This is a genomic window from Virgibacillus salinus, from assembly GCF_900102415.1.
In the GTDB taxonomy this organism is placed as follows: domain Bacteria; phylum Bacillota; class Bacilli; order Bacillales; family Amphibacillaceae; genus Lentibacillus; species Lentibacillus subterraneus.
On record NZ_FNKD01000003.1, the window covers coordinates 131,781 to 189,451 of the forward strand.

Consider the following 57,671-nt stretch of genomic DNA (forward strand, 5'->3'; position numbering starts at 1 on the left):
AAACCGGACTCAGGATCAGTTGTCATCGGTGAGAATCCAGATGTTGAAAACGCAGAAGATCTGCAGATTCCTGTAGTCTCCCGGGAAGACAGTGATGATACTAGAGACAATGATCTGGCGGCTATTTCAGGACAATCAGTTGCCAAGGGGACTTCATATGGAAGTGAAAATCTAATTTTCGAAGAGCCCCCTGAACCTGATGTTACGTATAATATGGACTTAAGTATGGGTATGAACATGGGGGAAGGCATGACATTTCAGATTAACCAGAAGGTATTCCCGGATACACCACCCATTCAGGTGGAAGAAGGCGATATTGTGAAAGTCAATATCCAAAACAGCGGGCGGATGAATCACCCAATGCATCTGCATGGTCACCGGTTTCAGGTGATGTCCAAAAATGGCAATCAGTATGATGAACCTATTGTCAAAGATCTGATTCACGTCAAACCCGGTGAAGAATACGAGATTTATTTCAAGGCCAATAACAAGGGCGAGTGGCTGTTCCATTGTCATGATAATAACCATGCGGATCAGGGCATGGTAACGATTGTCGATTATAAAGATGTTTATTCGCCGTTTAAGATTGGCGGCGATCATCAGAATCAACCGTAAGTATGTGGAATACACCAGAAGAAAACTAGCTTTAAATCAGGGAACTTCTTCCTTCGTGATACTAAGTATCAAGGATGAAGTTCTCTTTTTTGGTGTTTTAAAGAAATCCTTCACAAATTTATTGGTCTTATAAAAATATCAGTCTAAAGGTTGAGTGAAGTTCATGCTCATAGCCGTTTTGGAAGGCTTAATTTTTACTTATACTTAGAGTATCAAAGAAACAAGGAGAGGTTCAGATGACTAACATATACGAAATGGAATTAGAAATCGCAAGTCGCCGTACGAAGTAAAGATTAAATTGAGATCGTAAATCATAAAGGAAATAAGGAGGGATTCAAAGATTAACATATATGAAGTGGAAACAGAAGTTGCGGATCGTCGTACGAAGTAAGCAATTAAACCGAGATTGTAAAATTAAAAGGAGGGATTCAGATGATTAACATATATGAAGTGCAATCAGAAATCATAAGTCGCCGTACCAAATAAAAATAATGAAATTGTCAATATCCTGTTCAGCCTAATACCGCATTGTAAAATATCCTCTTTTAGAAATACACTTCATTGATTGAACTCATCCTATAATAACCTCATTAAAATTTTAGGCGCAGACACTCCAATTTGGGTGTCTGTTTTATTTATATAAAATACATTCCATTTATATTGAATTAATTATACTATATGTATAGAATATAACTAGGAGGAGATAAAATGGATATATTTTCTATGAGAACTAAAGAAAGAGAAACATATAGCGTTCAAATAAAATATTCACTTTTATGGGAATGCGCACTAGGTATAGCGGCTATTACGAATCATTCCCTTGTTGAGACCCTTGATCTATCGAAGCAAAACAGGGAGAGGATTAAGGAATCCATGACTAAGGAAATGACTGAGCACCTGGAGTATGTACAAACACATAATACTTGGAAGACACTTCTTCAACTTTTGCATCAGGAAGATTTTGAGAATATAGCGGATTTTACTTCCTTTGTAAAAAAACTATCATCGGAGGAATTAAGAACTATAGCAATTCCATATCTGGGAAAAGAACAAAAAGAACTAATCAATCAGTTAATCCAAGGGTCGAATGATGCTCTTAAGAAACTTCAGCATATTACAAAAGAGAATACTTTCCTGCCTTCTTATCTGAAGTTCATTAGTAAAGTCGATACGGAAACATTAAAAAGCCATTTGATTGAAGTAATGTCTGGTTGGTATAAGGCAGTGATTGAACCTGATGAAGAAGAATTGGAGTCTATACTGATCAGAGATATGGTAGCAAAAGAAAAGATGATTGAAAAATTGGGACCAGAGGAGTTTGTGGAATGGGCTACAGATGGTACGCGTTATTATCCGGAACCAAGTGTATTTCAAGTTATTCTCATACCTCAATACATTTACCGTCCCTGGAACGTGGAAGCAGACTTAGAAGGTGTTAAAGTATTCTACTATGCGGTCGCCAATGAAAGCATTTCTAGTGACAATAAATATGTTCCGAAAAAAATGCTGGTGCAAAGGTATAAAGCACTTGGAGATGAAAACCGCTTAAAGATTTTGAAGATAATTAAGGAGAAAAGCTTATCCCTACAAGAGTTAACTGATGAGTTGGAGATGGGTAAGACAACAGTTCATCACCATTTGAAAATACTAAAATCAGCAAGATTAGTAGCGTCAATTTCACATAAATATGAGATTAATGAAAAAGCGTTGACTGCTGTACCTAAAGAACTGCAGCTATATTTGGAAGATAATTAATCTAAGCCAGGGAGGAATGAGATGGAATCTTCGGTCGGACAAGTCTATTCAGACGAAAAAACACCGGAATTTAAACGTAATTATCAGGTTTTCAGGTTTATCGGGGGAAATTTAATTTCTTTTTTTGGTGATCAAATATATCTAATTGCCCTTCCGCTAATTGTTTTAGCTTTAACAGGTTCTCCATTGAGTATGGGAATCGTTGCAGCTTTAGAAAGATTACCAATTATAATACAGCCATTTACTGGAGTTTTGGCGGACCGATTTAATCGTAAGAGAATCTTGATGGTTTGTGATTTAGGCAGATTTGTGACGATAGGTTTGTTGGGGCTATTACATATGATGAACTCGCTTTATATTTGGGAAGTTTACGCGGGAGCATTATTAGTAGGTGTTTTAACGCAAGTTTATAATACATCCCAGTTTGCATCAGTACCTAAATTGGTGCAGAAGAAAGACTTGCAATTAGTTAATTCTATCAATACAGGCATATTTCAAACGGCAGTTTTTATTGCACCAGGGTTAGGTGGAATAATTATTAGTATTTTTAATCCTGGAGTTGGTCTATTAATAAACAGCATAAGTTTCTTTATCGGTTTCTTAATCGTATTAAGTTTAAAGATTGATAGTCCCGATCGAAATGAGAATACTAGAGGTTCGAAAATCTTTGCAGATATTAAGGAAGGATTTGTCTTTGTTTTAAAGCAGAAGCCTATTTTGTACACCAATATTGCTATGCTTTTTTCTATTTTTGGAACGACTCTTTTTTTAACCATGCTGGTGATACACTTAAAGTCTTCAGTAGAATTAGATACAGTACATATAGGTTATCTGTTATCTATTGGAGGGGTTGCTGCAGTAGGCGGTGCTTTAGTTACAAATTTACTTAAGCGCTATTTTTCCTATAGAAGGATCTTATTTTTATCAGGAACAATCGGTGGAATTTCGATTATAGTGTTCAGCTTTTCGGATACGTTCATGTGGTTAGCATTGATGAATGCAGTAGGCACAATATCTGCTGCCATTATGAGTCCGTGCATTGTAACCATTCGTCAAACCTTAAGCCCTGATCATTTGTTAGGCCGTGTGCAAGCAACTAGTCGCTTTATGACATGGATATTAATGCCTGTTGCAGCTTTGGCAGCCGGGATAATTGCTGAACAATTTGGAACAGAAATTACGATACTGGTTGGCGGCATTATAGCGACAATTGCTTCGTTTATTTATTTACATCCTTCTCTTAAAAAAACTAATGTTATACTAAATAATATTGAAAATTAGAGGGGGGAAGTATATGACAACACCGAAGCATATAGTTTCTGCGGCAACCATTGTTTTAAATGAACAGCAAGAAATTTTATTAATTAAAGGACCAAAAAGAGGATGGGAAATGCCTGGTGGACAGGTTGAAGAGGGAGAATCACTGAGGGATGCTGCAATTAGAGAAACAAAAGAAGAATCGGGGATTGATATTGAGATAACCAAATTTTGTGGTATATTTCAGAATGTGAATGGCTCGATATGCAATAACCTATTTTTGGGTAACCCAATTGGTGGAGAACCAACAACAAGTTCTGAGAGTTTAGAAGTTGGATATTTTCCAATTAAACAAGCAATAGAAATGGTAACTTGGAATAATTTTCGGCAAAGAATCCAGTATTGTTTAAACCAAAATATGCATCCTTTCTTGGTTGAGTTTTAAGGTATTATTGAAAATAAAGGAGAGTACATATATGTCTGTAAAATTAGCTCGTATGAATGAAGAGGCTTTTAATCAGTATTATAATAGCGCAATACAAGAATATGCTAATGAACATGTGAAAGCAGGAAACTGGGGTGAAGAAGAGGCTTTTGATAAAGCCAAGAAACAGTTTGAGCAGCTGTTACCGGATGGGTTAGAAACGAACGCTCATGTACTTTTTTCTATTATGTATGGCAATGAAACGATCGGGACATTATGGCTGAACATAAAATCAAAACAGCATGAAAAACATGCGTTTATTTATGACATTAAACTGGATGATAAGCAACGTGGCAAAGGATATGGAAAAGCAACGATGATAGCGATTGAGGAGTATGCGAAGTCAGAAAACATCAATCAAATAAGCTTACACGTGTTTGCACATAATGAAAGAGCATTCGCGCTATACGAGAAAATGGGTTATAAAGCTAAAAGCTATAACATGTCCAAAAGGCTCTCGTGATATAAGTGGTAAATTACAGGGTTGTTTAGGAGGCTGATTGAATATGAATCGCATCATGGTGATGGGAGTGTCGGCTGGTGTGGGGAAGTCTACCTTTGCGGCAAAACTTGGAGAGCAACTGGATATAAACGTCTATCATCTTGATGTCCTGCACTGGAAACCAAATTGGGTAGAAACTCCAAAAGAAGAATTTAGAGCAAGCCAAAAGGAGATTGTTGCCCAGGACAACTGGATAATCGAGGGCAATTACAATAGTACATATGACATTAGAGCCCAAAAAGCCGATACAATTATTTATCTCGAACTCCCTTTGATCGTTTGTCTGTATCGAGTTATTAAGCGATGGATCCTAAATATAGGAAAAACCCGGCCAGACATGGGAGAAGGATGCAAGGAAAAGTTAGACTATGAATTTCTGAAATTCATCGTTACTACTTATTCTTCTCGCAAGAAAAAGATGGAAGGTAGATTTGAAGCATTCAGGAAAACAGGCCCTGAAAAAACCATTATTAGGCTTAAGAGTAAGAAAGAAATTAAATCATATTTGGATTTAAACGAAAAAGGAAAATTTGGTCGGAAGTAGGAGTGGGATATCGACTTGAATTGCGGTAAATCAACTTCCACGGCAGGATATCGACTTGGAGCAGGGTATATCGACCTTCGCGGTGGGATATCGACTTGTGTTAGGATATATCAACCTCCGCATTAGGTTATCGACTTGAGATAGTATATATCAACCCCAGCATCAGGATATCGACCGAAATATTGTATTGGAAGGTAAGAAAATCTTTGTAAGTGGGGAAGGTAATGTGTTGAGTGGCTATAATTTATTCAAAAGGATGGAAACTGGTAATGAAATTCAACAAACAGCGTACAAAGCAGTTAATGAACTGGGCATTTTTAATGAATTGAGTATGTATAATCCAGTATTATGTGGAACGTTGCCGATCGGAATTGATGTCGAGGGTTCAGACCTGGACGTTATTATGGAAGTGCAAGAATTGAATGATTTCAAAGATCGTCTTCAAAGTCTATATTCCAGTAAAGAAAGCTTTAAAATCAAAACAACAACTATAAGAAATAAAGAGGTCATTAAAGCAAATTTCATCTTCAACAATTTTGAGTTCGAGTTATTTGGTCAAGATCAACCTGTACACAAACAACACGCTTATCTTCATATGGTTATTGAACTTGAACTGTTACAACAAGATAGTAAATTAAGAGAGAATGTAGTTAAACTTAAACAACAAGGATACAAAACCGAACCAGCATTTTGTGAAATTTTAGGTATTACCGGAGATCCCTATGCAGGTCTCATCCAATTTGGAGTTGAAAAAGGAATTATAACAGACGTATTATGAATGACAGGGACCACTGTAAAATAAGGCTGAGGACCAAAAGGAGCATAGAACCAAGGATGGAAAATGAAAAAGGAATAAAAGAGAAACTACATAATCTATTAAGTAAAACCCATATAGTCTCAGATGATACAGATGAATATAAAACAGTTTTAGAAGTGGTTAGTGTATTAGGGTCTACTGATGCAGAATTACGGGATGAACTAGGTTATCAGGCACTCATTAAATTACTGATACATAATAACTACCTTACAAACTATGAATTAAAGGAATTGTTAGCCAGTGCGACTTCAGGTGAAATGTTGTTTTATAAGCTAGGCGAGGTTGGATCAGATAGTGTCTTTCTCAGGTCTTTCTCTTCTTTATTAATCACTTTGTTGTTATATCGCGATAATCAAGATAAATTTCTTTCTAAGTCTGAGTATAATAGTGTTGTAGAACTTGTTGTTAGTTATTGTAGACTTGAGAAGGATTATCGGGATTTTGTTGAAGGAAAGGGCTGGGCACATGCCCCGGCACACGCTTCTGATGCAATCGATGAACTCGTAAAAAATCGTCATGCTGATATTGATTCGTGTATGCTGTTGTGGGAAGGGATCACGGAATTAGTAGTAAACGCACCATGTGTTTTTGCTGCTGAAGAAGATGAGAGAATTGCAACCCCAGTGTTGGCGATGATTGAATATGAAAAGGTTCCGTTATCGACACTTAGAACCTGGATGAAAGAAATACCTGTTTCAGAAGAAAAGTTGCATGAGAAGATTAATGTTAAGAACTTTTCCAGATGTTTTAGTAATCGATTAATTGTGAACGATTCATCGACTAACTATGACCATCTAGTAAAGGAGCTTGAACTTCAATTTAACTCATTATTTGTGTGAGCAATAGGGAGGCTTTGATATGGGTGGTGTTTTATATCCAGTGAATTGGAATTTAGATTCTCTTTTTAATGCAGGGAGTAATTCCATTCAGTTACAGGACCAAATCGAATACATAAAAAAAGACGTAAACAATTTTGAAGAAAAGGTAGTCAATTTAAAAGCTCTAAAAGATAGTGATGGTGCAAAAATTGTTGCAGAACTCATTCAGGATATAGAGAATATCAAGTTACAACTATCGCAAATTTCATCTTTCATAACTTGCTTACTTGCAGAAGATGTAAGTGATAAAAATGCAGCAATCTGGAAAGAGAGAGTCTCATCTCATCGTGCCCATTTTAATTCCTTGGTACGAAGATTTCAATTGGCGCTTGCTCTAACAAACGATACAAATTGGATAGATATAATAGAAAGTGAAGAATTAACAAACTATCAATTTCTGTTAGGAGAATGGCGAAAAGAAGCAAATACACTGCTATCAGACCAAGAGGAAAATACTATCTCCTCTTTAATGGTAGATGGCTATCATGGCTGGGGGGACTTGTATCATTCGTCAGTTGCCGAAATGAGAATTGATATTCCTGTTGAAGGAAAGGTTAAAGAACTCGCTGTCGGACAAGCAAGAAATTTACGCTCCCATGAGAACGGTGAAGTACGAAGACAATCCGCTGCTCTTCTGGAGAAAGCCTGGGCACAAAAATCTGATACTTTCGCAACCATATTAAATCGGATCGCAGGTTTCCGGTTGCAAGTATACAACAGAAAAGGTATTCAAAATGTTTTATATGAACCTTTAAAAGACAACCGAATGAAAGAAGAAACGTTAGGTGCAATGTGGAAAGTGGTGAACCAGCATAAACAACCCTTTGCCAACTATTTAAACAACAAGGCTAAAATGTTGGGGAAAGAAAAACTGCCGTCATTTGATTTTTGGGCTCCTGCCAACAAATCAATGCAAACAATAGATTATCAAGATGGTGTAGATTTTATATTGAATCATTTCAGCCGGTTTGGGTCTGAATTAGAGAATTTCACACGTTACGCTTTCAATAAGAAGTGGGTTGAAGCAGAAGATCGATCGAATAAATCAGCAATCGCTTTTTGTGCTGGATTTCCACTTTCTGAAGAATCGAGAGTATTCATGACGTATGGTGGTCATATAACGGATGTGTTAACCCTGGCTCATGAATTAGGTCATGCCTTCCATAATCATGCTATGAATGCTGTGGATCATATTAATAGACAATATCCAATGAGTATAGCTGAAACGGCTTCAACATTTGCAGAAATGATCGTATTAAATGCAGCCATGGAAGAAGCGGATTCACCTGAGGAGAGATTGTTTTTACTAGATGAGAAATTAAAGCGAAGTGTAATGAATTTTATGAATATACATTCCAGATTCTTATTTGAAACAAGGTTTTATGAGGAAAGAAAAAAGGGTATGGTTTCACCCTCCCGTTTAAATCAACTTATGGACCAGGCGATAGATGAAGCCTATGATGGAGCCTTAGAAGATATCCCTGCATACACTTGGGCTTCTACACCACATTTTTATATCACAGATAAACCCCTTTACAATTTCCCTTATACATTTGGTTATCTATTTGCATTAAGTGTATATGCAAAAGGCAAAGAAGAAGGAAAAGAATTTGAGGCGCGATATATGGCACTGCTAAGAGATTCAGGAAGCATGTCCATTGAAGATTTAGCAATGAAGCATTTAGAAGAAGATATAACGCAAGAAGGATTCTGGGAAAAAGGAATGCAGTTATGTATAAAAGATGCAGAAGATTTTATACAGTTAGCAGCGGAATTTAGATAGGTAAAAAAAGAGTAAGCTACCAAAACTTTGCAGCTTACTCTTTTTATTTAGTTTCAGTATTCTTAAGGGTCCTTCGGGTTAGTTCTATAAAAGATTGCAATGGTATTGTCATTAACTTATCTTTATGCCAGGCAATTTGAGTAAAAAAAGGTGAGGCAGGCTGTTTCCATTTAATCTCTTTCATTAATCCTTCTTCAATATCCTTTTCTACAGCCATTTCAGGTAAAATAGCTATTCCGAGTCCAGCTATTACACATTGTTTGATTGCTTCAATACTAACAAATTCAAATTTGTTAGTAGGGTATATTTCGGCCACTCGCAAGGTATTTTCCAAATATGTACGATAGGAGCACCCTGTTTCAGTAAGCAGAAGGGTTTCCTGTTCTAGATCTTTTGGGAAAACCTCTGATTTGTTTAGTAATGCGTTCCCAGGAGCAGCTACCAGCTTCATCCTATCTTGTGTGAGAGATTCAATTGTTAAAGCGTCTCCTGGCTTGAGGGTATCCATAATAAAAGCTACATCCAGATTTCCCTCAAGCAGTTTTTCTTTAGCCATTTCATCCGAGTGGGCTGGTTTAAAAATTAGTTTAACGTTTGGGAACTGATCTTTGAAATCTTTAAGTATTGGTGGTAAACGATACGTGCATTGGCTCTCTTGTGCTCCAATAACAAGCGTTCCTGATGGTTCTTCTAACCCACTTGTGACCATTCGAGCTTCTTCAGTTAGTACAAGTATTTTATCAGCATAAATTTTGAATTGCCGACCAGGTTCTGTGAGATATAATCGCTTGCCAAGTCGTTCAAACAAAGGTGTATCCAGTTCTTTTTCAAGTGCCTTAATCTGGGCTGTCACACTTGATTGTGCAAAATTTAATATCTTTGCTGTTTGTGTGAAATTTAAGGTTTCTGCAGCTGTTTTAAACGTAATTAATTGTTTAGTTTCCATCTTTCACCTCCATCAATCGTTATTTTCGATTGAATCAATTAAAATAATCATCTTTATTGATTTGTGTTTTTATCATAAGCTATAAGTAATCGAACAGCAAGTTAAAAATATTAAATGAAAAGGAGCATGTGCTTTATGTCTATTGCAGTTATTTATGGAGGTACCCGCGAAAATGGAAATACGGAAATTCTAACTGAGCAAGCTGTCCAGGGATTATCTGTAGAAAAAATTTATCTGAGAAATTATGATATTCATTCTATTGAAGATCTGCGCCATACCCAAGGAGGATTTTATGAAGTTGATGATGATTATAATTCAATCATTGATCGAATTATACCGCATGACATTCTTGTGTTTGCTACTCCGATCTATTGGTTCGGCATGTCGGGAACACTGAAGAACTTTATTGATCGCTGGTCTCAAACAATGAGGGATGCAAGCTATCCTGACTTTAAAAATAGTATGGCTGCTAAAAAAGCCTATGTCATTACGGTAGGAGGAGATAACCCCTACTTAAAAGGGTTACCTCTAATTCAGCAATTTCAATATATCTTTGATTTTATAGGCACTTCATTTGAGGACTATATTATTGGAGAAGCAAACAGACCCGGCGATATTTTTCAAGATAAAAAAGCTTTATTCTCAGCTAATCAATTACTGCGGAAATAAAACGGGGAGGATTCTTATTTTCTCCTGGCGTAGGTCTTATTCCTTGAGTGGATTAATGCTTCTAGGTTTATTATAAGTATGTAAGCCTAGGGTGAATAACTAATTTAATAAAAGAGACAACATCATTTTATTTGTCATGGTGTTGTCTTTTTATTTATTCAATAATTAAAGTGGAGCACAAATATAAACGAGACAAATGATATAATGAGAGTGTTGTGGAGTTAGAAATATATTAATCACATACGCAGGTGAAAACTCTACATTAATAGTTAAAAGGAGATTCCCATGAATACTTATTTCATCAAATTAAAGGAACCTACACCAACCATAGTGAAAATGTTTAACCAGTGGGAAAACGACCCCAACTTGGTCCCGTTGACTCGACCCAATCGAAATAAAGTCGACGTAGAGCGACATGTAATAACTATGGATGACATTACACAAAGACTCGAACACCATCACATCTACTTAATTTATCTAGATGACAAGTTAATCGGGGAAATGAACTATATGGTTGATCCCCCACACCTTTACCAAAAAAAGCCTGGGGCTGCCTGGATAGGAATTACGATTGGTGAACCCGAAGCAAGGGGGAAAGGGATTGGGTATAGGGCAATCCAATTTTTAGAGGAACAAGTCAAGCGGAAAGGTCTGAAGCGAATTGAACTGGGTGTGTTTGAATTTAACATGCAGGCACACAAGCTGTATAAGAAATTGGGCTACCAGGAAATTGGCTCGATCCATGATTTTACTTTTTGGCAAAATAGAATGTGGTCTGATATTCGTATGGAGAAGGTTTTGGGTTGAGAATGGATTTATAACGAGTTCCGTAAACTATCGTACTTAATAAAACATGTATACTGATGAACTGGAGGATCCTCTTCCGTTATTTTCCTTTTTAATCCTTATATTCGATGATTTTGTGCTTTTAACGGAATGAGGATTCACATTGATGACCTCGTTTGTAATTTGCATTGTAAAATCGACATTTTTTGTTTACTATTTCAGAAAATTGAGATATTAATAACGAACAGCTGGGATATTATGTTAAAATTACTGAATAGGAGGCAAATAGATATGAAAAATATTTGTTCTTATTTATTGATATCTTTCGTTATATTGTTAGTAGGCTGTTCAATTGGTAATACAAAAGAAAATAGAGAAATTACTTTCAAAAATGAAGAAGGAGAAGTATTGGCATCCACTTCTGATTTTGCAAAAGCAAGTGTAGAGCAAAGAGATCAAGATGAACAAAAAATCATCCAGTTAACTTTCAAAGATGAGAGAAATCAGAGAAAATTACTGAACCACATATTGGTGAAACGATTTATGTTTATTTTGGAGAAGAAGTGATTAGTTCACCTAGAATATCAGCTGCTATTCCTGGAAAAGAAATTGTGATAGAAGGGGACTATAAAAAAGAAACAGCCAACCAATTCGTAGACAGAATTAATAGTCAATAGGAGAGGGGGGATTATATGGCCGAAAAGGCAGCAACAAACGGTGAGGCGATAACTTCATTAACACTAGGAATTCTTTCAATTATAATCCCTTTTATTGGGTTATTTCTTGGTATCATAGGAGTTGTTGTTTCAAGAAAGGCGACAAAACAAATTGTAAAAACAAATGAGGATGGCAGAGGGTTAGCAACGTCAGGTTTGATTTGTAGTGTGGTAGGAATCCTTATGCAACTCTTTATGGTAATGGGTTATAAAAGGAACCAGTAAAAATAAGGTCCTCTTATGGAAGTAATCAATATGTAAATACTGTTATATTTAGGGCAGATGAACCATTTAAGATGTTAGAGGAGATAGAATCTAAATTTTGGAGGGATTTAATTGATTATTGAAATGACTACTCAAGTTCGTGTTCAAGACATCAAAGAAGGACAAATGTGGTATCAAACTTTATTTACCAGGGAACCAGATTTTATACCCCATGAAGGTTTTGCTGAATGGGAAATTATTTCTGGTTGCTGGTTACAAGTTGCAGAAGGTACGCCATCTGAAGATAGTGGTCCTTTACGATTAGGGGTAACAGACTTAGAAGGTGAAAGAGAGAGACTTGTTAGAGAATTGAACATTGATCAATTTGAAATATATTCAAGGGAAGAGGTTCCTGTTAAATGGGGTACATTTACAGATCCATGGGGAAATCGCCTTGGTTTCTTCGAACATTTGAATAAAACAGAAGAGGAAGAACTTATTAAAGCTATTGTAGGTAATTAATAAAATTTATAAATTCTATTAAGCAACAGGGACAAACCTATAAAACCAGAAGGCTATGTAGTCTGCCCACCAAAACCCTTTAAATAAAGGGTTTTATTAGTAAGGTGAGAGTCAAATGATATTTAATCGAGTCTTCTCATTAGTTGACTTAACTACTGGGAAGACTTTTTTTGGATGGTTCCGCTCATTTTCAGCAGTATCACTTATTCTTTCATAAAATAAGTACCTGACAGATAACTTTTATCTTCGGTATATATACATATAATTAAAATGATATTTATCATCTTTAATAAATGATATACATAACTACTAATCGATTTCTCTTTTATTTACGATTAAAGTATCTTAAAAAAGAGGAGATTTTGATTATGAAAAGAAGTTTGAAAGTAGGATGCTTCGTTGGAATTCTCGCTGGTGTTGCAGGAATAGTCACGGCTTATTTAATTGGTATGTTTACAGCACTTTGGTTTGATCAGTTGACTTGGATTTCTATCGGAATCGCGTCAATTGTAACGAATATGGCTGGGGCTTTAATTTACTCAGGATGGTTTCAATCTGCCAAAAGATCAAGAATTTATTATATCGTTCTTGTATCAGGAGTCACTTTGTTGATGACCGTTAATGATATTGTAAACCCTCCATCAATTGATTTTGGTATTGTTGCACACCCCGTGCATATAGTCGTCGCATTAATTTCGATTTGGTTGATACCCAAATGGCTAAAACCGATAAAGACAGTACGTACCTGATAACTTCTGTCTGGAGTTATTTCTTTTTTGCATCATAGCCAGATAGTTATAGTTTTCTATTAAATTATGGGGAAGCGATATATATGAGATCACTACTGTTAAGTAACCATTCGAAGAAGACAGCTCTGCTGGGACTGTTGATTCTACCGCTTAGTTATTTGTTTTTCATGCCTGTTGAGCTAGGTTATCTGGTATTGTTTATACTCCTCGGGATCAGCTACTATAAAAGTGTTGCAAATGATAAGTATCGGATCGTTTATATAATTGTCCAGCTAGGAACTGTAGCAATTTTAGGTGCTTTTTATACACCATGGAGTTTATGTTTTGGGTTTTATCCGGCAGTTATGACAGGATTGCTCGATTCCTATCGTCTAATCACACGGATAATGATTACCATGACCTTCCTCTATGCGGGGGCAATTATCCTGTTTTATATGCAAACATTGAATCAATTTCAGCCATATTGGATTCCGGTCGTCCTTTCATTGTACGTAATCCCTTATGTGATAAGGGTGTTTTACCGGTCATGGGAAATGAATATGAAACTTCAAAAAGCGAATAAGGAGATTACGCGTCTTGTGAAAAATGCAGAACGTCAACGTATTGCGCGGGATTTGCATGACACGTTAGGGCAAACATTATCCATGATTACCGTGAAAAGTGAGCTTGTGGAACGCTTAATCACAAAGGATAAGGAACAGGCAATTGCAGAAGTTCAAGAGGTCCAAACTATTTCACGATCAATTCTGCTGCAAGTTCGCGAACTGGTTAGTGACATGCAATCCATTAAAATTGAAGATGAACTTAATCATGCTAAGTCAATACTTCACTCTGCTGGAATACAATTTATCTATGAAAAAAATACTGCAGCAAGCATAGAACCGACCATCGAGCATATTCTTGGAATGTGTCTTCGTGAATGCATTACCAATGTTGTCAACCACAGTAATGCTGATACATGCACTATCAGTCTGGAGGAGTTACAGGAGAAGCTAGTGCTTGTTGTCAAAGATGATGGCAAAGGACTGGATAAAGAGTATACGAGATTCGATGAATTTGGTAATGGAGTATTAGGAATGAGGGAGCGTTTGTTGTTGATTGAAGGGGAAATTAACTATGAGTCCAGTCAATCGCAGGGAACTAAGGTGACAATAACTGTTCCCAAAAAATGAAGTTCTTATGTTTGGGGGAGATCATATGCATATTGTTATAGCAGAAGACCAGGGTATGCTTCGAGGCGCAATTAGTAAATTGTTGGCTATGGAAGAAGACATTGAAATTGCTGGAGAGACTGACAATGGTGAAGAAGCACTTCAGCTAATCCTCCACCAGCATAAACCAGACATAGCACTTCTGGATATAGAAATGCCTTTATTAAGTGGTTTGGAAGTAGCCGAAAAGTTGAAATCCGAGGGTAGTGAATGCAAGGTTGTAATTGTAACCACCTTTGCACGGAGCGGGTATTTGCAACAGGCGGTAAAAGCTGGAGTCCGTGGGTATTTGCTAAAAGATGCCCCGGTATCAGAACTAGCTGAGTCACTTCGCAAGATTCAGTCAGGAAGGCGTTTCTTCAGTCCGCATCTGACTTTCTCGATGATGGAAGAAATTGATCCACTCACTGAACGGGAAGCCCAAATCCTTAGTTGTCTGAAAGCAGGCGATTCTGTGAAGGATATCAGTTCTAAATTATATTTATCACCAGGAACCATCCGTAATTATATTTCTGAAGTAATCCAGAAACTCGAAGCAAAAAATCGCATTGACGCCGTCACCATAGCAGAAAATAAAGGGTGGCTGAAATAAATTAGGTGGTATAAAACTTTTATGGGATTTTGTTGGGTCTTTTAAGGATAACGAAGGGATCATGATGAAAACCATTAATTTAATCAGCAGTATCCCGTTGTGAAAACAGCGGATTCTGCTATTCGTATAATGTTGAAAGTAAATGCGTTTTTCTGAATAGTTACCTTTAGCAAAGGTGTATTACACTTAAGCCAGAATATAATTTTGACTATTAGTTATGGGAGGGGTACTAAATTAAGTCAGATAAACATGTAAGTAAACCTGTTTCGATACTTAGCATTAGCCTTATAACTTTAGCAATAATATGTTTTATTTTAATGTTTCTGGACCGCCAAAACTATGTGATCTACGGTGAAATGATCTTTTTTATAGCGTTTCTTTTCTTTTTGGTAAGGGGAGCTTTTTCCGTTAAGTCCGGTGATTATAAGTCTGCAATATTGTTTTTTGGGGTTGTTATAATATATATGGTAGCGGAGGTAATGAAAGTATTAATGTTAGGTGGTGCGCTTTAGATTATATCGAAAATGAAAAGATATAAGAGGGGGGCTTTATGAAAGTTAGATTAACAGATTTTAATGAAAACTGGGCAAAAATGTTTCAAATGGAAGCTCAATTTTTAAAAACCATATTTGGCGACGAAGTGATTAAATTTGAACATTTTGGGAGCACCGCAGTTCCTGGCCTTAAGGCTAAACCCGTAATTGATATGATGTGTATTGTAAAAGACATTAAGAAAATTGATTTGTTCAATGACAAAATGCATACACTTGGATATGATGTTGCTGGCGAATGGGGCATTGAAGGAAGAAGATTATTTCGAAAAGGCGGGGAAAACAGAACGCACCATATTCATTTTTATCAAGTGGATAATCCTCAGATTAAACGGCATTTAATATTTAGGGATTACCTGCGAACCCACCCAGCAGAAGTAGATCGATACAGCAATTTTAAAGAAGAGCTGGCTCAACGTTTTGATAGCACAAGTGACTATAGCCCTGCAAAAAAAGAATTCGTAAAGGAAATGGAAAAGCAAGCACTGCTTTGGTTTGAAAAAAATCAGCATAATTAAAGGGGGAGATTTAAATTAAGCGCTTTTTTTACTATCTTGTTTGGACAATTACTATTGGACTTATAATCTACTGGGGAATGAAGTATCAAGTTCAATTAAATGAAGAAGCAAAAATGAAGTTTGAATTATTTCCTGTTGTACGATTTGCTACCTTATTCCCTATCGTTATTGGATTGTTGCTGCGATTTCCAAAATTGATAATTGAAATCTATAATAAGAAGCAGTGGACGTTTGATTGGGTTAAATTCATAGCAATTGGATTGCCATGTTTCTATGTAATAACAATGTCTATTTTACCATACTCACCATTGGGTCAAGGCTCTATTCCCATACCAGATATAATTATAACTGGCAGTCCGACAGTTACAACAATTGCTGGCATTGTTTTTGGATTCGTCTTTTTAGATAGCTTAAAAAAATAACAGCACTACTACTTAATTAAAAGAATTTGCATCAGTACTTGACAGGAACTACTTTCACTGTTATGATAAAAGTTAATTATTCTTGTTCGGTTGTCAATGAAAGAGAAAAGTAACTAGTAAGTCACTTTCGTCTGGAATGAATATGCAGAGCATTAATAGTAATACATTGTGGATAATATCCACGCAGGAGGTAACAATTTATGTTACAAGGTAATGTTAAATGGTTTAACGCAGAAAAAGGTTTCGGTTTTATTGAAGTAGAAGGGCAAGACGATGTATTCGTTCATTTCTCTGCTATTCAAGACGAAGGTTTCAAAACACTAGAAGAAAACCAAACAGTTACATTCGAAATTGTTGAAGGTAACCGTGGACCACAAGCTGCTAACGTTCAAAAATAAGCGTTATTAGTAAAAAGAGATTTCCTTAGTTGGAAATCTCTTTTTTATTATCCCTGATCACTTCTGCTTTAACGTAGTTATTTTTTCACAAAATAAGTTTCTCCCATAATTTCCTTTGATTGATAAGTAGTTGAAGGAAGCTCTTTTTCAACAAACGCGTGAATATCCTTTTTTTCAACATCGTACATTACTTCAATCTCTTTTGAAAACAGTAATTTTTCTTTTTCTAGCAATCCAGAAAGTGCTGGTTGCTGCTTTGGTTGGAGCTCCTCTATGTTCAGAACTTGCTTTAGCCCTGATATATAATATTCCAATGGGCGACCACCAACAATTTTCACACCTTTATTTTCCTCATTTACCATTATAATGGTAGGAAATCCTGTAGCGCTTAGACTTGCTGCAAGTCCAAAATCTTCATTTAATGATTGCTGTCCACTTGGTAGTTCAGCTTCTTTTACAATTTTCTCTCCATCAAGTCCAAGTTTATTCACGATTTTAATCAGAACGGTTCCTTCTGAAATATTTTGATTGAACGCGAAAACCGCTTCTCTAGCACGGCGTAAAAAGATATTAGCCAAGGCTTTGTTCTCATTTTGAATAACTTTAAATACCCGAGATGGGGGATAAGATGATTGAACAGGGTTGTCATACATAAGCGAGCCATCAATTGGCATGCGCGTTTGTTCACCAACTTCTCTCCAATGTCCAGCAACATCTGCAGGTCCTGAAATTCCGTTTGCCGGATCGACTGGTTCATCACCCCATTTTTCCAGCAATCCTCCCATTACCGTATGGAAGTTAAAATAATCCCCATACTGCTCTTCAAAACGGCGGAGAACTGGTTCAAGTGCCCAGCAATGAGAACAGATAGGGTCCGTCACATAATAAAGGTCAATCGTTTTTTTGGGTTTATTTAAATCAATTACCTCCAGTTCTTCTTCTCCAGATACGCCGCATACGCCTGTTTCTGAATCACAAATCATATTATTGTTTTTTGTCAATTTCCTCTCCCTCGCTTTCTTTTGGAGTATTTACATTCATATAGTTTTGTGCCCACTCCTGAATTGGCTTAAGACTATTGGAGAGGGATCTTCCTTTTTCTGTTAATTGATAAGAAATGGTGACTGGTGAACCATTTTCCACTATTTTTTCGACTAGTTCTTCTTCTGCAAGTTCAGAAAGTTTCAGTGATAGTGCTCTGGATGTAATTCCTCTCAAATCATGCTTTATATCAGAAAAATGTGCTGTACCGTTATCACACAAGGACAAATAATGGATAAGTTGCCCATTCCACTTTTTCCCTAAGATTTGAAAGGAAGCTTCAATATAAGGACAAACCTTCATGTTTAACACCTCTTTATAAATAGTATATCTGATATAAAAAGTATATCAAGTATAAAATATATACTTAGAGTTTAACTAAAACGTTCATTGATAATCGTTCTTTTAATCCTGAGCAAAAAGATAGACTTAGTTGTATTAATAGATTATACTAGCGATTGTCTTGAATTAAGGATAATAAACATAGTAGGAGAGATATAAATGGTAAAGATAGGAATTGTTCTAGGAAGTGTTCGTCAAGGTCGTAATGGGGAAGCAGTTGCAAACTGGATCAATGATCTCGCGACAAAGCGTAACGATAAGGCAGAATATGAGATTGTAGATCTAGCAGAATATAAATTGCCGTTTTTGGGTGCAGCAGTACCAGAAACTGAACAACAAGAAGCTGAGGAAGCAATTAAAGCTTGGTCCGAAAAAATAGCTTCTTTTGATGGCTATATTTTCATTGCACCAGAATATAACCACGCAATAGGCGGAGCATTTAAAAATGCATTGGATTATTTAAATCCAGAAGTCAACAACAAGGCAGCAGGCTTTGTCGGTTATGGCAGCTTAGGCGGTACGCGGGCACATGAAAATCTGCGCCTTATTTTAGGGGAATTAAAAGTTGCAGACGTACGTACAGCAGTTACATTCTCATTGATGACTGACTTTGAAGACTTTAGTAAGTTCAAACCAGCAGACTACCATGAAAACAATGCGAATGAAATGCTTGACCAACTCCTGTCATGGAGCGGAGCATTACAAACAGTAAGACAGTAAAAGGTTAAATTCATTTGGGTATTTTGAAATATAATAGCCTAGCATTCATAATGATATGCTAGGCTATTTCTGTATTATTTCACTAAAGCCCTCATTCATTAAGTAATTCGAATAATTCTTTGAATAACAGATTCAACTTCTTCATTGTCTTCTACTACAAATAAATGATCTGCTTCTCCTTCTTTTGGATCTGACACCTCTTCTTTCAGAGTATCAGTCTGTTGCCGATTAAGCACTTCCTCAAAATTAGAAGCACTCCTGAGTATATTTGTACTGCGCTGACTTTCAGTAACTCGTGTTTGAAGGATATGGTCTGGGAAATTAAAGTGAACAAGTATGCTGATAAATCCTTTTTCGTGAAACTGTTTGAGTAGTTCAGAGCGATCCTTTCGTTTACGATTTGAGTTGCTGATAATAAGGTGTAAATTAGTCTGATTAACAGCATAATCAACAATTGTTTGAGAAACAGCATACTTGAGAGTATTAGGGCCCTGTTTTGGCTGCAGGGTATTATAAAAAGTGTTGATAAATTCTGCGTGATTATCCTGGTCTATCATAAGAGAGTTGGGCAGACCCTGTTCTAAAGTTCGAGCAAATATAGTTTTTCCGCTATGTGTTTTTCCAACTGTAATAACCGCTAACCTCATGTCTTTAACACCTTTCACGTAGAAATTCGTAAATTATAATATAGCCAACGTAATGTAATTGGTCTTGAAAATTCATTTTCTGTAATCTCTTTTACGCTATTGCATCATTATTTAAGTGCCTAAATAAGTTGCCCTAGGTGATGTTATTAACGTTACCAATGACAAAATCATAGGATTTAAAAATAAACAACAAACATAATCTAGTATATTGATATCTATTTACATTAATTCAATAAAATGCCTTCTTATATCTCGAACTCTACATAAGTATATGCACGACTACTTATAATATTTTCTTACTCGAATAGCTAAAACTACCTACGTTTGAAGTGTCCTATTTGATTCACTTGTCCTTTCTTTAGAAATTTTTCTTTTAAAAAAACCCTCCAGGGATACCGGAGGGTTTAGTTATCAATTTTGCTTCAACTTATTTAACAAGTTGTCTAACTTTTGGGAGATGCTAACGAGGATTTTGTACTCTTGATGGGTTTCATAGGCGTGATACATCTCATGTCTTAGTTTTTCGATTTCAAGCTTCAAGTCTTCGTTACTATCTGACAAATTACCTGCTCCTTTTTAGTCAGTCAACATTAGCATTTCGACCAGTAGTAAAAAATTATGAGGGTATCTAACAGATGACTTTTATATTTGATCGACCTTTGTGCAAAATTAAATCATTTAGATTATTTACCCCAGTTATATGGTTATATAACAATCAAATGGTGACTCGGTTACTTGTAGGTTATTCAGGTCATAATGTATGATAATATATTCACAAGGAATTGGTTATTCTATGCACAGTTCGAAATAGAGTAAGCAAGTATAAAAAATACTAGAATACAAAGCGAGGAATAAAAATGGAATGGATGGAAGTGGCACTACCTATTATTAAAAACATTGCGCTGGCAATTATTGTCCTGATTGTCGGGTTAATAGTGATCAAAGCAATCACGAACATAATTGGGAAAAGAATTGAACGCTCTAAAACGGATGATACCTTAATCTTCGTGTATCCTTTATCTCACACGTCATTCCAGTCCATAACGCGCTGAAGGGTCAAACAAGTATTCCATATTTACAAAAGAACCAGCATATTCAAGGTTACCTTTGATTCGCTTAATGTTAATCTTGTCACCTTGAATCCACTTGGTAAAGTCAAAAATCACCGGTTCTCGATTCGGACCAATTACGAACCAAGCTTTCAATTCTTTCGGAAAATAAGTAGACGTGTGAATAGTCCCGGCAGCTGCATCGTATTTTTTTGAAAATACACTGTGAGCGGGATCGTTCATAACTTTGAAAGCTTGATAAGGGTTCATTGCCTGAAGTTGCTTTTGTTGTATGGTTTTCTCCCGATGGCGTGATTCTTCAAGACGGTAGCGATTTTCTTCATCAAGCAACTGGAAATGATTTGTACATACATTAGATTTCCGCACTACTACTTTTCTTGGCGAAGCTTCGACGACATAGGATTCTCCGGTGGAATCCAGAAGAACATAACTAAAAGAATGTCTGTGTGGAATCTCTTTCAGTAAAGAGATTGCCTCATCCACACTTGCACATGTCTCTAAAATTAGGCGGCCAATCATATTACATAGAAACCCATCTCCTGATTTTTTGCTATGAGTAAAATTATAACCCATTACGAGTCCTTTTTCGTTCATTCCATCAATCCGCCCAGTAATTTGCATAGACGGTCCGATAACGGCAAGCCCCTGATCGGTCGGCTCGTATAGCATATAACGTCCTTCATAACCTTTAGGGTTACTGTCGTAATTCCGGACCATAAAATTAGAATCGGTAAAAATGGAACAGCCGCTTCTGGTATATTCCAAATAATATCCGCCAAACAGACGGAATGCCTTTTCCATATTCATGTGAAGGGCATCAGCAAGTCCGCGAATTTCATCAAGTATGGCTGGTGCAAATTTTGACATGATATTTTTATACTCATCCGGATTAATCAAAAAGTGCCGATTTTTCTTAGGTCCCCATTGTTTTTCACGGTTAGGCAAAATAGTCGAATCTTTGAGAAGTTCACCTTGGAAATAACCGTAGTCATAATGGGTCCCTTTATATTGGATTACGTCACTGTAAAACTGTTTTAACATATTAATTCCTCTTTTGATTTTGCAGTGTATGATATATAACTATTATTGAAAAAATTAATACTAATATTCTTAAAGTGATTATTGATGTGGAACAGGATAAAGAATAGTTATACCAAAATGGCAGACTCTTTTAAATACTAAAATGTGACACCTTTAGGGTACTTTTATATATAATACCAAAATATAGGAGAGGAGGCTGAATAGGGTATATGAGTTCAACTATATTGTTAACCTATTGGTATTATGGTTTACAATAATTTAATCTATGTTTATAATCACTATAATGGATACTGTTTTTTGTGTCCTGTTTATGCAATTATTTTAAAGTTAAGGAGTTGAGAGAATTGGAACAACAAAGTGAGAAGCTCAGATTCATATTACATTGTGCAATCTTTGCTGCGATAACAGCTATTATGGCCCAAATTGAGATCCCACTTCCTCTTGTGCCGATAAGTGGCCAAACACTAGCAGTCGGAATTACGGCGACTATTCTCGGAAGTCGAAAAGGAGCTGTCGCCATGGTTTGCTATGCAGCAATTGGGGCTATAGGTCTTCCGGTGTTTGCAGGATTTAGTGGAGGCCCTCAAGTATTGGTAGGACCAACAGGAGGATACATATTCGGGTTTATTGCAGCTGCCTTTGTCACAGGATATATCCTTGAAAAGTCTAGGTTTACTGTCCCTATGGCAATGATTGCAAATACTATAGGTATGGTGATTACGTTATTATTTGGGACCATTCAGCTTAAATATGTGGTTGAACTAACATGGGGTGAGGCACTAGCAGCAGGTGTCTATCCGTTCATAATCGTAGGATTAATTAAAGCATTTCTTGCCAGCTGGATTGGAATAACAGTTAGAAACCGTTTAGTCCAGGCGAATGTTAATATCACATCTTCAAAAAATGCTGCATAGTTTGTGAATATAAAATTGCGAAAGTATAACAAGTTACAAGTTTAAGAATAGGTGGAGTAGTTGACCAGTATTCTTAAGGAAGGAAGCTATTTAAACTTGCTAAGTCTAATAAAGTATATCTATATAGTAGAATGATCTAATTAATTGGATCTTACAAAACAAGCATGGAAAATTGTATACTGAACGGGTCCACACTTAAAGAGCGGCTGACCGTTGATGATTAAATCTAAAAGGAAGTAACTGCCATTGGTCAATTTACACGGGGCGGTTACTTCTTTTTGTTTATATAGGAAATTATAAAATTTAAGTGCTGTGGATAATTGGACTTCTGAATCAGCGACGTCCAGCTCCAGCGCCTAGCGCCTAGTGGACTTCCCTCCCCGTGTCTACGATAAGTCAACATCGAATCGCTTACGCTCTTCGTGTATCCTTTATCTCAGGGAAAAGGAAGATCTACTAAGACCGCCGCTTTGCGCGGCAACGTCGACCCACCCGCGATGCGCGGGCGCAGTCCATACGGCGCTGAACAGGCGCTTGCGCTTTTGTTCTTAGGTAGACGACAATAGTTATAATTAGTGTCAGTGTCGTTATTAGTGAAAGACTAAATTGCTTTACTAGACTTAATGCTTCTAATGTCGTCATCCTACCACCTCCCTTCTAAAGGAAGATGGTCAACCGCCCACTATACTATGTAGTTGCTATATAAATTCTACCATAAGAGTGAAAAGATTAATAGTAAAAACCAAACAAACGTTCGTTATTTTCTTATGTTCTTTAATCAATAAATGAGTATAAAAAACCCGCACCCTTCGTGAGTGGAGTTACGGGTGTGGGTTCTTATTTTCAGTCAAGTTTTCGATTAAGAATTGAATATGGTCTTCCTTTAAATGTTCCTACTTTAAACTTTATATTTAAGTTTAGTATATAGCTAATTATTCTCTGCCATTCGGCCAAGCGGACCATCTTCATTGATAATATCCTTGATGGCATAGACGGATATTGGAAACATTGGAAACCCGAAAACATATGGTGTGATTTCATAGAGCTGGAAGTAGATGACTAGTGCTTTATCAGCAATGTAAAAGTCCTGATCCGGCTGAATTTTAACCGTACCTCAAATGTACCAATATCGCGCTCTTGAATCTGTTCATTAATAAGCTCAGAAATCCGATCCACATAATTGCTTCCCTGTTTGAATAGGTCACTGAGACTGCAGCGGCTTTTGTTCTCCAAATCAAAAGTTAGTGATTTGATATAGGTCATTCCATGTGCTGCCTGATAATGGTACGCATAGTTGTATAAGGATAAACTCAGGACATCACGCTGGTTGTTTTTAGTTTCGAATGAGCCGTCCATTTCAACGAGCGTGGTCGGCATTTCAGTTACCTGTATGTTGATAAGCTGCTGTGTTTCATCGACGATGTTCTGATTGATGAATCGCTCTATTCCCTGATCCCGCATACCAAAAACATGGGGATAGATTAATTGGATATCTGTACCATAGCTGACTCGCATTGGCTCAATATTAACTGGTAATGATTGTGGCACTTTTTTCACCCTTTACTGGTTTTGTGCCTATTGTATTCCCTGGATAGATGAAGTGTGTTTGTCGGAGAATCCGATAGATTGTTGGAATGTTATGGTAAGATTGATTACAGAATCAGCTGTACGGGATATAGCTTAATTAAAAAAGATGGTAGAGAAGGCTGGGTAGCTAAAAGCAGTCTTAGATAAATTAAAAAAATATAGTAAACTTTATTGACTCTTGGGTTACCCAAGACATTATTATTAAATTAGACGGCAGAGGTGCACAGCTGTATAGTCTGTTTTTTTCGAGGTGATTATATGTTTAAAATTGGTGATTTTTCAAAGTTGAGCGGGCTTTCCATAAATACGCTTTATCATTATGAAAATATAGGAATACTAGAACCCAGGTTCATAGATGGGAATACAAACTACCGCTATTATGAAGCTGATCAGCTTGTAACAATCAATAAAGTTTTAGCTTTAAAGGATGCCGGCCTATCACTTTCAGAAATTTCTTCTACCTTAATTGAAGGCTCTTTAAATAAAGAGATAATTACAATGCTGGAAGATAAGGCAGATTCCTTGGAAAAATCATTGGAACTGGAAACAAACAGACTGGAACGTCTCCGTACAAATATTTTTCTAATAAAGAACGGAGGAGTACCTTATATGAATAAAATATCAATTAAGCAAGTTGAACCCATTTTAGTGGCATCTGTAAGAAAGTCGATTCAGAAAGCAAGCAGCCTATCATTTGATAATTTTTGTGAAAGTTTATGGTCAACGGTCAATAAACATATTAATAAAATGAACAGCAAACGGTCTGTACCTTGTTTGACGATGTATCATAGTGGTTTATTTATAAACACTGATTCTCGTCAGATAGATATGGAGGTTGTTGAACCGATAACAAATGTTATTCCAGAAAGTAATGACGTTAAGGTATATGAACTGCCTTTAGTTGAGAACATGGCAAGTATCGTTCATACCGGATCACTTTCCACTATCGGGGAAACGTCTAATACAATGCACAAATGGTTATCTGATAATGGCTATTCAACCAATGGACCGGTTCGGGAGATATACCACAAGGGTGACTGGCTGACAGATAATCCTGATGAATTTGTGACTGAGTTACAATTTCCAGTTAGAAAAGACTAGTTTAATATTGGAATGTATGGCAACTTTAGATAAGGATTCAATAGTTATGATCTTTTTGGTCTGAATGGTAAGAGAAGTAATCGCATTTTACAAAATGCGGTTACTTCTTTTTTTGTAAAGGGCGACAACAGTTAACTCTGGTGTACTAGGTTATAATTGGTTAGTTTCAATACTATTTTGTCTGTTATAGCAGGAAGATAGCGATATATACATATATTGTGTTTGTTAAAAGTATTTATCTGGTACACTCTTGTCTTTTTGAACAATTAGGTTTACGATTAACTATCGAACTAACTAAGAGACGAAAGGCGTCATGAAATGAATAAACGTGTTTACTTTTTAATGATTGTTGCATTTGTTGTCGGGATGGTTGAATTAATTATTGGTGGTTTATTGGACCTGATGGCAACAGACCTGGATGTTAGTCTTGGTCAGGTTGGCTTCCTGATTACTATTTTTTCACTAATCTTTGCTGTCGGGGCACCGATTTTATTAATACTTACGTCGAATATCGAGCGAAAACGGCTGACACTTATTTCGCTGGCTATATTTCTATTGGGAAATATTGTAACAGTTTTCAGCCCGACATATACGATTGTCTTTATAGGCAGAATTATTTCGGCATTGAGCGGGTCACTACTGATTATTCTCTGTCTGACCATAGCGCCATCAATCGTTCATCCAAAATATCGTGGCAGGGCAATCGGAATAGTATCCATGGGAGTTAGTGCCTCGATTGTTCTTGGGATTCCTGTCGGGTTACTTTTGGGGAATGCTTTTGGATGGCGTGCTCCGTTTGTGCTGATTTCAGTTTTAACTGTCTTTTCCATAGCTGGTGTGTTTCTTTTGATGGAGCGGATTGATCCAAAGCCTTCCAGCCCAATTAGAAAACAACTGGCAACTTTGAAAAGACGGAGAATATTTTTTGGGCAGGCCATAACATTTCTGTTCATAGCGGGTCATACAGTTCTTTATGCTTATTTGACTCCTTTTGTAAAAATGACCATGGAGATAGACGGGACTTGGCTCAGTGTTATCTACTTGATTTTCGGAATAGCAGCGGTAAGTGGTGGTGGAGTTGGTGGTACTTTATCAGACAAACTAGGGCCAGAGCGGACCATTATGTTAACGATCATTCTGTTTACGCTGGTTATATTCTCCATACCATATACAACATTTGCACTCCCGGCATTTTTAACGATATTGGTGATCTGGGGCCTACTCAGCTGGACGTTGGCTCCAGCAACACAGTCCTATCTCATTGGTTTATCACCTGAATCATCTGACATTCAGCAGAGTCTGAATAATTCGGCGCTTCATCTAGGTATCGCATTTGGATCACTGATTGGCGGCCTGGTTATTGAGCGTGCTTCTATTGAACAAAATGCAACAGTCGGCGGATTTTTTGCTTTACTTTCAATCGGAGCGGCATTGGTTTCCATGTATCGTAAACAGGGGTCAGAAGCTGTGAGAAGTAAGAGCTGACCTGACGTTGGTTCAGCAGTAGACGAATATTGATCTATTGAAAATATTAAAAATGTAATGTAAAACGACCATTAATCTGCATGCTGATTGATGGTCGTTTTTTGTTGGCATAATAGTATTTTCAGTAATAGCATCAATTAAAATTGCAGTGTGATTTTCACCTTAAGTTGTTAGGGTGTACACTTTGCCTGCAATCTCATATATAAATTGGCAATTAGTCAGTTTTCCTATGACTTCACAAAATTTTGTGAATATTTATGTTAAAATAAACACAGATTTGTGAAGAATTACACTTAAACTAACGCAGCAGGTTAATTGAAGAATACCTATATAATGCTGTGGGTGTAATATAAAGAAAAAAATACTGGGGGATGACAGTTTGAAAGTAGAAGTTAAGAGTTTTACCGAAAAACCAATAAAAGCAACTGAACTAATGAGACTTTATATTGATGCAGGTTGGTGGGAAGAAAGAAAAGTACAAGATATTGAAAAAATGTTAAAAAGAGAAATATCTGTTGGTGCGTGGAAAGATGATATTCTAATAGGCTTTGCAAGGGCGGTATCGGACGGTAAATTTAGGGCTTATATTGAAGATGTTGTATTACATACAGAATTTCAAAAGTCAGGTATTGGGACGAAAATTGTATCACAATTGTTAAAGGAACTTTCTAATATTGATGTAATTAGCCTGTTTTGTGAAGAGGACTTAATTCCATTTTACGAAAAAAATAAGTTTAAATATAATAAATCTCAATTTGTAATGCACAGAAAATAAAGCATATCTTTTGTGCTAACTGATTGTTCAATAGAGGCAGTCGCTTCTTTTGCTAAAGACGCAGAAGAATAAAATATGTAGTTATAATAAAACTTAAAAGGTTAAAAGGAGAGGAGTAAATGGGGTATCTAATACACACTATACTTCACTTTTTAGTAGGTGTAAGTATTTCCTATATTTTGTTTAACAAGGATTTCTTATCGAAGAAAAAGCGAAGTATAGTGTTTTTGTTTGGAGGGTTATCTGCTGTTTCGCCAGATGTAACAAAGTTTTTTGGTGAATTTTTTGGTCACTCAATTTTTTCCGTACCACTCTTTGGTTTACTATTTACAATAGTCTTTCGTATATTTATTAAAGATTTTTCATTTGCTAAAACGTGGATTGTATTTTCAATAACTGTTTTAATTGGTCACATTTTTATAGATTATATTGGAAATGGCGTAGCTTTCCTATTTCCATTTGCTAAACGTGAATTTGACTTTCATATAATCGCCAGTGTTGATTTTATTATTATAATCACCTTACTTATTAGTGTTGTTATTGGGTTTTTTAATAAAAAAGGTAAAGCAATTATTCTAATAGGTACTATAATTATCTGTTTATGTTTTGGCTTTTTATCAATCTCTAAAGTTCAACTGGAACATACATTAAAAAGTAAATATGATGCTAATAAAATTGAGTTGCTACTCACCTATCCAAGTTTTCGTAAAATTGGTACGTGGAACTTTCAGGTGAGAACTAATGAGATGTGGGTAAATGGATATTCTTCTATTTATAAACCAGAAATACATATTGAACGTGAAAGAGAAGTAGGTTCGTAATTTAAACTCTTCAACTAAAGGGTGCATTAACGAAAGAAGAAGTTGTCATTTCAGCAATTCATATCGCTTATAGTGCTAAATGGTAGATTTATTAAACAGGATAAGTGAATAAATGAGGGGGGGTGTTGTTTTGCATAAGAGAAAAGTAGTAGATATTTTAGGCGTTACATCTATATTAACAGTGATAACAAGTATCATATTTTTCTATATCCAAAGAGGACCAAATGCTGATATTTACTTTGGTATTACCATTTTGAGCATTTTATCGATTGTTGGTATTTTATCTGCTATATTCTCTTGGTTAATGTCTAAACGCCATATTCTTTTAATTATCGCCTTATTAGGTAATGGATTTGTTTTGGTTTTTACTTTCTTTTTATTACTAGCAATGGGAATTAGTGAACCATAAAAAAATCATTTTTCACTAACTGGTGCTTTAGTTGAAGTTCCAAGAGTCGTTTTGACAACTCCTTCTTGTTGCACCAACGAGTCAAGAATATTGAAAAATACTACCGTAATTAACAATGGGGGTAAAAAATTGAGGATATTGGGGATAGTAAATTTTACTTTAGCTATTTGTTATTTATGTGTTAGTTTATATCATTTCTTTATTAACAGTATAGATTTATATACGAACTATCTTTTTCCTTTTTTAGCCTTTATATTCTTCTTATTCGGTATAGAAGATGTATTGAAAAAAGAAACGAAACCATTCAATTTATATTTGTTACTATCGTTAGTGCTCTTTATAGGGTTAGGAGTAGAGTTACTAAAATCTTAAAGTGATTTCTTTCTTATTAAGCTAACAGGTGCAAGAGTTGAAGAAGGAACCGCAGCCTTGTTCAACTATAGCAGCAGGTTAACTCAACAAGGAAGATGAGTTAAACGCACTTTAAGTTGTAAAACTCAATAGTCTATTATTACTCTCACTTGAGAGTTTATTTGATTGTGTTTGGAGGGTAATTATGATGAATCAATTAAAGGAAAAAATTGCAATTGTTACGGGTGCTAGCCGCAATAATGGTATTGGAGCAGCTATTTGCAAGGAGTTAGCTGAAACTGGTTACCATATCTTTTTCACTTATTGGACGGATTATGATAAAGGGATGCCTTGGACAATATATTTAGATGAACCAATGAAATTAGAAGCGAAATTAGTAAAAAAAGGTGTTAAGGTTTCTCGGATGGAATTGGATTTAACTAAAAATGATGCACCTGAACTTCTTATAAATAGAGTGAATGAACAACTTGGTTATCCTGATATATTAATTAACAACGCAGCATACTCAACAAATAACGATTTTTCCAATCTTACTGCTGATGAATTAGATAAGCACTATATGGTGAATGTTCGTGCAACTACACTATTAAGTAGTAAATTTGCTCAGAACTTTAAGAAGGAATCTGGAGGAAGAATTGTTAATATTACTTCAGGTCAGTTTAAAGGACCTATGCCTGGTGAATTAGCATATGCAACAACGAAAGGAGCAGTTGATGCTTTGACTGTTACGTTATCGGCAGAACTTGCCACTTTTGGTATAACAGTCAATGCAATTAACCCTGGACCAACAGATACTGGGTGGGTTACAGAGGAAATAAGGAGTGACCTAAAACCGATGTTTCCCTTTGGTAGATTAGGTGAACCAAGGGATGTTGCAAAAACCATTAAATTTCTAGTCAGCGATGAAGCGGATTGGGTTACAGGACAAATAATCCATTCAGAAGGCGGATTCATAAGATAAAAATAAAACAAATGGGCTCTATAACAGAGCCTTCTTGTTTATTCAAACTTAGAGTTTTTAGTTATCTTGTGACTTAAAGAAACGGATGCTTTCCTTGAATAAGAAATCCCACTTCTTGTTCAACTATAGAGGCAGGTTACTTTAATAAAGGGAACTTTTTTGATCCAGAATCGTAAATAAAGTATTGGGAAATAAATACGGTTTTGGGAGGTTCAAATATGCAATACGGATTTTTAATTATTGGTATAGCTCTTTTATTTGTATCCTATTTGGTCGCTGCAAAAAAGCAAACTTGGTTATTAGCTGGGTTTAATGAAAAAAACATTAAAAATAAATCTTTATTAGGTAAAGTTACAGGGGGAGTTTTTTTTCTACCTTTAGGATTGTTAGTAGTTATCCATAGTTTTATTGACTATCCTTATGAGGAAACTTTTCTTTTGATTGCTATGTTGTTTCTTTTAACCATTACGTATGTATTTATCAATAAAAGATTGCTCGATTAATTATTCTAATTGGTGCAAGAATAGAACCAGTTAGATCATCAAAGATGGTCTTTTTCTTTTATTATTAATTTCTGAATTTTACAATTAAAGTGTTTGATATTATGTTATAGCTAAATAAGATGGATAAAAAATAGATGAAATAAAGGAGATTATCTCTAAAGAAGATTCATAACAAAGATAATATCATTTTAAAACTATAGGTACAGATTGGTTGAATAAACAAATTCTATAAAAAATACAATATTTAAAATTTTACTTATTATATAATAGTATAAAATAACTAATTTAGAGGTGTAGACGTGAGTGAAAAAGTAGAGATTGATAAACCCTTAATAAAACTCAAGGAAAACAATTATGACCTAACTGAATTAACCTCGACAGAACTAGAAACTTTACTAAAATATTTTCCTGAAATCATAAAAGCAATTAACAACATGGGAGAAGTAGGTTCGAAATCTCAAGAAAAAGTGTATAGTACAATTGACAAAGCAATAGAGATTTTTTCTGAGCAACTAAAGGACCCAAGTTTAAGTGAAGAAGCTAGAGACAAACTTAATGATCGTATTGAGCGTATGGTTGAAAAATCTTATCAAAAAGATTCTGAATTCAAAAGATGGATGGTTGCCTCGGTCTGGGTAGGAGTAGGTGGAGCTACTTTAGCTTTAGCAGGAAAAAACCCTGAAATGAGAAAGGCGGCATTAAAGTTACTAACCAAAGGTAAACCAATCTAATAAAGAAGCTTTTTGTACTGTTTGTTAAATATCTTTCTTTATTTACTCAACTAACTGGTGCAATTGTTTAATAAGAACGTTGGCTTCTTGTTTTATAGTAGCGGGACAGTTGAAAGTGGTATTTATTTTTTGTTCAACAATCGGTCCATTTTTTAGAAGTATTAAATAGAGGTGTTTTTAATAATGTCAAAAGTCGTACAGTTTTCCGTTTTGATACTCCTTATTTTTATGGTTGGGTGCAGCATTGTTTCAAAATATGATGATAACGAAGCGGCAGCCATTGTAAAAGGACAAGAAATTACAATAGGTGATTTACGGTTTTTATACCCCGATGATACTGCGTTAGATTACCTTGATTGGGCAATAAGAGTAGAGTTGGTAAAACAAAAGGTAAAGGAAATGGACCTTGATATTTCAGACAAATTAAGTGATGAAAGGGACGGCGGCTGGTTCGGGGAACTGCCTCCTACAAATACAAAAGATAAAGGCGGAAAGCAAATTCGTAAGTTTGCCGAATCGCAAGCTCAAAAATTAGATATGAAACCAGAAGAATTCCAAAGGGAATATGCAAAAAGAATTGATGAACAAAATGCTTATTTGGTTACTTATATTGAAAAAAAGTTAGGGGTAGCAGAGTTTGATGAAGAAAAAGGGATGGAGATATTTAACAAAGAAGCTGACCATTTATTAGAGGAATTGGTAGAAGATAATGAAGACGAAATTGAAGTGTTAATTGATTAAATCTATTCCATAATTGGGTGAGATTGTTGAATAAAAGATGGCTTATTGCACTAACCCTCAGGTACTTAGAAAGAGAGGTGTTTAAATGCCAATTTGTAAAAATTGCGGTAAAAGATGGGCTTGGAAACAAACGGTAAAAACACTATTTAGATTGAAATGTCCACATTGCCACAAAAGACAATACGAGTCAGCTTCTTCCAGAAAACGAACAGCTATGATTGGTCTAATACCACTAATTGCCTTGCCAATTAACGAATTATTAAATTTACCGTGGTGGATGGTTGGTGTTTTAATGTTACCAATGATAGCAGTTATATGGACTATTTATCCTTTTATAATTGAAATTTCCGATGAAGAAGAACCTCTGTGGTGAATTTTAAATTAGCTCTAATTATTAAACTAACTGATGCTTAACTTGAAAAGGCATTTTTTGTTTAATTAACTAACGTATCAGTTGTATAAGCGTTATTGCACTTAGGAGGGAAATATGAAGGTTAAAGTTCTTACCTTGATGCTATTATTAACTACGATTTTATTATTTGGTTGTAGCAATGACACGGTCGTTAAGGAAAGGTTAACTATTCTTGGAAATGAAAGTAAGGTAATATATCCTGAAGAAGTTCTTGATGACTTCAACGCATTAGCAACTCAGGTCTGTATCGAAATTAACCAAAAGGATAAGTCATCTATTGCCCCGTTTTTAGTTACTTTTGAAATAAAAGACGAATTAAATTCTATTGTAGATGAAAGTTCAAGTGTATTAGAACTCGATAGTCGTGACATTACAAATGCAGGAAAGACACCTGAGGGAAATACGTTTTGTACGGGTAACACGTTAATGTTGAAAAAAGAAGTCAGCAAAGATGATATAGAAGGGATGGTTACTGACAAAGATGTAAAAGTTTCAATAACAGAGTTAAGTGGCGAAGTTATATCCTCATATACCTTGCAGGAATTTGTAATTGGAAAGGCAGACGGCACAGTAGTTAAGCCATAAAAAATTCTTGTTTTGCTGAAGGATACATATTGTTTAATAAGAATTTGGCTATTGAACTAATTGACGTATTGTTCAGTAGGAAAATTGAAGAGGTATGTTTTATGGTTAAAAGAATATTACTATTTTTTGTACTAATAATTTCTGTTCTTGGTTGCTTGTAGTCAACAATCAGGAGAAACATCTTTAGTCAAAACACTTGATATAACTTTAGAGAAAGTAGAAACTGCTATAACATAACAAGGTTTAAAATTAAAAAAAGCAGATTTCCCAAGTGGGAATTTTTTATTCAAAAATTGAATGGTGTTATACCTAAAGCATATTTTTGAGATGGTACAACTCTATCTGAAAAGTGGAAAAAGAAAAGTTTTATACAAGGGGGAGTTAATATGAAGTACATATTCTTAATAGGCTCATACTTATTGGCGTTTTCAATAAATTTGATGCCATCAATCAAACATCCTGATTCAGATATCGACATTTTGAACTCACTTGTAACGATATTGTTTATGGTATTGTTACTAACGTATTCTAAAAAAGGAAGTAGGATATTGAAGACTTTTTCAATGTTCGGGGTCATATCAGGTGTAATTGTATTTGTAATCACAACATTTGAGCACGATATGATTGGGAATGGTATTTTAGATGTAATAGCATCAATACAGTATCCTTTTTATCTAATCTTTATCACACCTTTATTTGGAGGAAATATCCTATTTGACCTAAGTTATGGGTCCTACTCATTGTTGATGTCGCTGTTTTATGGTGCTGTATTCGTTTTAACAACAGTTGACTCTAAAAAAATCTAATATCAAAAATACCCCACAATTGAGTGGGGTATTTATTAATATCTATAAGCACTTGCGCATGTATTAGCTATTGGTTCATAATAACAATGTTGTTTATATTGTCCTGTAAGTGGTTGACCGTACCATGTAGGAGGACATTCACCAGATGGATTAAAATACCAAAGTGCATACTTTGCAGGATGTTTTCTCCAATATTTTAAAACTTCTCTGGCTAACTTTTTTTCCACACCTCTTGCTGGACTATAAAATAAACTACCCTTTTGTACTGCTTCAAAAGAATAATTTCCTCCTTGTACTTGAAAAACCACTTCCCGTATTGACCGTAAATCTTGAAAATCTAAACAATCAGCTCTCGCTCGATTAACAATTACATTACCAACCATCAGCATTCCTAGTCGTCCTTCTCCCACTGCTTCTGCCCTCATCATCCTTGCTATTAAGTTAACGTCATGATTGGTATATGCTACTCTTGGCATTATTCATCACCTCTTATAGAATTGTATGAAAAAATCTTTGAAAAATGTAAGCCTTAGCAATCTTTATCTGATTGGGCGTGTACCACTTTCATAAGTTTTCCTTGACATGCAACTATACGGTTGCATATACTTGGTGTATGTGGAACAAAGACGCTATATTCAAAGCACTCAGCGACTCGACTCGGCGGCTGATATTAGACGAACTATCCGAACGCAACGAGCTGACGTTATATGAACTTACAGCACGCCTCATAATGAAGCACGATCTTTCCATTTCGAGACAGGCAATAGCTAAACATCTTTCTGTATTGGATGATGCTGGGCTCGTAAAATCAAAACGAAAGGGAAAATATCGAGTACTTATGTTTAACAACGAACCACTTAAAAATTTGCTGAAAGGATGGGTAGAGTAGATTTATAAGTAATGATGAATGTATAGTTCTTTAGCGGTATTGTTAGCAGAGAACTATACATCTCAATTATCAAAGGAGGAAAAAATTATGAAAATCATTGTTACCAGTGTATTCGTTGAAGATCAAGACAGGGCATTAGAGTTTTATACAAAAACGCTGGGCTTTGTAAAAAAGCATGATGAGCCCGCGGGAGCATATAGGTGGATAACACTTGTTTCACCAGATGATCAAGACGGCACCGAGATTTTGCTCGAACCGAATGACCATCCTGCTGCCAAAGAATATCAAAAGAAGCTATTTGCTGATGGCATCCCAGTAACAATGTTTGGCGTTGCAGATGTTCATGAAGAGTACCAACGATTAATTAAACAGGGCGTGAAGTTTACGATGGAACCGTCTGAAATGGGGAAAGTAACAATAGCTGTCTTCGAAGATACATGCGGGAACCTCATTCAGATAATTGAGCAGAAATAGTTTTATGACGATAAACCTAGTTTCTAATCGACTTTAGTGGTAAGTTTTAAAATCGGTGAAGTGTTTAATCAAGTGTCGCAAGATTGAATTAAGAATCAGCACCTGTCTTACGTAAATGGGCCTTTATTGAATAAGAATTTCAAGGGAAATTAAAGTGTTTAATAAGGATTACTTGTAGAGATTGCAGAAAGTAATGGCAACTGGGAGGTGCTAAGAATGAAGGTTAAACGGATTGTAGCCAATGTGGAAACACAGGATCTTACCAAAGCACGGTACTTCTACGAGGAAGTACTTGGACTTGATCAATTAATGAATCTGGAATTTATTTCGACTTACGGCTCTCATGAAAAAATGGACACTCAAATTAGTTTCCTTTCAGAAGGTGGTTCCGGAACCCCGGTACCTGATTTATCAATTGAAGTTGATGATCTTGATAGTGCACTAGCTCGGATAAAAGCAGCAGGAATTCCAATTGAGTATGGTCCAGCCAAAGAGCCGTGGGGGGTGCGACGTTTTTATGTTAGAGACCCGTTCGGGAAACTTATCAATATTTTAATTCATCTATAAACTTGATCTACGTTTTGCAAGATCTTACGCAATCGGTTGATAACGTCTATCGAAAGTCGAAAGTATTTCGTTTTTACCTTCATTTGAAAACACAGCCGGAAGCAGATAAAGAGCTGAACAAATACAGTAACTTGCTTATAGAAGAAAACGCCAGACAATTCGAATTACAATGTGAGATATTCGAAAAGATGGAAGTGAGGAGCCGAGGAAACGGTCGTTATATTTTTCATCCTCGCTTCAAGGCACCATATTGATGATATCTACCTATCCACAGCAATTTCAGAAAGATGAAATAAAGAAACAGATTCTTACTGAGTTTTGTAATCCATCTACCGTTTAAAAGAAGAGAAGTTTATTCAGTCATAGGGCGCTTTTCATGATAAGGAAGCGCTCGTTTCTTATTGGACAATAGCGAAGAGAGTCAGTCTTTCATCTTTTACAACGACTGACATATGGATTCCCCCACCTGAAGCCCTAAACAGTAACCATTTACCATGTTGGAGGTTGAGACCTCAAACAGTTGAACAAAATGGGAGCTAGGACTTTGTCTTCTATCTGATAAAGTAGTAAAGCAACGACTTGATAGAAGTGTCCATTCTCTTTTCAAAAAGGAAAAGTGAGTCTACCAAAGAATAGATAAGATGAAGGAGCGGTTTAAGAATGCTTTTAAAAAATGCAAAACTCTATGGCCAGGAAGGCAATTGGAATATTGAAATTCAATCAGATCAAATAAAAACGTTAACGCCGGATAAGAAGAATTATACTACGGATGATGCACATATCATTGATCTAAACGGAAAAATTGTATTGCCCCCTTATGTTGAACCACATATTCATCTGGACTATGCACTAACAGCTGGGACACCCAGATGGAATCAATCGGGATCTGTATTTGAAGGAATTGAGATTTGGTCTGAGAGAAAACAAGTCGTAAACGAAACAAAAGAGAATATTAAAAAACGTGCTTTCCAGGCGATAAAAATGCAGCTGAAACATGGCATTCAGCATGTGCGAACCCATGTAGATGTAAGTGATCCAACTTTAAAAGGGTTGGAAGCATTACTGGAAGTGAAAGATGAAATCAAGCCTTGGATGGACTTGCAAATCGTGGCACTACCACAAGAGGGCCTTTACACGAAATCCAATGGAGAAGAACTATTGGTTAAAGCGTTGAAAATGGGAGCCGATGTCGTTGGCGGAATTCCTCATTACGAATTAACACGTGAAGATGGCGTTCGTTCGGTGATAAAGGCGCTTGAACTCGCTGAAAAATACGATAAATTAGTCGATATCCATTGCGATGAAATTGACGATGACCAATCAAGATATTTGGAAGTACTTGCAGGTGAGTCACTAAAAATGGGCATAGGACACCGGGTGACCGCAAGTCATACGACAGCAATGGCTTCATATACGCATATACTTACAAACTGTTTCAAACGCTGAAAAAAGCAAACATTAATTTTGTTGCCCTTCCGAAAGCAAATTTACATTTACAAGGAAGATTCGACAATCACCCAATACGCCGGGGGCTAACACGAGTGAAAGAGCTTTCAGATTCTGGAATCAATGTTTGCTTTGGCTTGGACTCCATCATGGATCCCTGGTACCCGCTTGGTAATGGAAATTTAATGCCAGTCGTCGACGTTGGCTTGCATGCCTGCCATATGACCGACTATGATCATATCGTAACTGCGCTCGATTTGATAACAACCAACGGGGCAAAAGCTTTATCTATTGAAAAGGACTACGGTGTAAAAGAAGGGAACAAGGCGAATTTAATTGTCATTGATTCCGATTCTGAGTACGAAGCTATTCGCACGCAAGCTCCAGTTCTATATTCGATACGGAATGGTGAAATTATGGTAGAAACAAAACCTGCTGAAACAACAATGAATTTTAACATTTTCTTGTAAAAGATTTCTGCTAAAACTATCACCCTCTTTGAATGTGTTAATTCAAAGGGGGTTTTTAGTGTGTCCTTCATGGGCTATTACTTGGTGGTGAAAGTCTAATAAAGCTTTGGTTTGTGTAGCTTTGTTTAAGTACGTCAATTAATAATGCAAAATAATGTATAGTTTTGGAATATTTTGTCTGTTATAGTAGTAATAGGATGAAATACATATATGGAGCGGGTGAATAATCTTGGCGATATATTATGAACAGGAAAAGAATGATAGAAAAGCTATTTATGATGCTGCTGATAAATGGAAAAATGAGTGTTTATTAAAAGAAAAATCATTAATTTGGGATGGCGAATCTATTTGGACAGATGCCAATATGAGTAGGTTCAGAAAGATATTCATAGAGCGACCAGATGAATCCGGTGAAAACTTTGAAAGTAAATTAAAACAACAACTTGTAGATGAGTCTGAGGGTGTATATAAGTTTGTTATAGAATTACTTTTTATATATCAATTATTTCCGGTTAAAAGTTCAATTAGTTATAAAACAAAAATTGAAAAACTAAAGACAATCGCTTCATGGAAGAATATGACTATTAATACTTCTTTACCAATATTTAAAAGTTTGAAAGAGGGTATTGGACATCCAGGGATGTATTTTGCTATGCAAAAATACCATGAAATCTCCTTTTTATTTTTATTAGTAGAACATTTTAAAACTATGAATAATCTAGAGAACACCTTAACTAATCCAACTGACCTTAAAAAAGCGGTAGAAAAAATACAAAAACAAGTAGGTAAAAAAGTGCAAATGCATCATGTGGTACTTCATTTACTTCTGCCAGATAACTTTGAACGTATTGCGAGTTGGGGGCATAAAACCAAAATCACAAAGGCATACTCTGATCTAATTAATGAAGGTACAAGTGATATAGATGATAAATTATGGCTAATACGTGAAAAGTTAGAAAATAAGTATCCCGATAGTAAAATTGATTTTTATCGTTCTCCAGCCAAGGATAAGTGGAAAGACGATAAAGAGGATGAAGATAAAGATCCCATAAATCCTATTTCTAGAGTTGGCAACAACATTCCTTCTACCAACTTCAACGTAGAACATTTTGAAAACGGTTTAGTATTTGAAAATATTAATGTGCTGATGAGTCAGGTTATGACTGCTCTCCAAAACGGAAAGCACATTATTTTAACGGGTCCTCCTGGTACGGGGAAATCAAAACTAGCAAGTAAGATATGCGAAATGTATAAGGTTCAGTCAACAATGGTAACTGCAGCATCTAACTGGTCTACCTATGAAACAATCGGTGGCTATCGTCCTGATCGGGAAGGCAATTTATATTTTGATGAAGGAATCTTCCTGGAATGTGTTAAGAACAAGGAGACAAGTAAGCCGGAAAATAAATGGCTTATTATCGATGAAATCAATCGGGCAGATATTGATAAGGCATTTGGTTCGTTATTTTCTGTTCTAACAGGTGATGAAGTTACCTTGCCATTTGAATCAAAAAGTGGAGAATCTATTCGGATGAAACCACAAGGGGAAATGGCTTCTGTTGAAGCGGATGAACATACATATGTTGTTCCAAATGATTGGCGGATCATTGCTACGATGAACACGATCGATAAAGCCTCTCTGTATGAAATGAGCTATGCCTTCATGCGTCGTTTTGCATTCATCCCAGTAGGTATTCCAAAAGAGATTAATAGTGGTTTAGTTCAGCAATATTTGGATATATGGGGCATGAATACATACCCAAACGTAGAAACGCTGACAGCTATATGGAAGCTAATTAATAACTACCGCAAAATAGGGCCTGCAATTGTAGAAGATATCGCAAAGCATACACAGGATAATGAAGATTTCACGTCAGCAATTATTTTGTATGTGTTGCCACAGTTTGAAGGGCTTCCAGTCAATCGTATTCAAGACTTCATTACACTATTGGTTGATGAAACAGATGCTATCATCGAAAAGAATCACCTTGATGATTTTGTAAATGACTTCTTTGATGTGGGTGCGTTTGAATGAGTGTAAAGGAAGAAGAGCTGCTTGAAGAAATTTCAGGATTTCTTCATGGCTATTTAAAGACTGGTACGGTAAGGATTAATTCATTTCTATCAAAAATGAATGTGAATATAACCAACCTGAACCAGCTACTGACGATTCGCTTTTTATTGAAGGATGAAACGATAGATTTTGTCAGGGATCTGCCAATTCTATTAAAACGGTTCAAGACAACGACAGTCATGCAAAATGAAACACATATCGGTGAGGTCAGAGGTGAAATTGACTGGGCTCAAACTACAAAGGAACGCATGGCTCGTAATCATAAAGATAGAACGATATTCTCAACAAATGAAAGTATTCGTTCCTATAACATACCGGGAAACCTAGTGCTCAAAGAATTGCTCGGACTCCTATACTCAACGCTTTATAAAGATTCTTATATAAAGGGATTCGAAAATGCAGCATGGTTTTCAGAATGGCAGCAATTAAAAGGTAACGTCGCACATGCCTATAATAAGAATATTTATTTGCAGCGTGTTGACCAAGTTCATGTCTCTGACCGTGTTATACAGAAGACGCTAAACCACCGCAATAAACTATACCGTCAGGCGGCAAAATTACTGTTATCTTATCGTAAGTTAATGAGCGGTAATTATAGTGAAGAGGACATCAAAATACTTCTACGAGAAACATTTATCGCACCAGACAATGTAGACGTGTTATTTGAGTTGTACTGGATCGTCCAACTAATTAAGCAAAACACCGACGAAAGCCAGCTTCATTTAATGGACGGTTCGCAAAACATGGTAGCTTCTTGGGAAAAAGATTCTTATGTATATCGACTTTATCATGATTCAACAGGGTCGGATGTAGTTCAGTTTGGAGTAGGAGCTAGTGAAATTGCAGAGAGTGATAATCCATACATACAGCAAAAATATCAATCATTTACTGAGTCTAACAAATTAGCACAGGAATTCTTTGGTCGAAAACCATCTAATTCTATTTGGAGGGGAAGACCTGATTTTTTGTTGGAGGTCTATGAAAAGTACAGTGTTGAGTTGGTTAAACTTGTCATCGGTGAAGTGAAAAATACATCAAGAGTGGAGTATGCGACTACTGGATTGGAAGAGTTGCTGGATTATGTGCATTTTGTGAAGGATGGGAAGGGTGAGTATTTGTTGGGTGGAGATGTTGAAGTTAAGGGGATGCTTTGTGTTGGGGATGTGGAGATGAATGAAGGTGCTAATTCAAGGGAGGTTAGAGTGATGAAGAGAGGGGAGAGAAATTATGATTTGAGGATAGGGAAGTTGAATTACATTCTTAAGCAATGAGGCCAGAGTGTATTTTATTGAGAGTACGTATTTGATTCATGAACGATGATATTAAAACATTGCTTTGGGAGAAAGAAGTTTCCTATCGACACCCAAGTTGGTTTTCAAATTTTTCAAAATTCAAAATTAGGTTGTGATAAACTGTGACTGAATAATAGATAAAAACTGGATGGTAATCCATAGTATAAAAGTTTTCTTCAATAAATTACATAGTGGGGAGTATGATGAAAAATATTTTTCATGAATTTTCCTTCCGCGAACATCGTTATTATAAGTGGGTAGATAGTATTTTATTTAGGCTAAGAGGTGTAGAATATGAGAATATCAAAATTATGTATAAAAAATTTTCGTCTTCTAAAAAATAGTACAGTAAATTTAGAAGAGGATTTAAGTTTAATTTTAGGGAAAAACAATTGTGGTAAAACTTCATTATTGCTAATTTTGGATAAATTTTTGGGTGGTAATAGTTTTTCCTTTGATGACTTTAATACTGATTTTAAGAATGAACTAAATTCATTATTAGAATCCTACTCAGAGGAGGTTAGAGAACCCTTTCCGTTTTTAGGGATTTCATTAAAGATATTTATTGAGTACGAGGAACATGATGATTTATCTAATATAGGTGATAAAATCATCATGGATTTAGACCCTAATAATAGAGTAGTTGTGCTCGGATTTGAATATTACCTTCCAAAAGAAAAATTTATTGCTTTGAAGAATGATTATGAAGCCAAAAAGATAGAAAGTGATGGGAGATCAAGTAAACCACAGGATTTGTTTTCCTTTGTTAAACATAACCTTTCGGAGTATTTTATAACTTCGAAGAAAAGCATACTTTTTGACACAAACCAACAAAAAGAAAATGATGAAATCTTTACGGACTTAATTAAGGAAAAAATCCAAATTGAAAGAATAATAAACTTCAAATGGATTAATGCTAAACGAAACGTTTCGAATAAGGATAGAGAAAGAAATCTTTCTGCACAGTCAGCAATGATTTATAAAAAAATGGAAGATAAGAATATAAACAAAGATGTGATTGAGAAATTTAAGGATGCTCTAACTGAAACTGACGACAAACTTGAGGATATATATGGAGAGATGTTTAAAGAAATTATCGACGATGTAAAGAAGTTTGGAGGAACTAAACAAGAAGAATCTTTAATAAAAATTACATCATCACTCCAGCATAAAGAATTACTAGAAGACAACACGACAGTAGTGTATGGTTCAGAAAATGAAGGACACCAATTACCTGAAAATTTTAACGGATTAGGTTATATGAACTTAATCAGCATGATTTTTGAGATAAAAATTATTCTCCATGAGTTTCAAATGGATAAATACTTAAATCCATCTGATATAAATCTCCTTTTTATTGAAGAGCCAGAAGTTCACACACACCCACAAATGCAGCGTATTTTTATTAAAAATATAAAATCATTATTAGAAAAGGGTATTTCGGTTAAATATGGATCAAATCGGAAATTACAAACTATTATTACAACTCACTCTTCGCACATAGTCTCTGAAAGTGACTTTGAAGACATTAAATACTTTAAAAAAAGGGATGGTAGTATTCTGTCCAAGAACTTAAAAGATTTAAAGGATGAGTATAGGGAGAATACTTCGTATTACAAGTTTTTGAAACAGTATCTAACGCTGCATAGATCGGATCTTTTCTTTGCAGATAAAGCTATTTTCATTGAAGGGGATACAGAAAGAATACTTCTCCCTGCAATGATGAAAAAAATGGATAATGAGAATGAACTTCGCGAGGTAAATATGGAAGGAAGCAATTCACTTCCTTTACTATCCCAAAACATATCAATAATTGAAGTTGGCGCGTACTCTCAAGTTTTTGAAAAGTTTATAGACTTTATTGGTGTAAAATCACTTATTGTTACAGATATAGATTCTGTGAAAGAATTCCCTGAAAAAAATGAGGCAGATGAAATTAAAATAAAAGCTAATGGCAGCCATAAAATGAAAAAAGAAGCTTGTCCCGTATCTGAAGGGAGCCAAACCAGTAACTCTTCTTTAAGATTTTTCTACGGTAGTGATATAACCTTATCTAGCCTTAAAGCGCTATCATTAAACGAAAGAATCCTAAGGAAAGACCCTCAATCAAAAAAATGGGAGATGGATGCAGATGGACACATTCTTTTCGTGTATCAATCGATGGAAGAAAATGGACATGAAGAGGAGTATCATGCACGGAGTTTTGAAGATAGCTTCTTCCACCTCAATAAGGAGTTTATTAAAAATTATACATTTAACGAGCAAGAAGAGTTTATAGGAAGTGAATCCTTTCCGAGCCTTACCCAAAGTAAAATGAAACAGTTTGTGAAAGGAGAGATTACCCCCTATGAAATGGCAGAAGGGGTTAATAGGAAACCCTCATTTGCTATGGAAACTCTACTAAATAGCGTGACTAAGGAATTTGAAATATATAATATTTTGACAAAAGAAAAGAGGATAATAAAACAGGAGTTCTCCAATTGGGTCATTCCTGCATATATTAAGGAGGGCTTACAGTGGTTAAAGACAGATTAAAACTTGAACCAGAAGTTCAACAAGTATTTAACTATATGGATAGTGGAGATAATTTTCTACTCGGTGGTGGGGCCGGAAGCGGTAAAACATACTCTCTTGTACAAGTAATAAACCAGGTGTTAGCTGAAAATCCTACTGATAGAATTGCTTGTATAACTTACACCAATGCAGCGGTAGAAGAAATTGAAGGTCGTGTGAAGAGTAGAAATTTGAATGTAAGCACTATTCATGAATTTCTGTGGGATAACATAAAATCTTATCAAATAGAAATTAAAAAGGTATTGGTAGATTTAATTAATAACGAAGCTTATAAAAACTTAAAAATTTCTGGAGAGGATGTTAATTTTGATTACTTCAATGACAAAGTAATTCAATATAAGGAATATACATTAATTAAAGAAGGGATAATTTCACATGACGAACTTTTGATAGTAGCAAATTTAATGTTCAGAGAGTACTCAAAACTTTGTGACATAGTAAAAGATAAATTTAAATTTATTTTTATTGACGAATACCAGGATACTAATAAATTTGTAATTGAAATTTTTTTAGACCACTTTAAGAATAGTAACAGAGAGAATAATGTGGGTTTTTTTGGAGACGCGATGCAATCTATTTATGATAGTGGTGTCGAAGATCTCAATGATTATATCTCAGGGAGAGAGATTCAGGAGGTGAAAAAGAAACAAAATCGTAGAAATCCTAGGTTAGTTATCAAACTAGCCAATAGGCTAAGAACAGACGGTATAGTTCAGGAACCTTCAGGTGATATTAACGCTCCTAACATGCAAGGTGGGAAGGTAAAAGAGGGTAAAATAAGTTTTTACTACACGACCGTAGAAAAAAGTTTAGATAGTTTTAAACAATCTTTGGATTGGGATTTCACTGACTCAAAAGAAACCAAAGAATTAAACTTAACACATAACCTTATTGCCCCGAAGGCGGGTTTTGAAGAGTTAATGACTATTTATGATGGAGATAAGATTTTAAGTTACAAAAAAAGAATAACTGATTATATCAAGAAAAACAACATTGAAACTGACTTCTCAGGATATTCATTCGGTAGGGTCATTGATACATTACTGGAAGGAAAAACTGAAGAAGCTCAGCAAAGACCTATTTTACCTACTGCTACTATGAAGAACTTTATCGATGAAAACCCGGATCTTTATGAGAGAGCTCTAGAATATTCATTTGATGATTTCAAAAAAATATACTTGGATAAAGATTTACTATTAGATGACAAAAAAGAAGAATATGATGATCAACTAAATGCTGGTTCTAAGAGAGATAATCTTATAAAACACCTTTTTAAAATTCAGGACAATATTAGCCTTTATGAAAAAGGTAAATATAACGAATTTTTAAGAAAAACTGAATTTAAAATAACATCGATTGCCGATAAAATTGAGATAAAGGATATAATCGTGCACTTACAAAATATGTCTAATAGCAATATAGGAGAGGTAATTGAATTTGCTGATGAAAGTGGAATCTGTAAAAAAGATGACAAATTTTCTTCTTTTATAGAAAGGCAGACATATGTTTATGATCGGGTAAAACAAGTCAAGTTTAGAGAGTTTCAGAATTTATTTAATTACCTTGAGGGGTACACACCCTTTACAACACAACATAAGATTAAAGGTGCTGAATTTAATAATGTTTTAGTTGTTTTAGATAACGGGAGATGGTCAAATTATAATTTTGAATACTTACTGAATGATAATATATTTGAAAGCTTATCATCTACGAAGAAAGCTTCATATCCGACCATCTTGAATCGCACACGGAAATTATTTTACGTATGCTGTACAAGAGCAAAGGAAAATCTAATAGTTTACTATCACAATCCTTCTCAGCCTTTAATTGAAAAAGCAAAAAGTTGGTTCGGAGATTCAAACGTATTGAAGATCTAAAAATGAATCTGTGAATCTCGGGCTAATATATTGTTAGACCCACTTTTTCTTATGCTGTAAACATACTGATATTTTGTTCTTTAATAGCAATCATAATATTAGAACTAAGAAGAAATTACAAAAGAATGTGAAACTTTCCGTTATAGAGGGCTTTGTTTTGTGTAGCAAAGGTTTGACAGAACAATCTTCCTTTTTCAGGTGTGATTGATTAATAGACGTATAAGACATACTACTTTAAGTATGTCTTTTCATATAACATACACAAAAACACGTACATCCTACATCATTGACCTGCAAACATTTACTCTCCCACCTCCATCTCTGTTATAATTAGTAACATAGGACTATACATATGGAGGAAAACTAAAATGAGTAAATTAACTTTACCACAACTGGAATCCCATTTATGGGAATCAGCTAATATATTACGAGGGAGCATTGACTCCTCTGATTATAAAAATTACATATTTGGTTTGTTATTTTTGAAACGTTTGAGTGACGATTTTGTTGAAACTGCAGAGACAATTGAGCAAGAAGAGGGTGACGATTACGCATGGTATGATCGTGATGAGCACCAATTCTTTGTGCCTGATCGTGCTCGTTGGAAACATATTCAGAGCCAGACACAAGATATTGGTAATACGATTAACAAGGCGTTTGAGGCACTAGAGGAAGAGAACACTTCACTTGAAGGTGTGCTAGCAAGTATTGACTTCAACGATAAAGAAAAACTTCCTGATAAATTACTGCTTCAGCTTGTTCAACATTTTTCTTCAATAGATCTTTCAACAGGTAACTTATCTGAGCCCGACATGCTTGGACGTGCATATGAATATTTAATAAAACAATTTGCCGATGATGCTGGTAAAAAGGGTGGCGAATTTTATACGCCTAGCAAGGTCGTTGAGTTGATTGTTAATTTGATCAAACCCGAAGAAGGTATGCGTGTTTGTGATCCGACTGCTGGTTCTGGTGGTATGTTGATTCAATCAGTGGATTACATAAAGAGTGAAGGTGGCGATCCACGTAATCTATCGTTACATGGACAGGAACGAAACCTAAGCACGTGGTCTATTTGTAAAATGAATTTGTTGCTGCATGGCTTAAGTGATCACCAAATTGAGCGTGGGGACACAATACGTGAGCCAAAGCTTATTGCTGAAGATGGGGAGTTGTCTCTTTATGATCGTGTAATTGCCAATCCGCCGTTTTCTTTGAAGAATTGGGGGCGTGAAGAAGCGGATAGTGATGAATATGGTCGTTTTCGTTTCGGTATTCCTCCAAAAAACGCGGGCGATTATGCATTTATCCAGCACATGATTTCTACTTTGAATGATAAAGGGAAAGCAGGAGTAGTAATGCCGCATGGGGTTCTTTTCCGTGGTGGAGCAGAAGGTGAAATCCGTCAAGGAATCTTAGATAATAACCTGCTAGAAGCGGTGATTGGGTTGCCACCAAATTTGTTCTATGGCACAGGTATTCCAGCATGTATATTAATATTTAATAAAGATAAATCAGATAAAATAAATAATTCAGTATTCTTTGTGGATGCTTCGCTAAGTTTTGAAAAAGGACCTAATCAAAACAAGCTTTCAGAAGAAGGGATTATAAAAATAGTTAATACAGTTTCTGAATACACTGAGATTGATAAATATTCTAGAATAGTACCTTTGAAAGAAATTAAGGAAAATCTGTCTAATTTAAATATTGCCAGATATGTTGATACCACTACTGAGGAAGAATTTATAAACATTCAATCGGCAATAAATGATCTAAATGAATTAGAGAAGGAAAGAAATGATGAAATCAATGAATTAAACTCTTATTTAAGTGAGTTGGGTTATCATGTTTAATGCTCCTCACGGCTGGCAGGTAAGGTGTTTTAGTGATTTTCTAACAGAAGTAACTAGTAAAAATAAAGAATCGCATCCGTATGAACCACTATCCGTTACTCAGGGTAATGGAGTTATTCTTCAATCGCAAAAATATAAAAGAAGGATCGCTAGTGAAGACACAAAGAATTATAAGTTGGCACCAATGGGTAGCTTTGTTATGAATCCTAATTATCTTAACTTTGGTGCTATTGGAATACAAGACAAAATTGAAATGGGGGTTGTTAGTTCAATATATGGTGTCTTTGTGAATGATAAAACTATTGATACGGACTACTTATCTTACCTTTTACGAAGTAGAAAAATGATAAATGAATATAATCGATTTGCTAATGGTGGATGTGCAGTTGTGAATACTGGGGAATTACACGGAATGCACGTGAGGTTGACGGTTCCTATACAAGAATTCTTAACTATTAAATGGCCATTTCCTTCGTTAAGGGAACAACAAAAAATAGCAGCAATCCTTTCTTCAGCCGATCAATCGATTGAGAAAACCGAGCAAATCATCAAGCAAACGGAAAAAGTTAAAAAAGGATTGATGCAACAACTACTTACAAAAGGAGTTGCACATAAGAAATTTAAGAAAACCCCAATAGGAGAATTACCTGAAGAATGGGAAGTTAAATCACTAGAGGATGTAGTTAGGAAAATTGTTGGAGGCGGAACTCCTTCGAGAAAAATTCAAGAATTTTATAGAGGTAATATTCCTTGGGTAACTGTAAAAGACTTAAAAGGTAAATATATAGATTCTGCAATTGAGTCTATTACAAAAGAAGGTGTAAAAAATAGTTCGGCAAATTTAATCCCTGCAAATAATGTAGTTGTTGCCACACGTATGGCCATTGGTAAAGCTTTTAAAAATACTGTTGATGTGGCAATTAACCAGGATTTAAAAGCGCTCTTTCCAAATGAAAATGTTATTATACCGGATTTCCTATTATGGGTCTATTTAAATCAGTCTGAAAATATAGAGAGATTAGGAACTGGTACTACGGTTAAAGGTATACGATTAGAAACATTAAAAGAAATTCAACTGGGTGTTCCTACAATTGATGAACAAATAAAAATCACCAATATACTGCAGACATATGAGAAAAAGATAAATGGTGAATCTAAAAAGCTATCGGGTTTAAAACATGTTAAAAAAGGCCTAATGCAACAACTCCTAACCGGAAAAGTCCGTGTCCCAATCGATGATGAAGAGGTGGTGGAAACATGAGTATTACGCAAGACTGGAATGAGAAAGGATTAGTCGAGGATAGAGTGATTGATCATCTGAAAAGTCTTGGGTATACGTATGTCCACGGAGCCGCTTTAGACCAGGAACGGGATACGCAGGCGGAAATTGTATTGCGGAAGCGATTGACTGATACGTTATTGCGTCTGAATCCTTGGCTGTCCGAAAATAACCTAAACAAGGTTATTCGTTCGCTGACGCATATGGAAGCAACCAGTGTGATGGAGGCGAACCAGGCCTTTCATGAGCTTTTAATCAACATGATTTCCGTGCAGCAGGATCTTGGTAAAGGGCGGAAGAGCCAAACCGTTAAACTGATTGATTTCGAAAATATCCAGAACAACGAGTTTCTTGTGGTGGATCAATTTTCGATTACAAATGCTGTAGGAACGATTCGCCCGGATGTGATGATTTTTGTGAATGGGTTGCCACTGGTAGTGATTGAATGTAAGAGTCCGACATTGCCACCTGATGAGCAGGTTTCGCAAGGTGTGAAACAACTTCTTCGTTATCAACGTGAGAATGAACAGCTATTTAAGTATAATCAGTTTATGATTTCGACCAGTAATGATCGCGCTAGAGCCGGAACAATTGATGCTAGATTGCAGCATTACAGTGAATGGAAGGATCCTTATCCAAGAACTATTGCAGAAATCGGTGCAAATCCATCATCTCAGGATATTTTACTTGCGGGAATGTTGGTGAAGGAACGATTATTTGATATCATTCAAAATTTTATTGTTTATGAACCGGATGAAGGTAAAGTTATTAAGAAGATGACACGTTACCAGCAGTATCGTGCAGTGAATAAAGCAATTGATCGAATTTTAAATGCTGATAATCCCCAGCATCGTGGTGGAGTGGTATGGGCGACACAAGGTTCAGGTAAAAGTCTGGCGATGGTTTTTTTGGCAACAAAGTTAAGACGTATTGCTAAAATGAAAAACCCTACGATTGTGATTGTCACCGATCGTCAGGATTTGGATCGTCAAATTACGAATACATTCCGCCTGTGTGGTTTTCCGAATCCGCAACAGGCTGAATCTGTTTCAGAACTAAAAACCTTGCTTCAAAAAGGACCAGGATCAACAGTTATGACACTTGTACAGAAGTTCCAGGAGGCTGAGGGTGAGAAAGAATATCCGCAGCTCACTAAGTCTGAAAATGTCATTGTTATGGTCGATGAAAGCCACCGTTCCCAATACAGTGAACTTGCTATGAATATGCGGTTGGCCATGCCAAATGCTACTTATATTGGATTTACCGGTACGCCAATCGATAAATCGGATAAGAGTACATTTCGAACGTTTGGAACTTATATTGATAAATATTCGATTGAACAGTCTGTGGAAGATGGGGCAACGGTACCGATTTTTTATGAAGCCCGGATGGTTGATTTACACGTTCATGGTGAATCGATTGATCAGTTATTTGACCGTTACTTCCGTGAGTATTCGGAGGAAGATCGGGAGCGGATTAGAAAGAAGTATGCAACGGAAGAAACGATTACTGCATCACCAAAGCGAATACGTTCAGTTGTATTGGATATGATTGAGCACTATGAAACTCACATTGAGCCAAATGGTTTTAAGGCTCAAATTGTTGCTATATCGAGGCAAGCGGCTGTTGTTTATAAACAAATGCTGGATGAACTCAGCGATTATGAATCCAAGGTGATTATCTCTAGTGGACATAATGATGAGGAAGAGATGAAGGAGCATCATTTAGCCAAACAAGAGGAAAAGCAGGTTATTCAACGCTTCAAAAAGCCGATGAGTGAAGACTCGTTAAGCTTTTTGATCGTATGTGACAAGCTGTTAACTGGTTTTGACGCACCAATTGAACAGGTTATGTATTTGGATAAACCGTTGAAAGAGCATAATCTGCTCCAGGCAATTGCCAGAACAAACCGGACATATGACAAAAAGACATATGGATTAATTGTTGACTATTATGGGGTATCGCGGTTTTTAGAGGAAGCATTAGGTGTATTCCATGAGGAAGATATTAAAGGTGCATTACGGGAAGTTGATGTGGAAATCCCGCGCTTGCAAACACGACACCGTAAGGCAATGCGGTATTTTGACTATAAAAATAAAGATGATCTTGAAGCATGTTTGATGGTGCTGGCACCAGAGGACATCCGCAATGAATTCGATACAGCTTTTCAGAAGTTTTCCGAAAGCATGGATATGGTATTGCCAAATCCAAAAGCAAAGCCATATGTAGACGATTTGAAATGGCTAGGGAAGATTCGTAAATTGGCTAAATCAAGGTATCATGTCGAAACTGGAATGGACATCTCTGACTGTGGTGCGAAAGTAAGGGAACTAGTCGAGGAGCATGTATATGCAACAACTCCTCATGTATTGGTTGAACCAATTGATATTTTATCGAATCGATTTGATCAGAAGTTGGATGAAATAAAGTCACCTGAATCAAAAGCAGCTGAGATGGAGCATGCGATTAAGCATGAAATCCGTGTTAAGCTGGACGAAAATCCTGTGCTCTATACGTCTCTGAAAGAACGGCTAGAGGAGTTGATTGAGCAGCGGAAGACACGACAACTAACCATTGAGGAATTGCTGGAAGAATACCGTGATGTCATGAATGTCATGCGCAATAATGCAGAAGAAAGTGTTGAGCACGGCTTCGAACCAAAGGAATATCCTTTTTACCAGATGCTTGAAAAGGAACTAGAAGAATTCGAACAAGAAGACGTAAAAGACCTGACGCATATCGTTACAGGAATAATCAGAGAGCACGCTGTTATCGATTGGACTGTAAAGGATGACGTCAAACGCGAAATGCGTAGGCAAATCAAGAAGAAACTGCGAAAATATAATTGCCCCGGCGCAAAAGTAGAAGCACTTGCCATACAATTGATGGATCTTGCTGAAGTGCATTATAAACATATTGCGTATTAGTGGAGCAGGAGTGATTACGACTAGACTCACTAATTGTTAATGGCGTTATATATTAAAATAATGAATGATAAAAAAGTCTAATTACTCTAGTATGTACCATTACCTATCACAAACATTAAAAATGTAATGTAAAATGACCATCAATTTTGTACTGCACCCCAATAGTTAGAGTGAAATCTGACTTTTGGGGTGTTAATTTGATGGTCATTTTTTGTTGGTTTAATAGCATTTTCAGCTTATGCAAATTGCCGTATACAAAATTACCAATAAGGTGGAGACCGTTTGCTTTATCGCATGTTAATATAATAAGAGTTCAGCTTATTGCACTAACGAAGCGGTTTAATGTGAAATAAGATGTTGTAAATGTATAAGAAAGGTGGTGCTTAATGAAAGTCGATATTAGAAAAGTAACTCTATTTATTGGAATAACATTTAGTTTAACTTTGATTTTTCATTTTATAATTTCTTTTACAATTAATCCGAATAAATTCTTAGGGTATGCCATGGCGATACCTTTACTTACTGTTGTTATAATACAAAAAGTAATTTACAGGAAAAAAATAATTCCAACACTCGGTTTATCAATCGGACAATTCAAGTGGTATATCATAGCAGTAATTATCCCTATATTTATGTCATTTAACTTTAACTGGACTATGGAACCGTTTTTTAAAATGCTGCTGATAGGTTTAACTATCTCAACATTATCAGCATTATTAGAAGAAGTCACATGGCGTGGTTTTTTATGGAACGAATTGATTCCTGTAAGCAGACTTAAAGCTTACATTGTTACTGCTCTCATTTGGTCAACTTGGCACATTCCAGTGGCTGTTTTATATAAGTATTCGGACGATATATTTCTTAACACAATATTATATTGTGGACAATTGTTTCTTCTTTCCTTAATTATTAATTGGCTTCGAGACAAATCAAATAGTGTAATCCCAGCAAGTTTATTCCATGGTATGCTTAATGTGTTTTATTTTTAAGTTACAAATTCGAAAGACTTTATCTTAAATGTTTAGAGGTTGCTTTCATTCCAAACGGATTTTAATAAAATACAAGAGTAAAATAAAGAGGTAGGATGGATAAATTTTAGTAGAGAACTAATTTAATACATTTCAGAAATCAGGCTCTTTCCGGTTTGTTCGCTTGATTAGCCCCCGTTATTCGAAAGTACTTTAATTTTTATGATTTCATAGACATGGCAAGTCGCATCACCATCCGTACAGGAGTTGCGGGGTTTTCCATTTGATTGACATCTCCAATAAAAAACAAATCCTTTTCGGGATAGTAAAATGCTAAGGAACCTGTTGAACCAGAATGACCAATTAACTCACCTTTTCCCATAAAAAGTGTAGCAAGACCATTCAGTGGAATTCTCATATATCCAGCACCGTAATGAATTGGAAGCATAGAAGCCTGCAACCTGTTATTTACTTTTAGTTCATGAAAAATAGTATTATTAAATAACTTTCCTCTAAAGAAAGCCTTGAGAAATACCATTAATTCACGAGCCGTAGAAACACAACCGCCACTCGCGCAACTGCTTTTAAGTAATTTTGGACGGTAGAGTGCAGTGTCCTTATAATAAACATGCGGAACAAAATCATCCTCATTTTGAGGGAGATAAGTATTTTTAAGACCAAGAGGGTCGAAGATAAATTGTCTATATACATCTTCCAACGGTGAACGAGTGACGATTTCAATTATTTTACCGAGGATTTCAAAGTTTATATTTGTGTAATGAGCTCTTTTTCCCATTCCCGGTGCAAAGTGTGGCTGGATTTTCTTTGTCTCTATGATGGATTCATTAAAATTAGTTAGCACATCCTCATAAATAGCACGTTTTTTCGACTCATTACTGCCTTCCTCAATGGCATCCCGCAATCCACTTGTTTGAGATAATAAATTCGAGATTGTGAGTTGATCAGAATACTCTCGGCCTTTGTAGACATGAAGGTTACTTATTGTATCTTTTTTTAAGTATTTGGTTATTTCATCGTCCAGTGACAGTTTTCCCTGATCTCTCAAAATAAAAATACAAGTGGTTGTGAACAGCTTTGTAATACTTGCCATAAGGAATGGTGTATCTGCATCCTTATCCCCATACCCAAGACTGTATGAAACATCTCCACTTGAGTTTTCTATGAGAAGAACAGATTCATGTATTTGCCTTTTCTTTGTAACGTTTCCGAAAATTTTTTGGACTTTTTGTTTTGGAATTTCCATATATACCCTCTCCCATGTTAATTATTATAATAACGTTAACTTATATGTAGTATATAGTTAATGATACTGGGACGGATTTCAACTCCAACTAAAGGCTGAATTATTATAAAACTTAATTAGGATAAGTAATTATGGTAACGTTAGTAAGCAAATACAGAAACCTCTCATGAAATTTTTTGGGGAATAGATCCGGATAAGGAATAATAATAGATATTGAAGCTAAGAGCATGACACCAACGATGGTATCATGCTCTATTTTTTTATCCGACACAATGCAGGGACATGCCATTTACACGGAGCCACTCTTTTCGTTTTTCATAGTCTGGCATAACGGACTTAATTATTTTCCAGAATTCGGCTGAATGATCTTGAACTTTAAGGTGTGCAAGCTCATGCACAACAACATAATCTAATACTTTTACTGGGGCCATAATCAACCGCCAATTGATGTAAATATCACCATCTGGGGTGCATGTTCCCCATCGTTTATGCTGCGTGCGGAAATTCACCGATTCTGGTGTGACATCCATAAGTGTTTGGTAATGCTGGACCCGTTCCTGCAGTTTTTTATCCCCATGTTGGCGGTACCATTGGATAAGTTGCTTTTCTAATGTTTCTTGTACGTGATTTTGTTGCCAGTTTTTTGGAATGGTTGCAATGAACCTGCCTTGGTACAAGGAAAGCTCAGCATTCGTAACAGGCTCGCGTTGGACTTTAAGGCGATAGTTACGTCCTAGGTATGGCAGCTTTTCCCCGCTGACAAATTCCTTTGGCTGAATAGCTGCTTCAACTTGATTCAGTTCTTTTATTTTATTAAGAATCCACGGTGCCTTCTTTTTAAGTAAGTCATTAAGATCTTTATCATCAAGGTTATCAGGTGAGTAAACCTCGACCCCGTTTACGATAGTTACCGATATTTTCAAGTCTTTACGTTCTTGGTTGTAGCGTATGTAGTTTATAGTAGTTGTTCCGTAGTTTAGTGTGGGCATTAGGATCACGAACCTTTTAGTTGTTTATAGGTTTATGATAGCACCGAAATCTTTTAAATAGAAGTATTAAAGTAGTCCGTACCGAGAATAAGTTTAAATTTTGATTTTAATTCAAGAATTTCATCGGAAAATGCAAAAGACCCTTATATGAGTATTGTATTTTCTTCACATTAAAGGAGGCTAAAATTAAATTTTTACCATTTCTATCACCCTCAATAAATATGATATAATCAGTTACAAGACCAAAAGGATGGTGATGACAATTAATCTGGATGAATTAGCAGGTATTGTACGTCAAGGGTTTAAAGAAATGCATCAGAGCTTTGCAGAAGTGAATAGTCGAATAGATAAGATAGAAAATAGATTGGATAGCGTGGAGCAACGAATCGATGGTCTAGAACATCGTATGACTGGTCTGGAGCAACGAATGAATGGTATCGAGCAACGAATGGATAAAATGGACGAGAGGCTTGTGAATATAGAAAATGATGTTTCCTTTTTGTCACGAGGGTTTGGAGAACATAGTGTACTTTTAAACAGATTAGTAAATTAAATATGCTGTACAATTGATGCAGGATATCACCTGTTATTAAGAGGGGATTTTTTGTAAAGTCGACCGTCATAATATTGCCAAACTTTTCAACAATAGTACGTACTTTAACTCCTTCACGTTTAGTATAATTGAAGTAGGGAGAAACCTTCCTAATTTGGTGAGGGGGAGTACTTGATTATGAAAAGAAGTATTCTCGTAGCTTATGATGGTTCTGATCTAAGTAAAGAAGCGCTTCAAGAAGCAAGATTACAGGCTGCAGAAGTACCTGAGACTGAGGTTCATGTTATTTCAGTGGTAACACAAACTGGCCCAAACACAAATGTCGTTATGGCACGTAATATTGAAATGGAAATAGCGGAGAGCCTACGTCCAGAGATGCAGACTATTAAAGAAGAATTCGAAGCGGAAGACATAGTCGTTTACACGGATGTTTTGGTGGATTACTCCCAAAGGAATGCAGGAGATAAGGTTTGCGAATATGCTGACGATCATGAGATTGACCTGATTATTGTTGGCAGTCGTGGTCTTAATGGAGTGAAAAAACTATTGCTTGGAAGTGTAAGCACGAATATTGTCCACCATGCAAATTGTCCAATTTTAATAATTAAATAAACTATTAACGTATCACCAGCTCATTAAATTGTGGGCTGGTTTTTCTTTTACATAAAATTACCTTCTTAGGGAAAAAGTATTATTATTATTTATACTATTTGGAGGTGGATGATATTAATAACGAGAATCAGGACTTGACCTCATCGGAGATTACACAGATGTGGGCAGCATATATGAATGATTGTGCGCTGGAATGCAAGTTACAATATTTTTTGGCAAAGGTTTCTGATGGTGAAATACAACCACTTGTACAACAGGCGTTAGATTTAGCTCAATCCCATATAATTAAGTTGAGGGATATATTCACGAATGACAATTATCCGATACCTTATGGTTTTAAACCATCTGAAGATGTTGACATCAATGCACCGAAATTGTATTCGGATGACTATATCTTACGTTACCTGCATCAAGGTGCACAAATTGCATTAGAGGCATATAGTATTAGCCTGTCAATGGCTGGCAGGGTGGATGTTTTTAATTACTTCTCAGAGTGTGTTTATGAACAAAGTGGATTTCTTAAAACGGTGAATACCGTTCTGCAGTCAAAAGGACTTTACATCAATATGCCATATTTACCAGTACCTGAAAGCTATGATTTCGTGAAAAGCCAAAACTTTTTGACAGGATACTTTGGGGAGAGAAGACCATTGACAGGTCCAGAAATTATTAATCTGTTTGGTAATTATCAACGAAATGCGTTGGGATCGGCTACCATGATTGGATTTAGTCAAGTGGCGAAGAATTCGGATGTACGGAAGTTTTTGATGAGAGGTAAGGAGATTTCTCAGAAACATTGCGAAATTTTTGGATCCATTCTGCATGAGGATGATGTTCCTGCTCCAGCAAAGATGGATGATTCGGTTACGGATTCTACAACATATACATTTTCAGATAAGTTAATGATGTTTTATAGTACCGGTCTTATAGCACTAGGTGTTGGCTTTTATGGAGCTAGTATGTCTATGAGTCCGAGAAGGGATTTAGGTGCTACTTATAATAGGCTATTGAATGAAATACTAAAGTATGCCGAAGACGGAGCAAACATCATGATCAAAAATGAGTGGATGGAAGAACCTCCAAGGGCTCTGGATCGAGACGAATTGGCAAAGAAGAAAAAGTGATTTGTGTGAAACGAATAGCGCGTTTTGAAACAAAAAGGAAACGTTTGTCATCTATTTATTGTCTAATTCTCACCAATTTCTAATTTTCTTCAAAGCCTTTTCTCAAAATTCTTGATTATGATAGTAGTAGTCAAATAGAAGAGGAGAAAAAACATATGAAATCACTATTTATGACTACAGCTGCAGGAGCACTAATATTGTCAGCAGGAAGTATAACCGATGCCAGTGTAATACCAATAGATAAAACAAAAAAATCAAATGCTAATGTGGAAGTTTCCGAAAAAAGTATTCAGGTTGAAGTGCTGCCAGAATTCACTGTATTAGATGAACAGGTAGATTCAGATGATTACCAGGCTCAAGTCATTGAGGATAATAAACAGACGCGAGTAATCATTCTAAAAGATGAAGATGGACACGCGCAATATAAAAGTGTTTATGTGAAAAGTTCGAATGTAC

62 protein-coding genes and 1 pseudogene (2 of these 63 cut by a window edge) are annotated in these 57,671 nt (G+C 35.8%); 52 read left to right on the top strand and 11 right to left on the bottom strand.

Annotation, left to right across the window (positions count from 1 at the left end; all coding sequences use genetic code 11):
- The 9 genes from BLS02_RS12630 to BLS02_RS12670 all read left to right on the top strand — a co-directional run.
- A protein-coding gene (locus BLS02_RS12630) for a multicopper oxidase family protein (protein ID WP_092493396.1) crosses the window boundary here: on the top strand, positions 1–615 show its 3' end. It extends 915 nt beyond the left edge of the window; only the last 615 of its 1,530 coding nucleotides appear in the window; its start codon lies off the left edge, out of view; it ends in the stop codon at positions 613–615.
- Between the two features lie 708 nt (positions 616–1,323).
- On the top strand, positions 1,324–2,370 hold the full coding sequence (locus tag BLS02_RS12635) for an ArsR/SmtB family transcription factor (RefSeq protein WP_092493397.1): 1,047 nt from the start codon (positions 1,324–1,326) through the stop codon (positions 2,368–2,370).
- Positions 2,371–2,391: 21 nt separating this feature from the next.
- Positions 2,392–3,651: an MFS transporter gene (locus tag BLS02_RS12640; RefSeq protein ID WP_092493398.1), complete on the top strand. Its 1,260-nt coding sequence runs from the start codon at positions 2,392–2,394 to the stop codon at positions 3,649–3,651.
- Positions 3,652–3,664: 13 nt separating this feature from the next.
- Positions 3,665–4,072, top strand: coding sequence for an NUDIX hydrolase (locus tag BLS02_RS12645; RefSeq protein WP_092493399.1), 408 nt, complete (start codon positions 3,665–3,667; stop codon positions 4,070–4,072).
- A gap of 31 nt (positions 4,073–4,103) precedes the next feature.
- Positions 4,104–4,574, top strand: coding sequence for a GNAT family N-acetyltransferase (locus tag BLS02_RS12650; protein ID WP_092493400.1), 471 nt, complete (start codon positions 4,104–4,106; stop codon positions 4,572–4,574).
- A gap of 43 nt (positions 4,575–4,617) precedes the next feature.
- Positions 4,618–5,157, top strand: a complete 540-nt coding sequence (locus tag BLS02_RS12655; protein ID WP_092493401.1) for a P-loop NTPase family protein — start codon at positions 4,618–4,620, stop codon at positions 5,155–5,157.
- Positions 5,158–5,383: 226 nt separating this feature from the next.
- Entirely contained in the window at positions 5,384–5,935 is a 552-nt protein-coding gene (locus BLS02_RS12660; RefSeq protein WP_439144719.1) for a DUF4269 domain-containing protein, read from the top strand.
- Between the two features lie 56 nt (positions 5,936–5,991).
- Positions 5,992–6,813: a DUF2785 domain-containing protein gene (locus tag BLS02_RS12665; RefSeq protein ID WP_175559493.1), complete on the top strand. Its 822-nt coding sequence runs from the start codon at positions 5,992–5,994 to the stop codon at positions 6,811–6,813.
- A 19-nt stretch (positions 6,814–6,832) separates the two neighbouring features.
- On the top strand, positions 6,833–8,635 hold the full coding sequence (locus BLS02_RS12670) for a M3 family oligoendopeptidase (RefSeq protein ID WP_092493403.1): 1,803 nt from the start codon (positions 6,833–6,835) through the stop codon (positions 8,633–8,635).
- A gap of 43 nt (positions 8,636–8,678) precedes the next feature.
- On the opposite strand, the gene BLS02_RS12675 is transcribed toward BLS02_RS12670, so the two are convergent.
- Positions 8,679–9,581 carry a LysR family transcriptional regulator gene (locus BLS02_RS12675; protein ID WP_092493404.1) on the bottom strand — a complete coding sequence of 301 codons (903 nt, stop codon included), beginning with the start codon at positions 9,579–9,581 and terminating at the stop codon, positions 8,679–8,681.
- 135 nt (positions 9,582–9,716) lie between these two features.
- On the opposite strand from BLS02_RS12675, the gene BLS02_RS12680 reads away from it, so the two are divergent.
- The 12 genes from BLS02_RS12680 to BLS02_RS12730 all read left to right on the top strand — a co-directional run bounded on the left by BLS02_RS12680 (position 9,717) and on the right by BLS02_RS12730 (position 16,919).
- Positions 9,717–10,250, top strand: a complete 534-nt coding sequence (locus tag BLS02_RS12680) for a flavodoxin family protein (RefSeq protein WP_092493405.1) — start codon at positions 9,717–9,719, stop codon at positions 10,248–10,250.
- A gap of 285 nt (positions 10,251–10,535) precedes the next feature.
- Entirely contained in the window at positions 10,536–11,057 is a 522-nt protein-coding gene (locus tag BLS02_RS12685) for a GNAT family N-acetyltransferase (RefSeq protein WP_092493406.1), read from the top strand.
- 270 nt (positions 11,058–11,327) lie between these two features.
- On the top strand, positions 11,328–11,603 hold the full coding sequence (locus BLS02_RS12690) for a hypothetical protein (RefSeq protein ID WP_092493407.1): 276 nt from the start codon (positions 11,328–11,330) through the stop codon (positions 11,601–11,603).
- Entirely contained in the window at positions 11,600–11,713 is a 114-nt protein-coding gene (locus BLS02_RS19505) for a hypothetical protein (RefSeq protein WP_439144720.1), read from the top strand. Before BLS02_RS12690 ends, BLS02_RS19505 begins: the two co-directional genes overlap by 4 nt.
- Before the next feature lie 15 nt (positions 11,714–11,728).
- On the top strand, positions 11,729–11,977 hold the full coding sequence (locus BLS02_RS12695) for a DUF4190 domain-containing protein (RefSeq protein ID WP_092493408.1): 249 nt from the start codon (positions 11,729–11,731) through the stop codon (positions 11,975–11,977).
- 111 nt (positions 11,978–12,088) lie between these two features.
- Positions 12,089–12,478: a VOC family protein gene (locus tag BLS02_RS12700; protein WP_092493409.1), complete on the top strand. Its 390-nt coding sequence runs from the start codon at positions 12,089–12,091 to the stop codon at positions 12,476–12,478.
- 368 nt (positions 12,479–12,846) lie between these two features.
- The gene (locus tag BLS02_RS12705; RefSeq protein WP_092493410.1) at positions 12,847–13,227 is read left to right on the top strand and encodes a hypothetical protein; all 381 of its coding nucleotides are present in this window, start codon (positions 12,847–12,849) and stop codon (positions 13,225–13,227) included.
- 83 nt (positions 13,228–13,310) lie between these two features.
- Positions 13,311–14,399 (top strand): sensor histidine kinase, encoded by a 1,089-nt coding sequence (locus tag BLS02_RS12710; protein WP_092493411.1) that lies wholly within the window; start codon positions 13,311–13,313, stop codon positions 14,397–14,399.
- Between the two features lie 25 nt (positions 14,400–14,424).
- Positions 14,425–15,030, top strand: a complete 606-nt coding sequence (locus BLS02_RS12715; RefSeq protein ID WP_092493412.1) for a response regulator transcription factor — start codon at positions 14,425–14,427, stop codon at positions 15,028–15,030.
- A gap of 550 nt (positions 15,031–15,580) precedes the next feature.
- Positions 15,581–16,099 (top strand): GrpB family protein, encoded by a 519-nt coding sequence (locus BLS02_RS12720; RefSeq protein WP_092493413.1) that lies wholly within the window; start codon positions 15,581–15,583, stop codon positions 16,097–16,099.
- A gap of 77 nt (positions 16,100–16,176) precedes the next feature.
- Positions 16,177–16,521: a hypothetical protein gene (locus BLS02_RS12725; protein ID WP_245736137.1), complete on the top strand. Its 345-nt coding sequence runs from the start codon at positions 16,177–16,179 to the stop codon at positions 16,519–16,521.
- A 200-nt stretch (positions 16,522–16,721) separates the two neighbouring features.
- Complete coding sequence (locus BLS02_RS12730; protein ID WP_092493415.1) at positions 16,722–16,919, top strand: cold-shock protein; 198 nt, start codon at positions 16,722–16,724, stop codon at positions 16,917–16,919.
- 77 nt (positions 16,920–16,996) lie between these two features.
- Here BLS02_RS12730 and BLS02_RS12735 read toward each other — a convergent pair whose 3' ends face one another.
- Together BLS02_RS12735 and BLS02_RS12740 are read right to left on the bottom strand one after the other, a co-directional pair.
- Positions 16,997–17,902 carry a DsbA family protein gene (locus BLS02_RS12735; RefSeq protein WP_092493939.1) on the bottom strand — a complete coding sequence of 302 codons (906 nt, stop codon included), beginning with the start codon at positions 17,900–17,902 and terminating at the stop codon, positions 16,997–16,999.
- 1 nt (position 17,903) lies between these two features.
- Positions 17,904–18,263: a winged helix-turn-helix transcriptional regulator gene (locus BLS02_RS12740; protein ID WP_092493416.1), complete on the bottom strand. Its 360-nt coding sequence runs from the start codon at positions 18,261–18,263 to the stop codon at positions 17,904–17,906.
- Positions 18,264–18,461: 198 nt separating this feature from the next.
- On the opposite strand from BLS02_RS12740, the gene BLS02_RS12745 reads away from it, so the two are divergent.
- A complete protein-coding gene (locus tag BLS02_RS12745) occupies positions 18,462–19,022 on the top strand; it encodes an NADPH-dependent FMN reductase (protein WP_092493417.1) in 561 nt (186 codons plus the stop codon).
- Positions 19,023–19,120: 98 nt separating this feature from the next.
- On the opposite strand, the gene BLS02_RS12750 is transcribed toward BLS02_RS12745, so the two are convergent.
- Both BLS02_RS12750 and BLS02_RS18790 read right to left on the bottom strand, forming a co-directional pair.
- Positions 19,121–19,669 carry an AAA family ATPase gene (locus BLS02_RS12750; protein WP_092493418.1) on the bottom strand — a complete coding sequence of 183 codons (549 nt, stop codon included), beginning with the start codon at positions 19,667–19,669 and terminating at the stop codon, positions 19,121–19,123.
- A 411-nt stretch (positions 19,670–20,080) separates the two neighbouring features.
- Positions 20,081–20,230, bottom strand: a complete 150-nt coding sequence (locus BLS02_RS18790; protein ID WP_092493419.1) for a Spo0E family sporulation regulatory protein-aspartic acid phosphatase — start codon at positions 20,228–20,230, stop codon at positions 20,081–20,083.
- A gap of 296 nt (positions 20,231–20,526) precedes the next feature.
- Between BLS02_RS18790 and BLS02_RS12760 the strand changes: the two genes are divergently transcribed.
- On the top strand, positions 20,527–20,721 hold the full coding sequence (locus tag BLS02_RS12760; protein WP_092493420.1) for a mechanosensitive ion channel family protein: 195 nt from the start codon (positions 20,527–20,529) through the stop codon (positions 20,719–20,721).
- Here BLS02_RS12760 and BLS02_RS12765 read toward each other — a convergent pair.
- Entirely contained in the window at positions 20,698–21,780 is a 1,083-nt protein-coding gene (locus BLS02_RS12765) for a C45 family autoproteolytic acyltransferase/hydrolase (protein ID WP_092493421.1), read from the bottom strand. The two genes, BLS02_RS12760 and BLS02_RS12765, sit on opposite strands and share 24 nt — an antisense overlap.
- A 344-nt stretch (positions 21,781–22,124) precedes the next feature.
- Between BLS02_RS12765 and BLS02_RS12770 the strand changes: the two genes are divergently transcribed.
- The gene (locus tag BLS02_RS12770) at positions 22,125–22,694 is read left to right on the top strand and encodes a biotin transporter BioY (protein WP_092493422.1); all 570 of its coding nucleotides are present in this window, start codon (positions 22,125–22,127) and stop codon (positions 22,692–22,694) included.
- Positions 22,695–23,622: 928 nt separating this feature from the next.
- Here the strand turns inward: BLS02_RS12770 and BLS02_RS19430 are convergent.
- Together BLS02_RS19430 and BLS02_RS12780 are read right to left on the bottom strand one after the other, a co-directional pair.
- Positions 23,623–23,796: a DUF3298 domain-containing protein gene (locus BLS02_RS19430; protein WP_368073024.1), complete on the bottom strand. Its 174-nt coding sequence runs from the start codon at positions 23,794–23,796 to the stop codon at positions 23,623–23,625.
- The gene (locus tag BLS02_RS12780) at positions 23,754–24,242 is read right to left on the bottom strand and encodes a PdaC/SigV domain-containing protein (protein WP_368073016.1); all 489 of its coding nucleotides are present in this window, start codon (positions 24,240–24,242) and stop codon (positions 23,754–23,756) included. Before BLS02_RS12780 ends, BLS02_RS19430 begins: the two co-directional genes overlap by 43 nt.
- A 297-nt stretch (positions 24,243–24,539) precedes the next feature.
- Between BLS02_RS12780 and BLS02_RS12785 the strand changes: the two genes are divergently transcribed.
- From BLS02_RS12785 to BLS02_RS12840, 12 genes are all read left to right on the top strand, one after another.
- On the top strand, positions 24,540–25,382 hold the full coding sequence (locus tag BLS02_RS12785; RefSeq protein WP_092493424.1) for a MerR family transcriptional regulator: 843 nt from the start codon (positions 24,540–24,542) through the stop codon (positions 25,380–25,382).
- A 318-nt stretch (positions 25,383–25,700) separates the two neighbouring features.
- Positions 25,701–26,867: an MFS transporter gene (locus tag BLS02_RS12790; protein ID WP_092493425.1), complete on the top strand. Its 1,167-nt coding sequence runs from the start codon at positions 25,701–25,703 to the stop codon at positions 26,865–26,867.
- 433 nt (positions 26,868–27,300) lie between these two features.
- A complete protein-coding gene (locus BLS02_RS12795) occupies positions 27,301–27,642 on the top strand; it encodes a GNAT family N-acetyltransferase (RefSeq protein ID WP_139180802.1) in 342 nt (113 codons plus the stop codon).
- 119 nt (positions 27,643–27,761) lie between these two features.
- Positions 27,762–28,463, top strand: coding sequence for a metal-dependent hydrolase (locus tag BLS02_RS12800; protein ID WP_092493427.1), 702 nt, complete (start codon positions 27,762–27,764; stop codon positions 28,461–28,463).
- A 130-nt stretch (positions 28,464–28,593) separates the two neighbouring features.
- A complete protein-coding gene (locus BLS02_RS12805) occupies positions 28,594–28,872 on the top strand; it encodes a hypothetical protein (RefSeq protein WP_254788772.1) in 279 nt (92 codons plus the stop codon).
- Between the two features lie 556 nt (positions 28,873–29,428).
- Positions 29,429–30,205, top strand: a complete 777-nt coding sequence (locus tag BLS02_RS12810; RefSeq protein ID WP_092493429.1) for an SDR family oxidoreductase — start codon at positions 29,429–29,431, stop codon at positions 30,203–30,205.
- A 218-nt stretch (positions 30,206–30,423) separates the two neighbouring features.
- Positions 30,424–30,708: a DUF3784 domain-containing protein gene (locus tag BLS02_RS12815; protein WP_092493430.1), complete on the top strand. Its 285-nt coding sequence runs from the start codon at positions 30,424–30,426 to the stop codon at positions 30,706–30,708.
- A gap of 299 nt (positions 30,709–31,007) precedes the next feature.
- Positions 31,008–31,439, top strand: coding sequence for a hypothetical protein (locus BLS02_RS12820; RefSeq protein ID WP_092493431.1), 432 nt, complete (start codon positions 31,008–31,010; stop codon positions 31,437–31,439).
- Positions 31,440–31,622: 183 nt separating this feature from the next.
- On the top strand, positions 31,623–32,180 hold the full coding sequence (locus BLS02_RS12825; RefSeq protein WP_092493432.1) for a hypothetical protein: 558 nt from the start codon (positions 31,623–31,625) through the stop codon (positions 32,178–32,180).
- Positions 32,181–32,265: 85 nt separating this feature from the next.
- The gene (locus tag BLS02_RS12830; protein ID WP_092493433.1) at positions 32,266–32,553 is read left to right on the top strand and encodes a TIGR04104 family putative zinc finger protein; all 288 of its coding nucleotides are present in this window, start codon (positions 32,266–32,268) and stop codon (positions 32,551–32,553) included.
- 114 nt (positions 32,554–32,667) lie between these two features.
- Positions 32,668–33,177 (top strand): hypothetical protein, encoded by a 510-nt coding sequence (locus tag BLS02_RS12835; RefSeq protein ID WP_092493434.1) that lies wholly within the window; start codon positions 32,668–32,670, stop codon positions 33,175–33,177.
- A gap of 386 nt (positions 33,178–33,563) precedes the next feature.
- Complete coding sequence (locus BLS02_RS12840) at positions 33,564–33,983, top strand: hypothetical protein (RefSeq protein ID WP_092493435.1); 420 nt, start codon at positions 33,564–33,566, stop codon at positions 33,981–33,983.
- 35 nt (positions 33,984–34,018) lie between these two features.
- Here BLS02_RS12840 and BLS02_RS12845 read toward each other — a convergent pair whose 3' ends face one another.
- Positions 34,019–34,459 (bottom strand): cell wall hydrolase, encoded by a 441-nt coding sequence (locus tag BLS02_RS12845; RefSeq protein WP_092493436.1) that lies wholly within the window; start codon positions 34,457–34,459, stop codon positions 34,019–34,021.
- 137 nt (positions 34,460–34,596) lie between these two features.
- Between BLS02_RS12845 and BLS02_RS12850 the strand changes: the two genes are divergently transcribed.
- From BLS02_RS12850 to BLS02_RS12910, 12 genes and pseudogenes are all read left to right on the top strand, one after another.
- Entirely contained in the window at positions 34,597–34,872 is a 276-nt protein-coding gene (locus BLS02_RS12850) for an ArsR/SmtB family transcription factor (RefSeq protein ID WP_092493437.1), read from the top strand.
- A gap of 87 nt (positions 34,873–34,959) precedes the next feature.
- Positions 34,960–35,346 (top strand): VOC family protein, encoded by a 387-nt coding sequence (locus tag BLS02_RS12855; RefSeq protein ID WP_175559494.1) that lies wholly within the window; start codon positions 34,960–34,962, stop codon positions 35,344–35,346.
- 216 nt (positions 35,347–35,562) lie between these two features.
- Positions 35,563–35,913, top strand: a complete 351-nt coding sequence (locus tag BLS02_RS12860; RefSeq protein ID WP_092493438.1) for a VOC family protein — start codon at positions 35,563–35,565, stop codon at positions 35,911–35,913.
- Positions 35,914–36,573: 660 nt separating this feature from the next.
- A pseudogene (gene codA / locus BLS02_RS12870) lies at positions 36,574–37,829 on the top strand (cytosine deaminase).
- A 229-nt stretch (positions 37,830–38,058) separates the two neighbouring features.
- Complete coding sequence (locus BLS02_RS12875; RefSeq protein WP_217633964.1) at positions 38,059–39,864, top strand: AAA family ATPase; 1,806 nt, start codon at positions 38,059–38,061, stop codon at positions 39,862–39,864.
- Complete coding sequence (locus BLS02_RS12880) at positions 39,861–41,174, top strand: hypothetical protein (RefSeq protein ID WP_092493439.1); 1,314 nt, start codon at positions 39,861–39,863, stop codon at positions 41,172–41,174. The genes BLS02_RS12875 and BLS02_RS12880 overlap by 4 nt, the downstream gene beginning before the upstream one ends.
- Before the next feature lie 315 nt (positions 41,175–41,489).
- Positions 41,490–43,730 carry an ATP-dependent nuclease gene (locus tag BLS02_RS12885; RefSeq protein ID WP_092493440.1) on the top strand — a complete coding sequence of 747 codons (2,241 nt, stop codon included), beginning with the start codon at positions 41,490–41,492 and terminating at the stop codon, positions 43,728–43,730.
- Entirely contained in the window at positions 43,712–45,646 is a 1,935-nt protein-coding gene (locus BLS02_RS12890) for a UvrD-helicase domain-containing protein (protein ID WP_092493441.1), read from the top strand. The genes BLS02_RS12885 and BLS02_RS12890 overlap by 19 nt, the downstream gene beginning before the upstream one ends.
- Positions 45,647–46,014: 368 nt before the next feature.
- Positions 46,015–47,499 (top strand): type I restriction-modification system subunit M, encoded by a 1,485-nt coding sequence (locus tag BLS02_RS12895; protein WP_092493442.1) that lies wholly within the window; start codon positions 46,015–46,017, stop codon positions 47,497–47,499.
- Complete coding sequence (locus tag BLS02_RS12900) at positions 47,492–48,760, top strand: restriction endonuclease subunit S (RefSeq protein ID WP_092493443.1); 1,269 nt, start codon at positions 47,492–47,494, stop codon at positions 48,758–48,760. Before BLS02_RS12895 ends, BLS02_RS12900 begins: the two co-directional genes overlap by 8 nt.
- Positions 48,757–51,705: a type I restriction endonuclease subunit R gene (locus BLS02_RS12905; RefSeq protein WP_092493444.1), complete on the top strand. Its 2,949-nt coding sequence runs from the start codon at positions 48,757–48,759 to the stop codon at positions 51,703–51,705. The genes BLS02_RS12900 and BLS02_RS12905 overlap by 4 nt, the downstream gene beginning before the upstream one ends.
- A gap of 386 nt (positions 51,706–52,091) precedes the next feature.
- Positions 52,092–52,694, top strand: a complete 603-nt coding sequence (locus BLS02_RS12910) for a CPBP family intramembrane glutamic endopeptidase (RefSeq protein ID WP_092493445.1) — start codon at positions 52,092–52,094, stop codon at positions 52,692–52,694.
- A 199-nt stretch (positions 52,695–52,893) separates the two neighbouring features.
- Here the strand turns inward: BLS02_RS12910 and BLS02_RS12915 are convergent, their stop codons facing one another.
- Together BLS02_RS12915 and BLS02_RS12920 are read right to left on the bottom strand one after the other, a co-directional pair.
- Complete coding sequence (locus tag BLS02_RS12915; RefSeq protein ID WP_092493446.1) at positions 52,894–53,937, bottom strand: serine hydrolase domain-containing protein; 1,044 nt, start codon at positions 53,935–53,937, stop codon at positions 52,894–52,896.
- Between the two features lie 260 nt (positions 53,938–54,197).
- The gene (locus BLS02_RS12920) at positions 54,198–54,926 is read right to left on the bottom strand and encodes a M48 family metallopeptidase (RefSeq protein WP_092493447.1); all 729 of its coding nucleotides are present in this window, start codon (positions 54,924–54,926) and stop codon (positions 54,198–54,200) included.
- 256 nt (positions 54,927–55,182) lie between these two features.
- Here BLS02_RS12920 and BLS02_RS12925 point away from each other — a divergent pair, with 256 nt between their 5' ends.
- The 4 genes from BLS02_RS12925 to BLS02_RS12940 form a co-directional block, all read left to right on the top strand.
- Positions 55,183–55,479, top strand: a complete 297-nt coding sequence (locus BLS02_RS12925) for a hypothetical protein (RefSeq protein WP_092493448.1) — start codon at positions 55,183–55,185, stop codon at positions 55,477–55,479.
- A gap of 177 nt (positions 55,480–55,656) precedes the next feature.
- Positions 55,657–56,091, top strand: coding sequence for a universal stress protein (locus BLS02_RS12930; protein ID WP_092493449.1), 435 nt, complete (start codon positions 55,657–55,659; stop codon positions 56,089–56,091).
- Between the two features lie 104 nt (positions 56,092–56,195).
- Positions 56,196–57,215 (top strand): DUF3231 family protein, encoded by a 1,020-nt coding sequence (locus BLS02_RS12935; protein ID WP_342729455.1) that lies wholly within the window; start codon positions 56,196–56,198, stop codon positions 57,213–57,215.
- Positions 57,216–57,370: 155 nt separating this feature from the next.
- A protein-coding gene (locus BLS02_RS12940) for a hypothetical protein (RefSeq protein ID WP_092493450.1) crosses the window boundary here: on the top strand, positions 57,371–57,671 show its 5' portion. It continues 56 nt past the right edge of the window; the window shows 301 of its 357 coding nt (coding positions 1–301); the start codon lies at positions 57,371–57,373; its stop codon lies beyond the right edge, outside the window.

What these genes read in the sequence shown, in the direction of transcription:
- BLS02_RS12635 (WP_092493397.1), top strand. Translation starts at nt 1,324, where the DNA reads ATGGATATATTTTCTATGAGAACTAAAGAAAGAGAAACATATAGCGTT.
- BLS02_RS12640 (WP_092493398.1), top strand. Translation starts at nt 2,392, where the DNA reads ATGGAATCTTCGGTCGGACAAGTCTATTCAGACGAAAAAACACCGGAA.
- BLS02_RS12645 (WP_092493399.1), top strand. Translation starts at nt 3,665, where the DNA reads ATGACAACACCGAAGCATATAGTTTCTGCGGCAACCATTGTTTTAAAT.
- BLS02_RS12650 (WP_092493400.1), top strand. Translation starts at nt 4,104, where the DNA reads ATGTCTGTAAAATTAGCTCGTATGAATGAAGAGGCTTTTAATCAGTAT.
- BLS02_RS12655 (WP_092493401.1), top strand. Translation starts at nt 4,618, where the DNA reads ATGAATCGCATCATGGTGATGGGAGTGTCGGCTGGTGTGGGGAAGTCT.
- BLS02_RS12665 (WP_175559493.1), top strand. Translation starts at nt 5,992, where the DNA reads ATGGAAAATGAAAAAGGAATAAAAGAGAAACTACATAATCTATTAAGT.
- BLS02_RS12670 (WP_092493403.1), top strand. Translation starts at nt 6,833, where the DNA reads ATGGGTGGTGTTTTATATCCAGTGAATTGGAATTTAGATTCTCTTTTT.
- BLS02_RS12675 (WP_092493404.1), bottom strand. Translation starts at nt 9,581, where the DNA reads ATGGAAACTAAACAATTAATTACGTTTAAAACAGCTGCAGAAACCTTA.
- BLS02_RS12680 (WP_092493405.1), top strand. Translation starts at nt 9,717, where the DNA reads ATGTCTATTGCAGTTATTTATGGAGGTACCCGCGAAAATGGAAATACG.
- BLS02_RS12685 (WP_092493406.1), top strand. Translation starts at nt 10,536, where the DNA reads ATGAATACTTATTTCATCAAATTAAAGGAACCTACACCAACCATAGTG.
- BLS02_RS12690 (WP_092493407.1), top strand. Translation starts at nt 11,328, where the DNA reads ATGAAAAATATTTGTTCTTATTTATTGATATCTTTCGTTATATTGTTA.
- BLS02_RS12695 (WP_092493408.1), top strand. Translation starts at nt 11,729, where the DNA reads ATGGCCGAAAAGGCAGCAACAAACGGTGAGGCGATAACTTCATTAACA.
- BLS02_RS12705 (WP_092493410.1), top strand. Translation starts at nt 12,847, where the DNA reads ATGAAAAGAAGTTTGAAAGTAGGATGCTTCGTTGGAATTCTCGCTGGT.
- BLS02_RS12710 (WP_092493411.1), top strand. Translation starts at nt 13,311, where the DNA reads ATGAGATCACTACTGTTAAGTAACCATTCGAAGAAGACAGCTCTGCTG.
- BLS02_RS12715 (WP_092493412.1), top strand. Translation starts at nt 14,425, where the DNA reads ATGCATATTGTTATAGCAGAAGACCAGGGTATGCTTCGAGGCGCAATT.
- BLS02_RS12720 (WP_092493413.1), top strand. Translation starts at nt 15,581, where the DNA reads ATGAAAGTTAGATTAACAGATTTTAATGAAAACTGGGCAAAAATGTTT.
- BLS02_RS12725 (WP_245736137.1), top strand. Translation starts at nt 16,177, where the DNA reads ATGAAGTATCAAGTTCAATTAAATGAAGAAGCAAAAATGAAGTTTGAA.
- BLS02_RS12730 (WP_092493415.1), top strand. Translation starts at nt 16,722, where the DNA reads ATGTTACAAGGTAATGTTAAATGGTTTAACGCAGAAAAAGGTTTCGGT.
- BLS02_RS12735 (WP_092493939.1), bottom strand. Translation starts at nt 17,902, where the DNA reads ATGATTTGTGATTCAGAAACAGGCGTATGCGGCGTATCTGGAGAAGAA.
- BLS02_RS12740 (WP_092493416.1), bottom strand. Translation starts at nt 18,263, where the DNA reads ATGAAGGTTTGTCCTTATATTGAAGCTTCCTTTCAAATCTTAGGGAAA.
- BLS02_RS12745 (WP_092493417.1), top strand. Translation starts at nt 18,462, where the DNA reads ATGGTAAAGATAGGAATTGTTCTAGGAAGTGTTCGTCAAGGTCGTAAT.
- BLS02_RS12750 (WP_092493418.1), bottom strand. Translation starts at nt 19,669, where the DNA reads ATGAGGTTAGCGGTTATTACAGTTGGAAAAACACATAGCGGAAAAACT.
- BLS02_RS12760 (WP_092493420.1), top strand. Translation starts at nt 20,527, where the DNA reads ATGGAATGGATGGAAGTGGCACTACCTATTATTAAAAACATTGCGCTG.
- BLS02_RS12765 (WP_092493421.1), bottom strand. Translation starts at nt 21,780, where the DNA reads ATGTTAAAACAGTTTTACAGTGACGTAATCCAATATAAAGGGACCCAT.
- BLS02_RS12785 (WP_092493424.1), top strand. Translation starts at nt 24,540, where the DNA reads ATGTTTAAAATTGGTGATTTTTCAAAGTTGAGCGGGCTTTCCATAAAT.
- BLS02_RS12790 (WP_092493425.1), top strand. Translation starts at nt 25,701, where the DNA reads ATGAATAAACGTGTTTACTTTTTAATGATTGTTGCATTTGTTGTCGGG.
- BLS02_RS12795 (WP_139180802.1), top strand. Translation starts at nt 27,301, where the DNA reads ATGAGACTTTATATTGATGCAGGTTGGTGGGAAGAAAGAAAAGTACAA.
- BLS02_RS12800 (WP_092493427.1), top strand. Translation starts at nt 27,762, where the DNA reads ATGGGGTATCTAATACACACTATACTTCACTTTTTAGTAGGTGTAAGT.
- BLS02_RS12810 (WP_092493429.1), top strand. Translation starts at nt 29,429, where the DNA reads ATGATGAATCAATTAAAGGAAAAAATTGCAATTGTTACGGGTGCTAGC.
- BLS02_RS12815 (WP_092493430.1), top strand. Translation starts at nt 30,424, where the DNA reads ATGCAATACGGATTTTTAATTATTGGTATAGCTCTTTTATTTGTATCC.
- BLS02_RS12825 (WP_092493432.1), top strand. Translation starts at nt 31,623, where the DNA reads ATGTCAAAAGTCGTACAGTTTTCCGTTTTGATACTCCTTATTTTTATG.
- BLS02_RS12830 (WP_092493433.1), top strand. Translation starts at nt 32,266, where the DNA reads ATGCCAATTTGTAAAAATTGCGGTAAAAGATGGGCTTGGAAACAAACG.
- BLS02_RS12835 (WP_092493434.1), top strand. Translation starts at nt 32,668, where the DNA reads ATGAAGGTTAAAGTTCTTACCTTGATGCTATTATTAACTACGATTTTA.
- BLS02_RS12840 (WP_092493435.1), top strand. Translation starts at nt 33,564, where the DNA reads ATGAAGTACATATTCTTAATAGGCTCATACTTATTGGCGTTTTCAATA.
- BLS02_RS12845 (WP_092493436.1), bottom strand. Translation starts at nt 34,459, where the DNA reads ATGCCAAGAGTAGCATATACCAATCATGACGTTAACTTAATAGCAAGG.
- BLS02_RS12850 (WP_092493437.1), top strand. Translation starts at nt 34,597, where the DNA reads ATGTGGAACAAAGACGCTATATTCAAAGCACTCAGCGACTCGACTCGG.
- BLS02_RS12855 (WP_175559494.1), top strand. Translation starts at nt 34,960, where the DNA reads ATGAAAATCATTGTTACCAGTGTATTCGTTGAAGATCAAGACAGGGCA.
- BLS02_RS12860 (WP_092493438.1), top strand. Translation starts at nt 35,563, where the DNA reads ATGAAGGTTAAACGGATTGTAGCCAATGTGGAAACACAGGATCTTACC.
- BLS02_RS12880 (WP_092493439.1), top strand. Translation starts at nt 39,861, where the DNA reads ATGAGTGTAAAGGAAGAAGAGCTGCTTGAAGAAATTTCAGGATTTCTT.
- BLS02_RS12885 (WP_092493440.1), top strand. Translation starts at nt 41,490, where the DNA reads ATGAGAATATCAAAATTATGTATAAAAAATTTTCGTCTTCTAAAAAAT.
- BLS02_RS12895 (WP_092493442.1), top strand. Translation starts at nt 46,015, where the DNA reads ATGAGTAAATTAACTTTACCACAACTGGAATCCCATTTATGGGAATCA.
- BLS02_RS12900 (WP_092493443.1), top strand. Translation starts at nt 47,492, where the DNA reads ATGTTTAATGCTCCTCACGGCTGGCAGGTAAGGTGTTTTAGTGATTTT.
- BLS02_RS12905 (WP_092493444.1), top strand. Translation starts at nt 48,757, where the DNA reads ATGAGTATTACGCAAGACTGGAATGAGAAAGGATTAGTCGAGGATAGA.
- BLS02_RS12910 (WP_092493445.1), top strand. Translation starts at nt 52,092, where the DNA reads ATGAAAGTCGATATTAGAAAAGTAACTCTATTTATTGGAATAACATTT.
- BLS02_RS12915 (WP_092493446.1), bottom strand. Translation starts at nt 53,937, where the DNA reads ATGGAAATTCCAAAACAAAAAGTCCAAAAAATTTTCGGAAACGTTACA.
- BLS02_RS12920 (WP_092493447.1), bottom strand. Translation starts at nt 54,926, where the DNA reads ATGCCCACACTAAACTACGGAACAACTACTATAAACTACATACGCTAC.
- BLS02_RS12925 (WP_092493448.1), top strand. Translation starts at nt 55,183, where the DNA reads ATGACAATTAATCTGGATGAATTAGCAGGTATTGTACGTCAAGGGTTT.
- BLS02_RS12930 (WP_092493449.1), top strand. Translation starts at nt 55,657, where the DNA reads ATGAAAAGAAGTATTCTCGTAGCTTATGATGGTTCTGATCTAAGTAAA.